Below are 57,671 nucleotides of genomic sequence, written 5' to 3' on the forward strand. Positions count from 1 at the left end.
TTATCAGAGTCTAGGTTGCCAATTAATGTATCTGTTTCTGCATTATTTTTAAAGCAAATATTGCCCACTGAGCGACCAGAAATAGGATTAGCATTTTTTATTGTTAATTGATAGCCTGATAGTGGGTGACCACAAGAAACCAGTTCTTTATTTTCAAAATGGTCTATTATAACTGGTTCGCCTGCTCTTTTTGCCGAAATGGCTAAAATGGCCTCTGTCATGCCATAACTAGGAAGAAAACAGTTAAACTCAAAGCCATAGGGTGCGTATAGGTGATGGAATTTTTTCATAACCTCTAAGTGAATCGTATCTCCACCTATTCCTGCTACTCTCAGCGTGGATAAATCTAGGTCACTTGCCAATTCATCAGTAAATGCTCTAATAGCGAGCTGATAAGCAAACATAGGTGCATAGGTGATAGCTGTTTTATTGCATGACATTAACTTCAACCATAAAGAGGGTTGTCCTACAAAGGTGAATGGAGAAAAACAATCGACAGAGCGTTGCCCATTGACCGAGGCGATAATAAAACCTATTAACCCCATATTATGATAAAAAGGTAACCAAGAAAGTGAGCGGTCCTCTGCACGCAGTTTCATAACCTCTTCAAGTACAATACGAACATGCTCACAAACATCGTGATTGTAAATTCTAATCCCCTTAGGTTTTGAAGTAGAACCGGATGAAAATTGCATAAAAGCAACTGTATTTTCTTTGATCGGGGAAAATTGTGTAGAGTCAGTGAGTAGTTTTGAGTGTTGAGCTTCTTGAGTAAGTTGTTCGAAACTAATGCATTTCAAAGTATTAGTGTTTTCAGTAAAGAACGCATTGATTAATCCATTTGAAGCGATTAAGAACTTAGCTTTGATTAAGCTTGCCATGTGCAATGTTTTAGTAGCGAAAGTACTCCGCTCAGCGACAGAGGCAAACATAGGACATGGACAAATTATAATTCCAAGGTACTGGCAGGCATAAAAAAGAATAAGAAATTCCGCACGAGTTTCAGCAATAACAGGTAAATGATCGCCCCGCTTTAATCCTAGCAGTAATAAGCAATGAGAGACCCGTAAAGATTGATCTAATAAATCTGTGTAAGATAAAACTTGTTCTAATTGTGCGTTTGCATTATAAAAATTAAAGCCAGTGTTGCCTTTTGCTGCGTATTCTAAAGCATTCGTTAAGTCGGAAAAGCCACTTGTTTTGAAAGGGAGTACGGTATTTGTTGTAGGTGTTAACGTTAATGTGGTCATGTTTCCCCTCATTTAAACGATGAAAAAATAATGACGTCTAAGCGTTCGCCATCCGCCCCAAGACATTCTTTTTTCAACACAGCTTCTAACGAAAATCTTGGGTTTGCAGTAAAACTAAATAACATAGGTACATTTTTTCTTAAGACGCGGGCAACTATTTTTTCTGCACCACGATATAAATAAAAATAATCTAATAGTGCATCAATTGTAGCCCAAAATACTTTTTTCCCTGAATAACTTGTTTCTCCTATACCCGCTGCTGAAATACTACCTACGCGATGCTTTAAATCGATATCAAAAGTGTAAAACCCAATCAAGGCTTTGTCAGTTTTATCGAAAATACCAATAAAATAGTTTGTTAGGTTATTAAAGTTACATATAAATTGGCGTAAGCTTTCAAGAGAGAACTGTAGTCCATGTAAGTTTAATCCGGACATCATACGTTCACAGTTTAACCAAGCTAAAAAGTGCTCATTTACATCTTGTTCTGTCAGTGTGCGCAAAATAAAACTATTGGTTTCTATAAAAATAGGAGAAGGCTTTAAGGAGCTCATATTAACCTGAGTATTTACGAATTTTTTTTGATTATAACATTAATAAAGTAGTGAATTATTAAAAATAATGTAATCAAATAATTAGCTACTTTAGAAAAGAAAAAACATATTGAAACAAACTCTGCGCGCCTCATGAATACAAAGTAATTACTGTTATTAAATGATGTTATTGTTTAAATGCTTAATTTATATACAAATAAAGGAGATTAATTTCTCCTTTATTTGTGTGTATTACGTTGTTTCAATGTTAATAATCATTAGTTAGATGTATGGGTTGGGGCGCTATTACTAGCTGGCCATATATTGTAGCTTACTTTAAAAAATCTAAAAATTGCTTAATAGTTTCCTCAGGGATTTCTTCATGGGGGCTATGCCCACATTCCAATGCTTTCCCTGTTACTTGTGTAGCTTTTTTTTGCCATACCCCTACAACATCATACAGTTTTCCAACCGTTCCTTTAGCACCCCAAAGTAACAATAAGGGGCATTGTATTTTATTTTGATTATCCGCTGCATCATCTTCTAAATCTATGGTGGCTGCAGCACGGTAGTCTTCACAAATAGCATGAATGGTTTGAGGATTATTGTAGCAACGTAAGTATTCAGCAAATGCTTCAGTTTCTGTTGCTCCCTCAGTTTTTAGTTGGCCTGCAATATGACGTTGTAAAAAGAAAGCAGGATCGCTACCGATGAGCTTTTCAGGGAGTGGATAAGGCTGAATTAAAAAGAACCACCAAAAATAGCGAGTGGCAAACTCTTTATCAGTTTTTTCATACATGGTTGCTGTTGGGCAAATATCGATAAAAATACAACGTTCTACTGATTCTGGATAATCAAGCGCTAATCGATGACCAACCCGAGCACCGCGGTCATGTCCTGCAAATGCGAATTTATCATAACCTAACTGTTGCATTAATAAGATAATATCTTTTGCCATTTCTCGCTTAGAGTAAGTGCGATGTTTGTCGTCACTTTCAGGCTTACTGCTATCACCATAACCACGCATATCGAGCATAATGACTGTATATATTTGCGCCAATTGTGGAGCGATTTTTCGCCAGCTCACATGGTTTTGAGGATGTCCATGCAAAAGTACTAGAGCTTTTCCTTGTCCTCCAATGGCTACTCTTAGCTTGATGCCATTAGATAAATAGATATCTTTTAATTCAAAATTTTTAATAAAGGGTGAGGGTCCAATATCGACGACACTTTCTGGATGTGGGTGATTCATATAAATTGCCTCAATAATTCTAATATTATAGGGTTATGCAGGTTTATTCACATCTAACCAAGGGTTATGTTGGTAATACTGTTGTTCAAAGGCTTTAATTTGTTCTTGATATTTCAAGGTAAAGCCAATAGCATCAAGCCCGTTGACTAGGGCATATTTTTTAATTTCATCCACCTCAAAGACTATTTGCTCATTAGCGGTAACAATTTGTTGTTTGACCAAATCAATGGTAATTTCGCTATCGGTTGTACTCTTTGCAACATGACTTAGATAAGCCAATTCATCTTCTGTTAAGTTAATAGTGAGTACACCGTTACGCTGACAGTTATCATTAAATATACCTGCAAAACTACTACCAATTAAAGCACGAATGCCTATTTGTTGTAGTCCCCAAACAGCATGCTCACGGCTAGAACCACAGCCAAAGTTGGCACCTACCAGTAAAAATTTTGCTTGTTGCCACGGTTTCTGATTTAAAATAAAGTCAGGATTAGGGGCACCATTGGCTGAAAATCTTAGATCAAAAAATAGACCACGGTCTAAGCCTTGTCGGTCAATTCCTTTTAAAAATTGTTTAGGCATAATGACATCAGTATCTATATTGGGTGCTAACATGGGGGCTAACGTACCCGTTACACGTGTAAAGCTTTTCATTGCATGCTCCTTACATAAATTCTCGAACATCGGTTAAATAGCCTTTTATCGCTGCGGCAGCAACCATTTCAGGACTCATTAAATGGGTTCTAGCCCCAGCCCCTTGTCGGCCAATAAAGTTTCTATTGGTGCTAGAAGCACAGCGATCGCCTGCTTCTAATACATCTTCATTCATGGCGAGGCACATAGAGCAACCTGATTGACGCCACTCAAAACCTGCTTCAATAAAAATCTGGGCAATGCCTTCGCGTTCGGCTTGCTCTCTGACTTGGGTTGAACCTGGAACTACCATGGCTTTAACATGGTTGGCTATTTTATGACCTTGTAAAATAGTTGCTGCACTTCTTAAATCTTCGATACGTGCGTTGGTACAAGAACCAATAAACGCATGGGATATTTTTATATCAGTAATCTTAGTATTGGATTCAAGCCCCATATATTCCAGTGCTTTTTGTATATCGCGATAGGCTGCCTCATCTTTTGTTGCTTCTAGGTTAGGTGTTTTATCGTTAATCATTACCGCCTGATCAGGGCTAATTCCCCACGTCACCATAGGGGTTAAGGACGTACAATCAAGGGTAATTTCTGCATCAAAGACAGCATCAGAATCGCTGTATAGCTGTTGCCAAGCGAGCATCGCTTGGTCCCATAAGGCACCTTTAGGCGTTTTTACACCTGATCGTATATAGTCATAGACTTTTGCATCTGGCGCCATAAAGGCCCCTCTAGCACCAGCCTCTACCGCCATGTTACAGATAGTCATTCGGCCTTCCATATTTAACGCATCAACCACTTCTCCCGTGAATTCTATGGCGTAGCCTGTGGCTCCCGAAGCGCTAATTTTTGCAATAAAAGCAATAATGACATCTTTTGCAGTGACACCGTGTCCTAAAGTTCCCGTTAGATTTGCTCGCATGGTTTTGAGTTTTTTATAAACCAATGTCTGGGTCGCTAATAGGTGTTCAATTTCTGATGTTCCTATTCCAAAACCGAAAGCGCCAAATGCGCCATAGGTTGTTGTATGGCTATCTCCAGCGGCAATGACCATGCCGGGTAAGCACATGCCTTGTTCATGGAAAACAACATGTTCAATACCTTGTCGTTTATCGGTAACATCAAATAACTCAATATTAAAATCGCGGCTATTTTCTCTAAAGTAATTAACCTGTAATTGCCCGCCAGCATCGGTCATCTCAGCATTTCGGAGGGGGCGAGTAGGGTTTACGTGATCGACATTTAATAGTGCTGCTTTAGGGCTCCATACTTGACGGCTAGCTTGCCTTAGTCCAGTAAAAGCTTGTGGGCTGGTATACTCATTAAGAATGGTTCTATCGATATAAAGCAGTACGTTTCCTTCATCATCTAAGTGACGGATCGTATGGGAATCTATTAATTTCTCATAGAGGGTTTTAGGCTTCACGGGATGCCTCCTATTAAGGTTTTATCATCGGTTTTGTGTAGGATAAAACAAATAACCGTTGATATTAACTAGGCAGTTGTGAAAACACTATTTACGAATCGTGTTTAATTAATCAATTATAATGTTAATTTTGTTATACTATAGATGTCTTATGACTGCCTTCTGGATGCTTATGCAAATCGCTAATTCTGAAAAACCTCTACTTGAAGACCTAACCGTTTTTTTAGCGGTATTGCACCACCATAGTTTTATTAAAACAGCTGCTGCATTAGGTGTTTCAACGGCTTATGTGAGTAAAAGAATAAAAATCTTAGAGAATACATTAAAAACTAAGCTTTTTCATCGTAATACTAGGCGGTTAGTATTAACGGATGAGGGGCTTAAGTTGCAAGATTTTGCGGTTAAATTAGAAGCTGATATGGATGAGTTATTGTTTCAAATGGCGTTAGCAAAGAGTGAAATATCAGGTAATATTAATATTTGTGCTTCTTTTGGTTTTGGTGGAAACATTGTCACTAAAGCTATTTCAGAATTAGTAAATCAGCATCCTAAAATCAAAGTTAATTTGCACCTCACCGACCAAGAGGTCGATTTAGTAAACAGTGGTTTTCACTTAGAAATTAAAGTAGACAATCAAATTAACAATCAAGACATTGCACGGCAATTAGCGACTAATTACCGAATCTTATGTGCCTCACCAAGTTATCTTAAAAAGAATGGAATACCCAAACACTTACAAGATTTGCAAAACCACCACTGCCTGTTTATACAAGAAAAAAAATCTTCCCTAGGCACTTGGCATTTAGAAGGGAAAAAGGGGAAGGAAACCGTTACTTTTCAAAGCTCATTAACCTCGAATAGTGGCAATGTGGTCTTACAATGGAGTTTAGACGGCCATGGTATTATCTTAAGGTCAATTTGGGAAGTGCAACAATACATCGATGCAGGTTCATTGGTTAGGATCTTGCCTAATTACATACAAAGTGCAAATATTTGGGCGGTGTATCCAAATAAGCTTTCTCAGTCAGCCAAGTTAAAAATCTGTGTTGATTTTTTTGCTGAGTATTTTGAAAAACATGGGGTGATTAGCTTTTATTAACATACTAATAATTCGTAATAATTGCTCTGAAAAAAGTGTACTTATTATCTGCTTACATTAAAATAGGTTAAGTAATTATTGCCTATAGACTGGCTGTTATTTACTTTTTATCCTTATAACCCATCTTCCTAAAATACGCCTGTTATCAGTCTTCATTGATCAATCGCTGCCAATATATGTATTGGCTAATTTTAACGTCAGACGGCATTATTTGAGGAGTGAGTATAGAGATGAGAAGCTGCAAGCTTGGGCTGAGTTAGGTAAGCGAATGGAAGAAATATTAACATCTTAAAATAAAATATTATGACATTACATTATGGTAGTTTGATTTGATAAATGTAGATATTATTTACTTCAAGTCTACAAATTTTGAAAGCTTATTACTCATATTGTTAATATTAAATAAAGCCCCTAAAATTTACAGGCTTTTAAAAGGGGAGAAACTATCAGGTGCTATAGGCTTCTAGTATTTTCTTATGCCAATTTGGAGAGTTAGTTTTTTCAGATACTGCAATTATGATTTTATGTTTTTATTCATAAAGAGAGCAAAGTCGAGGTCAAGCAACAAGTTTTGCTTCAAAGGGAAGGGCTTAAAATATTATATGGGACCTAAATGATGCAGCAAAATCTCTCAAGTGTGTTATGCTTAATAAGCAATTGCCCGAACTTACTTGATATTATACTTCAAGCAAGTATCGACTAGATTCTTGCTTAATCTAAAAAAATTTACTATAGATTCTTTATCCTTAGTTAAAAACGTTTATACCTGTAATGATGAGGAAAGGTTGAACTTCATTATTTAGCGAATAATATAATTAACAAGTGCAATATTTTGTTGTAATTAATAGCTTTATTAAGCTTTATAAAATTAATAACTATCCTTTACCATACCCTATCAATCAAGCAGATTAGTAGCTTTTAAAATGAACTCCCATTTAACAAAATTTTTTTTATTAATTATTAGTTTTCTTCTACTATCAAATAATTTGATGGCAGAACCAAAAGAAACTGATTGGTTAACTTTAATGCCTAAAGAAGATCAGCAAGCATTAAACAATATGCCCGAACTAGTGCTGCATAATACCGCTGAAGCGCCAAGCCAATTCGGTAAAATCGGCGGTTTAAAACAGCAAGATAAAACACTTCCTAAAGTCATGTACTCTACCAATACAGTTCCAAGTTTAGAGGGAAAAAGGATTAGGATAGGAGGCTATCCAGTTCCAATTGAATTGAATAAGCAAGGAAAAGTAATTCAACTATTTATTGTACCTTATCCGGGTGCTTGCATTCATGTACCACCACCACCTCCAAATCAAATTATTTTGGTTAATTACGAAAAGGGAATAGAGCTAAAAGATATTTATGAGCCTATTTGGGTTATCGGCAAACTACATATTGAAGCCATCAGTAATGACCTTGCTGATGCATCCTATAGTATGCAGGCAGATAAAGTACGTCCCGTGGAGGAGAGTGATTTATAGTGAGTTATTCCTCTGTCATATAGGGAGATAAACTTGCTCCATCTAACAAATATCCAGCCTCTGCCAACTCATTATTTATAGGTGTGACGTGCAGTACTCCTGTAACCCAATAAGGTTTTGCGGTATCTTCGTAGCTGATAGACATCTTGCTTTTTATATATACGATCTGATTTGGAGGTGGTGGTGGTACATGAATACAAGCACCTAAATAAGGAACTAATAAAAACTCGCTGGCTTGTTGTCTCTCATCCAGTGTGATAGGGACAAGATACCCTGGGATTCGCACATACAATCCATCTAGAGCTTTAATCACTGAAGCATCAGTAATTACCTGTTTAGTTGCAAGATTACTCCCGTATTTATCAGGTAACACTATTTTAATTTCTCTAAGCTTATCGGTAGGCCTAAGATCAGACCATTTTAATGAGCGTATTGAAGGCTCAGCAAAGTTATAAGTCGAGAATAATGCAACTATCACTAGTGTCATCAGTTGTTTTAACATTCTATCTCGTCCTTTTACATTTTAATGGACAAACCATCGGTTAATGATTGACAATAAGCGCGCCACGCAGGTATTAGCCCTATAATAACACTTGCTAATAAAATACCTGCCAATAAACTCCACTCATAATAAGAAGGTAAACTTAAAGGAAGATATAATCCATACTGTGCCTGCAAGTAAGTTTGACAAATTAAAATACCTAGATACAGAATAATAAGACCTAGAACAATACCTGTAAAACCCAATAAAAGTGCTTCTAATACTATTAGAAATGTTATTTGCCAAGGTTTTGCACCCACTGATCGCAAAATGGCCATCTCTCTTCTGCGCTCATTGAGACTAGTTAGAATAGAGGTTAACATGCCGATTAAACCAGTTAACACTACAAATAGAGAGACGACGAATAGTGCTTTTTCAGCAACGCCCATTAGTCCCCACAGTTCTTGTAAAGCAACACCAGGTAAGATAGCCATTAATGGTTCTTGTGAATAGTCATTAATTTTTCTCTGGACGGAAAATGTGGCAATTTTACTTTTCAAGCCTAATAAAAAGGCTGTAATTTGTTGAGGCTTTAAATCCAATCCCCTAACATTATCTGGTGAAATACTATGACCTTTAGTTGGTGGAATGCCATTTTGCCAGTCAATATGAATTGCCTCCATCCCTGCTAAGTTAATATGTAAAGTACGATCAACAGGAGTTCCTGTTTGAGCTATGATACCTACTACTTTAAAAGGTTTATCATTGTGTTTCACTAGGCTAATAGAACTTACACCGTGAGCGAGGACAATTTTATCACCCATCTTATAATTCAAAGCTTTCGCTACTTCTGAACCTAATACTACATCAAATACATCGTCAAAAACTTTCCCTTGAGTTAAGTGTAATTGTTGCTTATGACCGTATTGATAATATTTAAAATAATCTTGGTTGGTGGCTAGTACACGATAACCTTTATGCGAGTCGCCTAAAGAAATAGGTATGGCCCATTTTACCTGAGGTAGCTGACTAATTTCTTGGTAGCTTGACCAACGAATATTATTGGTCGCATTGCCTATACGGAATACTGAATATAGGAGTAAATTCACTGAGCCTGAACGTGCGCCTACAACTAAATCTGTTCCTGAGATGGTACTTGCAAAGCTGTTCTTAGCTTCGGTCCTGATGCGTTCAACTGCCAATAATAGACATACTGAGAGCGCTATAGCCATGACTGTTAATATTACCGTGAATAATCTGTTTTTCAAACTAGCAAAGGCTAAAAAAAATAAATACATCTAAGTAAGCCCTCTTGCAATATTGATCTCAGGCAGAGATAGATTTTTATCAAATAAAGGTGCGAGGGTTTGATCGTGGCTAACAAATAATAAACTGCTTCCTGCTTTTTCACACTCAGCAAATAACAATTTAAGAAAGACTTCTCTTGTATCTGTATCGAGTGCTGAAGTAGGCTCATCGGCAATAATAAGTTCTGGCTCTCCTATTAATGCTCTAGCTGCAGCTACTCTTTGCTGCTGTCCAATGGAAAGCTGATCAGCTCTTCTCTTATATAAAGCGGGATCTAAGCCTAAATTATTTAACAGTGTATCTGCAGCTTTTTCTAGTGAGCTAAAACGATTTATAGCTTTTTGAGCTCTTGTTTTAGAAAAGCGACAAGGCAATAACACATTTTCTCGTACAGATAAAAAAGGTAATAGATTAAACTGCTGAAATACATAGCCTATGTGCTCAACTCTAAACTTATCTCTCGCTGTGGCCGATAAGAGCGTTAGTTCATGCCCTAATAGTTTAATACTGCCTTTATTAGGTTTTTGGACACCACTTAATAAACCTAATAAAGTTGTTTTACCACTACCTGATGGACCCCTAAGAAATATTTTTTGCCCACAGTTTAGTTTAAAATTTGCAATATTTAAAAGTTCAGTTTGTTTAGGCCATGCAAAGTGTAAATCTGTTAATTCAAGTAAAGTAGTCATTTATTCTTATTGATTTAGTTTAAATTGGCTATTAGTGGATGTTAAGTTTGCACCTTTTTGACCTTCTGTACCTATATATTGTAAATTAATCTGTTTAGTGAGAGGAAATACTTTGAAGAAATTAGCAAAATCTAACTGTTTTAAAGCATCTGGCTGCTTACAGGTAAAGCTATATTGTGCCTCAATATCAGAGTGATGATGTGCTTCTTTTTCTTCATGGCCTGATTCCGCCTTATGCACATCTTTTTCTTTTGCACTACCAAAAACAGCACCTTCTACATTAGTTGTTGTTAGTGTACATTGGGCATTATGGGCAATGGCAAATAAAACCAGTGGATTCTCCAGCTGTTGTTTAGCTAACTTTGCTACTTCTTTATCAGTCGTGGAGCTTGGCGCATACTCAAATCCTGTAATGCTCGCCGCAGGGCCATCTACCTCCAATGCAAGCACATTATGATTTAGTGCTACGTTGATATCTATCTTACCATGTTCGTGGGCCTCTAAACTCCCATGTTCATGAGCATACAATATGTCAAAAGAAATAAAAGGAACACAACACAACGTAGCAACTATTATTTTTCGCATGATAATTCATCCATATAATAAAAAGATATGTTATAATATAACAAATAAAAAATAAATTCCCTATTATTTCAAATAAAATTAATGATAAACTAACCATACTCATTAGTTATAAGAGTAGCCTAGTAGCCTTTTTGTAAAAAATTGGGATCTATTTTGTTCTAATAGGATTATTTGACTTGCTGGTAATAAATAATAAACGAGTAAGTATTTTATTAAATAGAATTTTAGAGCATGTTTTCATTCATGGACTTCATTTCTAAAATAATCTAAATCAATCGGGAATCTACATTACCCAACACTAACTAACGACCAAGATTATCTAACATGGTTACTATCATGTCTAAAAGTCGTCATCACTACAAATATCTCTTATAAAAACATATACTGTTATACTTAAAGTGACGTAAATATATTCATTTAAATCAACGATTTTATAGTATATTTAGCTCTATTGTGATCGGTAGATATAATATTCATATTCAAAGTATTTGTCGCTTATTCAATTTGAAAGTAAACTGATAAATTATTTTTAAAAGATTATCCAATAACATGAAGGGAGATTACTTGATTAATCCTAATTCTGATAATCCAAAGTTTGGTAACTCAATAGATGCGTAAAAAAACCATATACACAATTTTATCGCTAAGCCCTTTAATATTTAATGGCTCTACTTTTGCACAGATAACTAATAATCCAGATGATATTTTTTGGAGTATAGGAATAGGTATTAATTTAGAGCTATATACATCAATTGGTAATCTATTAGAAGATTCTAATGTTACTTTCAATGATAATACTTATATCAACTTTCACAATGATAATGGCTTCTTTACTGGCAGTTTTAATAACCTCAAAGGAAATAACGTTGATATATATTTAAATACTGATATTCAAGGAGAGCGTGGAGATCGTATATTGATTAAAGAGAATGTTTTTGGTAGCTATAAAATACATATATCTAATAAAGGATCATCCGCTACAACGGGTAGAGAAAGACTAACCATTGTAGAAGCAACTAATAATCAAGCTACATGGACACTTTTTAATAAAGTAGAAGTGGGAGCCTATGAATATAGTATAAGACCAACACAGGAAAACGCCAATAATATTGAGCTCTACTCCCCTAATGGTGGTCAAACAACTACCACAGCAGAAGCTGCAACAAGTTTTTTAAATATTGCTTATTTAACCACTTATATTGAGAATCAAACACTATTGCAACGCTTGGGTGATTTACGAAATAGTGAGGTTGTGGGTGTTAAAAATGATGGATTATGGATAAAAGGTTTTGGTGGAAAACTTTCTTCCTTTTCTGGTAATACCGTGAAAGGGTTTGATATGACCTATACTGGTACACAGTTGGGTATTGATAAGAATATTGAAAGTGATTACGGACGATTCGTGGTAGGTGTGATGGCTGGTTTAACTCGTACAAATCCAAACTATAGGGAAGGTAATGGAACAGGTAAAAACTATACTGCAGGTCTCTATGCAACTTATTTAGATGATAACGGTATCTATGTTGATAATGTAATTAAATACAATAGTATGCATAACCAGTTTAGTGTGAAAGACACAGCAGGAAGCGCGGTTAAAGGAACAGGAAAAACACAAGGAATCATGTTATCCACTGAAATAGGTAAACGATTTTGGTTAAATGAACATAAGCAAGGTTTTTATTTAGAACCACAGACTCAACTGTCTTATGGCTATCAAAATGGCGATACCGTTCAAGCAAACAATGGATTAAAGGTAGGACTTAGTCATTACAATAGCACATTAGTCCGAGTGAGTGGTATTGTAGGTTACCAAGTACAAGGAGAAAATCCAGTTAATGTTTACTTAAAAACGGGGCTTATGAGAGAAATGAGTGGTACTGCTTCTTATCGCTTTAATCATGGCGAAAAGAAAGGACACTCATTCCGTAGTAACTGGTTTGATAATGGTATAGGTGCCAGTGTGACGATCAATAAGCAACATAACATTTATGCTGAAGCAGATTATTCAACAGGGAATCAGTTTGATAATGCAATGCTGAACCTTGGTTATCGTTATAGTTTTTAATTAAAATACCTGTACTAAAACAATATTAAAGTTTTCTGTTATATAAGATCATTACGAGAAAAAGCATACCATCATTTAAATAAAAAAAGACTATAAAGATGCAGTGGTTGCTCAAAAGAAGAGTCGTCCATAGGGATAGCTTTTAAAGAATATTATACAACTAGTTTATGAGCATGAAATTATAAAAAGTAATGCGATAAAGGTAGATTTTCCAAATAAGAACAAATAAAAGCGAACTTTTGGTGTATTCCTAAAGTACGTTATAAAATAAAAAAGAAAAACAGTAACTGTCCTAAATGTTCTAATCAAGCAAAATTTAAGCTAACCGAAAGTGTGGTAATCAATCAGCAGCGGAAATAGGTGTTTTTAAGATTTTGATAAAAGAGAGAAGAAAAGGGTGGATGTAACTTATTGATTTAATTGGTGGAGCTAAGTGGGATCGAACCGCTGACCCCTTGCATGCCATGCAGTTAATACTTTAAATGGCTTTAGAACACCTTAAACCCTATTGTAATGAATATCCGCTGCTATATAATGCCTTAAGCAAGGTCGCTTTAGCATTATACCTCTAACATTATCTAATCTAAGCGAATAAAAGCCAATTTCTGGTGTACCCCTCAGTGTACCCCTTGAGACTATTTTAGGATAACAGCGCAATGACCCGATACCCCAAAAAAGGCAAAGGCACCAAATGGACCCAAAAAGAACTACTGGCTATTCCCACCCAATGGGTTAATGATACCCTTGCCGATGGTGATGGTCTGATTGGTGAAGTACGGGTTAGCAAAGTAGGGGACGTATCCATTCGCTTTAAATATGGTATCAAATGGCAAGGCAAAAAATGCTGGTACTCCTGTGGAACCTTCCCACTCAATGACATTAGCAGTATTCGTAATCAGCGAGACAAAGCCAAAGAACTCCTAAAACAAGGGGTCGATCCACGCACCCAAAAACACATCGACAAAATCGAAGCCAAGGCAGAACAACAAACTATTCTAGAACAACAGAAAAAACAACAGCAACGCAACAAAACATTCACAGACCTTTTTATAACATGGATAGAACAAGGGGTCGTAAGACAAGATGCCAATACCGAACTCAGGCGTACTTTTGAAAAAGACGTACTCCCAGTAATTGGCAGCGTGCTTATTAAAGAAATCACCGAAGACCATATCCGTACCGTTTATAAAACCATCCTAGCACGAGGAACAACACAAAACCCACGAGAACGTACCGTTGTAAAACTAGCCGCTGATATGCGACAACTCTTCAAATGGGCCGACATGAGACAACCCTGGCGTAGCTTACTCATCAATGGCAATCCAGCCTTACTCGTCAATGAAAAACAACTTATCTCCGCTGATTACACCGAAGAACGTGATCGCACCTTAACCCCAGAAGAAATCCAAACACTCTATAAGCTTATCCAACAAGAACAAGACCATTATAACAACGCCACTAACAAACGTGGTATAAAACTCCCACTCAATCCAGCCACCCAATGCGCTATCTGGATATGCTTATCCACACTCTGCCGTATTGGCGAACTACTCATGGCCAAATGGGAACATATTGATTGGGAAGAGGGCATATGGTTCATACCAAGAGAAAACGTCAAAGCAACTCGGGGTAAAAAACAAGACCACTACATCTACCTCTCAGACTTCTCAATCAACTTTTTCAAACGACTCAACACACTGACAGGCCACACACAATGGTGCTTTCCTTCAAAAGACAATACCAACCACGTTGATATAAAATCCGTATCAAAACGCATAGGGGATCGCCAAGTTAAATTCAAAGACCGTACCAAACCTTCACAACAGCGTCGACACGATAATTCACTGGCTGTGGGTAATCGCGAATGGACGCCCCATGATTTACGCCGTACCGGTGCTACCATGATGCAAGAGCTGGGTATAGATATCAACATTATTGACCGTTGTCAGAATCATGTATTGGCCGGCTCTAAGGTGAGACGGCATTATTTAAAATATGAATATAAGGATGAGAAGCAACAGGCTTGGGCTAAGTTGGGCAAACGGTTGGAAGAGATATTAGCATTATCGAATGAAATATTATAATATTGCACTATAGTATAAAGATTTTGTTTAATATAGGTATGTGTCTTTTGCTGGACGCTTACTTTTAAGAAGTAAATTACTTTGATAAAATACACTTATAACTTCGTCAGGGCTAGTTTGGAGTAGCACATAATTTAAAGTTCAATTTGATAGTTAATTTTATGCTCTATTAGTTTATCAACTACATTTTTTAAACTCTGAATAAAGATTTGATAATTGTTATGCTCCCAATCTATTGGATAACACTCCATACAATAACTCTGATCTTTAAGTTGACTTTTATGTATTTCAATCAGTAAATTAGTACATTCTATTAAACCATCATTAAGCTTTCCATCTAGAATTGATAATATCTCTTCCTTAAAAGAGTCTAAATCATTTTTATTTTTTACATGAATATTGCAGTATAATTCTTTAAAGCTCTCAACATACTCATTAATATTATCGGTTAGTTGTTTTTGTAAACCAAATGGTGATTTAATCCAAAAGGCACCTTGTGGTAAATTTGGGATAAGTCCTTTTCCATAGTTATACTTTTCTTTGAATAATTGCTCTTCTTGAAGAATTAAATTAATATCAATGATCTGATTAGTAAATGATAACTTCCCTGTTTTAGAAATATTTTCCCAGTTCTTTATTTCTTTTCCGATAAAGCTTTCTAAAGAGTTTATAAGTTCACTGGCGCTCATTTGAGAAGACTCCCATCTCCAACCATCGCCCGAGTTCACAGACTCAAGACTATCAAATTCAACAATAATATTATAGGCTCCTGTTATATATATAGACTCCACAAAATAAGACATCTCAGGTAGTAATAACTCACGATAAATACAAGTATTACCAGTTGAACCAAAACTTATGTATTTATTAATTTCTTTAATATTCATCTTATTAATCATCAAAAAATACGCTTATAATCTGCCTCATTTTATACAAGTATCTTTTACTAAATAGCCTCGTTCTAACTAATTTCTCGAACAATATAGCTATCAGCAAGAATGATCAAAATTGGAAAATTGGTCCATGCTGAAATAAAGCAAAAATTTATTTTTTGTTCATCAAGCTCTATTTCTTTCATATATTTTGATAGATTAGTTTCAGGTAACTCTATCAAATCAGCTAAATCTTCATTTTCTGCTCCAATATTTTGATAAGCAAGCACCTCCTGAAAAATGATTTCCCAAGATTTCTCTTGCCAGTCAACAAACTCGACTATTAATGTATCTGAAGAGTTATTAATTTTTCTAATTTGGCCGTCTGAAATACTTAATTTTTTCATAGTTAAAGTCCTGGATGTTTTTCACCTGGAATAAAGCCCGTGCCGTGTCCAGGTTGATAATTATCGGGATAAGCTTTTTGAATTAACCCTTTTTTATTTGCTTGATTCCATGAAGTACCTGCTGGCTTCAATTCTATATGATAATGTTCTCCATGGTGCCTAGCATTAAATGGTCCTGAGTCTCCTGGATGGCTTTCATACCTTATCCGCATATTTTGGTTTGGTTCCCATACCATCCTAGTTGTTCCATGTTGCGTTGTTGAAACCTTAGGTTCAACACCTAAAACTTTGGTTAATTCATTAGGATCATCTGGAAAATTTGTATACGGATCTGGTGTAGAGGGTTTATTATCCTCAACAACTGCTTTTTCCTCAGGCTTAGTACTTGTACTGTTATCACCAGGGCAACCGCCAGGCTTACAAGCTAAACCTAATGGATCAATCCAACCTATAGGGTTATTACAATATTGATAGTTATTTAATCCACCTGCGAGTTTAATGGGGTCAGGCGTTATATATCTACCCGTATCAGGAGCATAGTATCTATTTCTATTGTAGTATAGCCCTGTTTCAAAGTCATGGTACTGCCCTTGGAAACGTAAGGGTTGTTCTACATCCTTTATCTCAGCAACAGCGAGACTTCCATAAGCTTTGTATTTAGCAGACCATGCAATAGAACCGTTAGCGGTTGTTAGCTCTTGCGGTGTGCCTAAATGGTCAAGCTGGTAGTAGTAAATTTCGGCTTTTTTGCCCTTGCCTTTTAATAGGGCAAGGGGTTTAAAGGTGCCTTGTTCATAGAGGTAGGTTTGGTAGTGTCCTTTGCTGCTTTCTGCTAATAGTTTTTCACATAGCCATATAAATTCGGTTTTGGTTTTGTGACCGAGTTTATCTGTAACGACTTTGTTAATTCGGCGACCAAAGGCGTCGTATTGATAGCTGGCGTTCGTGCCGTCTGGCATGGTGGCTTGGATGAGTTGTTGTTGGCTATCATATTGGTAACGGGTAATCAGTTGTTGGTTTTGGCCTCTGGCTTCTTGGATGAGGTTACCAAAGCTATCGTAGGTAAAGTGTTTGTCACCTTGCATTAACAGGCGGTTGCCTTTGATATTGGCCTGTTGGGTTTTATGGTCTTGTGCCAGTAGGTTACCCGCAGGGTCATGTATGAGGTCTTCGCTGATATCGCCACGAACTTGGATAAGTCTATCTAAGGGGTCGTAGTGGTATTGGCGTAGCCCTTTGCGGCTGTCTTCGATGGCGGCTAGGTTGCCGTTAGCACTGTATTGGTATTTGCGTTGATACAGTGTTTTGGTGCTATGGTTAACAAAGTGGGCTTTAAGACGACCTTGTTCATCATAGTCGTATTGGCTGGTAAGCGTGCCTTGTTGTCGCTCTACTTCTTGACCTAGGCTGTAGAAGTGTTCGGTGAGTTTTTGGTCGTTAAGGTTGATTTGGGCGAGTTGGCCCCCTTTTTGGTATTTGTAGTCAATGACATTGCCGTCTGGGAGTTTACATTGGCTTAGTATACCCAGTGGGCTGTATTGGTAGCGTAAGGTTGCCCAGCCTTGGTGTTCGGCGGTGAGTTTGCCGGTGATGTCGTATTCGTAGTTCAGTGGCCATTGCCCATCGTCTACGGCTTGCAACAAGCCTAGTTGGTTGTAGGCGTAGTTAATTTGTTTGCCATCGGGTAAGGTCTTTTGCAGTAGTTTACCTTCTGGGCTACGGAGGTAGGTGGTGGTGTATGGGTTACCTTGGTCGTCATAGTCGGTTTTGGCGATGAGGTTACCGCCCATGTCGTATTGGTAGCTGGTTTTACGCCCATCAAAGCCTATTTCTTGGCTAATCAGTCCATTGGGGTAGTAGTCTAGGTGGTAGCGTTCACCTTGTTCGTTGGTGATGTCGGTGAGATTAAGCCCCGTGTTGTTGTATTGGTATTGTACGGTGCTGCCATCGGGATTGGTGCGCTGGCTGATTAGGTGGAGGTTGTCCACGTAGTCGTAACGGGTGGTTTTACCCTGCTGGTCGGTTTCGTGGGTGATTTTGCCGTAGGCATTGTAGCGGTAGCTTTTGCTGGTGCCATTGGGGAAGGTAATGCGTGTTAGGCGCCCGACAGGGTCGTATTCGAATTGGGTGGTTTGCCCTTGTTCATCTTGACGAATGATTTGACGTCCCATGGCATCGTAGCGGTAACGACGTGTGCCTCCTTGAGGGAGTGTTTCGTCGATGAGTTGCCCTAGTTTGTTCCAGTTAAGCTCATGGGTGCTGCCGTCAGGGTAGCTTATAGTGTTGATCTTACCCGTAGTGGTGTAGCTGTATTGAGTAGTATTGCCATGGGGATCGGTTTGTTCAATGATGTTGCCTTGCGCGTTATGTTTGTAATGCCATTTGGCTTCGCCTTGCCATATTTGTTTTAAAAAACCCCAGCTGTAAAAGTAGTGGGTAGGTTCTGCTTCTGCTGGATGGATTGCCCTTAAACGGTTTTGGTCATCGTATTCGTACAGGGTTTCAGCCCCTAGTGCATTGCGCTCAGCAATGAGGTTGCCGTTGTCATCGTAGTCTTTAAGGGTTTCGGCACCATCAGGGTCGATTTGTTTGATGAGTTTAGCATTTTGATCATGGGTATAAAGTTGCTGGCTACCATCTTTACGGGTAATAAGTACGCTACCGTTATCATCCCACTCGTAACGGGTGTCCAGTTGTCCGTAGTTTGACCACTGGCGAATAGCACGCACGCTTTTGCCTTGTCCTTCCCACTGCCAGTTGAAGATGGCGCCGCCCGCTAGTTGGCGTTGTTCAATAACATGGTGTTCATTGTAGTGGTAGTGTTCTGTTTCGTTGGCGGCGTTAGTGGCTTTAATGAGTTGTGAGCGTTCGTTGTATTCGTAGGTAATAAGGGTGTGGATGGTTTGCCATGATTGTTCGATGGTTTCGCCTGGTATTTCTTTTTGGTAGTCTACCCCTATAATGTGTCCATTGTGATAGCGAAGCATTAACGCGCGCCCTGCTCCATTATGGATACGTTTTATTTTACCCATGAGATCACGGGTGATGTGTAGTTTGTTGCCGTAGTTGTCAGAAATAGCTTCTAGCTGAGCCCCGGCTTGGGTGCGAGCAAAATGGTAGATGTTTTTTTGTTCACCGGCTTGTACGAGGATGTATTCGTTGTCTTTGTTGCCAAGGTAGATAGCTGCTCCTGCAAGGTTGTTGGTGTAGGCAGGGCATTGTTCTGTGGGTAAAGGTAAGGTGATTTGGCGATTTTCGTGATCTGTCCAAATGACGTTGTTTTCTGTAAAGCGTAAGTGGTGTGATAAGCTATGACTCCAGCCATAACCTAGCCCTGTGTTGATTTCTACTGCGCTGGTACGGTATAAACGAGTCCAGTTAAAGGGGATTAAGCCTTCTAGGGTGCCATCTGTAAGGGTGAGGAGTTCTTCCCCAGTGACCATTGAGATAGGTTCACCATCGGTACAGGTGTTGTTGGTGCTCTCGGTTTTATCGTTATTAGGATTTTTACCGCTGTCATTATGGTTAGGTGCAGGCTTTTTATTTTCTACTTCTAAGACCGTATTATTATTAGGTGAACGATCAACCAGTGTACTATTATCTATTTTTTGTTCGGGTGTGTTATTGGCTTTAACGGAGGGTTTATCACTTTCTTTAATATGTATACCAGCTCCCTTAGCTTTAACAGTACCTTCACCTTTTACAACAATAGGTTTAGCAACATTGCTATGGGTTTCTAAACGCCCCCCCTTAAAAATATCCATTAAAAAATGTGCTAACTCGCTCAGTAATTCAGCACCTCGGCTATTAGCTTTTTGGAACACTTTAGTTCCTAAGCGTACAGCTAGCCCTGCACCGCCTGTTAACATGACGCCAACTAGTAATCCCATAACAAATTCAACAGCAAGTTCTGTTTTTACAGCCATTAAGTCCTGTGGCGGTAACATCTTAAACCAGGCGACTAAGGCAGAGATTAGAATAAACATTAACCCTTTATCTTGTGCGATGATAAGTGCTTTACTCAAACCTTCTTTTGCTGTGTTATAAACTTTTTCCCAATCAGTATTGCCAAAAAACTCAAAAAGCAGTGTCATATGCTCTTGTGGATGGGCAATGATATCAAACACTTGGGTGATGCTACCCCACATAGACTCAAGCACTTTAATGATAGCATTCCATACTGCCTCAAGTTCCATCATTAATTTGTCAGTAGCGGTTGCGTTGTTATAAATTTCCCATTTAGTCTTGAAGTTTTTATTCCATTGACTTTCTAACCAGCTTTTTAATGTGCCTAATATAGATTGATAAGAATCATACATCGCTCTAATTTGAGCTTGTGTAACGTTGGGATAAAAGGTTATTTTATATTCTAGTGCACCCGTACAGTTAACTTCAGCCTTTCCTGTGGAATCTATTGTACCATTGATGGCTGGTAAGGAAGCAATGATACCTTTCCCCCATAGCCAGTGATCTACTACGGGTTCCATTTTAAAGGGGGTATTACCGATAGGAATAAATTTTGATGTTTCAAATGCATGTATAAGTGTTAACTTATCCTCTGATACAGGACATGATTTATAAACAACCACTTTTGAGTTATTATCTTTATCTTGTGTGGTAACCTCGTCACCCACTTCAAATTTTTGATTAGCACTTAAAAAATAACCTGAAATATAGCCTTCTGCCCATTCTTCATAATTATTAAGAGACTCGCTAAAATCCTTTAATATCTTGTTAATATCTGCCTTCTCAGCAGTATCCATGCCAATAACCTGTGAAAATACAGACATTAGATACTCTCCTCTAATAAAAATGCTTTGAACTGTTTAACTAATGTTTCTAACGTATAGTTTTCCATTTCAACAAAATGGCTTGCCTTTAATCTTAATGTACTTTCTGGATAACTTAAATACAAAGGTGCATTATCTTCTTTTAGGGCTGATAATAGGTTTTCAACTAATGTGCCGTTATCTGCTTCTGTTAACTTATCCATCAACTGCTGCTCCACCCGCCACCACGGATAAGCCTTAGGTTCAGGCAGGTTATGGGAGAGTGCTACTTCTAACGCCTGCTGATTAATCAAATAATGACTAAACACCGGAATGAGCTGAGCTGCTTGTTGTTTTTGGTTGAGGTGCTCAAGAATAGGGTAGAGGTATTTACCATCCCAGTACCTAAAAAACACATCCATGCCATCAGGCATCAACACCTTGGTGAGGCTTTTAAAATGCTTTCGAATGGTTTCAGGCTCATAGGGTGAAGCTGCAAGCCAACCCCAATCTTTGGATTTAGTTTGATCCACCCAGTCAAAGAACTTGCTGTCACGAGGAATGGGTGCAATATAAGGCATTGCCTCAAACCAATTGGCATAGGGTGTTTCTTGCCATAGCGCCGTTAAGTTGACTTGGTTGGTTTTTTTAAAGTAGGCCGTAACAGGTTTAGCGGCGCTAATACTGCCCAGTAATGTGTAGATGGTTAGGTTATCCGGTACCGTTGCAAGCCATTGTTGGGTGGAAATCATACGTTATTTCCACCATTCGGATTAAACCCCGTTGTCGTTGAACTAATGTCCGGTGTTTTTAAGGTCGTAGCCGCCGTGGTGGCATTGTTTAAAGTTTCTTGGGTTTGCTTGGCTTTATTGGCCAAATCAGCACCTTGTTGCACGGTTTCAGTGGCTGTTTTTAAGGTTTCGTTGCTGTTAACGGCCTGCATGGCTGTATCAGTCGCTGCTTTGGTGGCTTGTTGTTGAATCGCCTGAGTCGGGTCTTTGGCCAAGCCTTGTAACGTATTGGTGGTACTGCCCAAGCTTTCGCTGATGCCTGATAAGGGGCTAGCTTCACTCCCCATAAAGCTTGGTGTCGCTTCGGTTAAAGTACTCCCCGCAATACTGCCATTAGCAATACCGTCTGTGATACCCGAGGTGGCACTGCCTAAGCCTGAACCAGTAAGGTTAGAAAGACTGGCGATATTGGTCATATTCGCCATACTACTCATATCAGCCATGCTGGTAAGATTACCCATACTGCTGGTTAAGCTACTCACACCGCTGGTTAGTCCAGTCATACTACTGCTTAAACCATCCGTCAGGCCACCGGCAAAGCTCGGTGCCCCTAAACTGCTGTTCAAGCTATTGGTGTCTAATACCGCATCTGGTGTTGTTTTATTACTAAAATCAGTGGCACAAATCCCCATCGCATTCAACATACACTCCAAACAAAACGGGGCATCACTGGCCATGGTTTGGGCTTGTACCGCTGTTAATGGCCGTGGTACAGGCGCAGAGGTGGCTGCTACAGAACCTGCTTTACTCAGCGGAGGCATCGATACCGCGGGTGTTCCTTCCATTGGTATACCGCCTGTCCACACCGGCATCGTCATCCAAATACCGGCAGGGTTTAATACAATGTGTTGTCCACCCGCTTTTAATGTTAAACTTAATCCACCATCAATCACTGTCTGGAGACCACTCTTTAAATGAATCTCCATACCGGCTTGAGTGGTTTTAACCGTACCAATGGTATTATGCTCAGCGATCCCCACGGTTTTATAATCATTCATGAGTACCTGAGTCTTACGATCAAGATCCGTTAAATGGTGTTCCTCCGCGAGTTGGTGTTGGTAACGGTTGGCTTTAATGGTCTCGCTGTGCTCGTTATTGACTTGCAAGTGTGAGTTGTTGTTCACTTGTACGGTGTGATTATTTTTGGTTAATTGGTCATAATCTTTTTGACTTTGCACAAAGATTTGTTCTTGGCCGGCTTTGTCCTCAATCCTTAACTCATTAGAACCCACACCGCCTTTTGATGAGGAGGTTTTGAAGACTGAACGGGTTTTATTTGCCGGTAAATCATAAGGCACCTTATTCACGCCATTATGAATCGCCCCTGTAACGATGGGGTTATCAATATCCCCCTCTAAAAAATCGACTTTGACCTCCATCCCTACACGCGGAATGACTACCGCCCCATAACCATCATGCGCCCAGTTTGAGGCTACACGTACCCAATGGGAAGAGTTTTCATTTTGCGGATTAATTCTGTCCCAATGAAACAAAATCTTGATACGCCCATACTCATCACAATAAATTTCCTCACCGGCTGCGCCCGTGACAATCGCTGTCTGACTTCCTAATACGCGTGATTTAGGGTGCAATGCTTCGGGACGATGCGGTGTTTTTTTCGGTGTACCGACTAATACATTACGATAACCTTGTTTGAATTCCTCATCAAAGGGAAATTGAATCCCCTCATTAATCGGATGACGATAGTATTTATGGAGTTGTGAGGGTGTGTTTTGTACCGCACTGGCCTCACTGCCTAACGCTTCGATGACTTGGGGTTGTCTGCCTTGATGATAGATTTGCACCGTCAACCACTTATCCGCACTGTCTAAACTGTCCAGTGAGGGATAACCTTCAATCTCAAAACAATAACCACTCTTTAACTCAGGAATATCCGTATAGCCTTCCGCGGTGACATGAAAGCTTTTTAAGCGTTCGATTTGGATTTTAGCATAATGATCACCCCGTGCTTTATTCATATGTTGCTGTGGATAATCGTAATACTCTAAACTCGGCTCTTGAGCATTATTAGCTTTGTTACTTTGTTCACCCTTAGCATTGCCTTCAGGGATCTTCATGTTCTCAAAATTATAATTACGATAACTGGCTTCGGTGGTACTACTATTTAGATTGACATCAAAGCGCTTAAATACGGGGTGATCGGCCACAAACCCTGTATCGGAAGCATAAGTAAAGCTATTGTCTAAATCCGGGAAATAATTATTATCATCGGTCAACACCATACAATGATTCGTTTGAGAGTGTTGGTAGAAAATATTGATCCCTTCTTCTTCACATAACCTGTGAATAAAGTGAGCAGTAGTTTCCTCATACTGACAACAAAACTCACGTTTTGGGTAGTCTTCTTTGAACTTAAACACAAAGTCCATGTTATCGCCTTGCTGATAACCTTTTTCAGACAACACGGTACTAATAATCTCCGGTACCGATTGATTAACAAACGCACGTTGATCGACTTCGTTATAAAGATGATAAAATTTAGGGGATAGGATGAGTTTAAATAATGAATAATCATGACCAATGGCTGCACGCTTCACTGATAAAATAACACCATGAATGCCTTGCTTCTTATCAGGCGTAAAAGCTAAATAAGCCGATTTGCTTAATAGCTTTGTAATGTCATAACGCAGGTGTTTACTAACCAGGGTGATTTCAAAGATGTATTCACTGTTGACTGCCTCAATACCATCGAAAGCCAGTACCTGAAGCTTTGCACCTTCACTGTCTTCTACACCCTGAATATCGAGACTAAAGATGGTTTGATTGGCTGTGTAGAACATGCTGATTACATCCTTTAAATGAGACAGTGCTAAAATGCCTAGCAACCTTGATATTACTAAATTTTATTTAGGTTGCTTGAGTCTTTTTTACTACTTTTGTAGTATAACTTTTTATAGGGTTAACGCCAAATAGATTTTGGCGTTTTTTGGTTTAATAATGCTTGTCAAAAAAAAACATCATTCAATAAAAGCAATGCCATAATCATTAAACGATACTTATTAAAACAACTATTTTTACTCATCAGTGATAAGAAGCATAACAACTCTGCATAAATGTAAACGTATCTTGCATATATTGCTTGGCTAAAGGATTGTGGTCATAGTCCGACAGTGTAAAACGACGGATGTCAGCTATTGAGTAGTTTGCTTCGGTTTTATCATAAGCACAGCGACAAACCTTTTTACTCATGCCCGCTTGCAGACACGCCGCTAGATACTCTCCTTTAAACTGAGCGTTTTCATCAGAACAGCCATAAACACTTATTAGTATAGCCAGTATTAAACCTTGATAAACAATGACTCGACTCATTATCATCTCCTAATATAAAACCAAACTAGCACCCAAACCCACAAAGAATCTTGGGGTAATGTTTCAAATGCAATAACTTGTGATTGGCTAGATAATTTAAATAAAAAAGATATCGAGAACTGCAAATGGACCTATACTTATATTAAGAAATTTATGCAAGAAAGAGTGTTAGAAGGAGCTCTTGAAGTATATGATTTAGCTTTAGAAAATAAACCTGTTAATGAAGATGAGCGGTATCAGGCTATCTATGCCATGTTTGATATTCTGGATATACGTGATAAAAAAGATCTCAAAAGTAAACTAGGCAAAGCGCTAACGCAACGTAAATTTAGAGACAAGACAAAAGAGTTAAAACGGCTCAACACTTTCATGGTCGAAACAACTAAGTCACAACTAGATGAACTATGCCAACATTACAATAAAAATATCCAGGATATGATAAAGCAAGTGATAGAACTATCTTATCAGCAAATGGCTAACGATAAGAAAAAGGAAAAAAGTGAGATAAGTGGATAAGTATTTTCTGAAGCGATACAAGCAAATCTAATTAAAGCTTTTTTCTAGTGTACCCCTTAGTGTACCCCTTGAAAAGTTTTTTGAAACAAGGAAAGAGAGGAGTGGCTGTAACTTATTGATTTAATTGGTGGAGCTAAGCGGGATCGAACCGCTGACCCCTTGCATGCTATAAAGGTAAATAATCATCTAATCAAATTCAATGAAATCCAACTAATCTATTAAAAGCATTGAAAATAGCAGTCTATACAAAAAAACTAAAAAATCATTGTCTAACCACCTCCAATAAAATACCATATAAACCTGACACAAATGGCAACTAATTGGCAACTTAGTTAAAATATGTGAATCTTATCTATCTAGGGATTTATTATGGCGATTACTGACAAACAAATGTCCTCCAAAGCAGAAAACAAAGACAAATGGTTTAGCGAAACCGCTATCTGGGGTCATGGCAGTTTAGTCGGTCGTATTACCGTCAGTGGAGAGCGCTTATTCTATTTTCGATATTGCAATAGCCAAGGAACACGCATTACCTATCCCATTGGTACCTATGGTCGAGAGGGCAGAGAAGGGTACATGACACTGGCCCAAGCCTCAATGTACGCCAAAGAACTGGCAGGACTACACAAAACAGGCATTCGCGATATCCGTGAACATATCGAATCAGAGCAGGCTAGAAAACGCGTTGAACAAGACCTACAACTGATACAGCTACAACAAGAACAAGCCCAAAAAGCGGCCCGTATTACCGTAACCACCCTATTTGAGCACTGGTTAAAAGTAGACCTAATCAATCGCAAAGACCAAGGCGCTGAAATTAAGCGCATGTTCCATAAAGACGTCCTACCCTTAATTGGAGAAATGGTAGTAGAAGATATAAAAAAAGGCGATATTACCCATGTTGTTGATCAAATACTCAGCCGTGGTGTCAACCGCATGGCCAAACTAATCCTCTCCCTGATGCGACAAATGTTTCGTTTTGCAGTCGATCGAGACATCATCGAATACGACCCTACTGCCAGTATCCGCAAAGCCAAAATAGGAGGGCGCTCTACCGAGAGAGACAGAATTCTTGACGACCAAGAAATCAAAGCCCTTGCTAAACAACTGCCAAATGCCGGACTGATTCCACCCACCCAACTAGCCGTCTGGATCTGTCTAACCACCTGCTGTCGAATAGGCGAACTTCTACAAGCCAAATGGCAAGACATCAACTGGCAAGAAAAAATATGGACCATACCCGCAGAGCACAGCAAAAATGGCAAACCCCACACCATCTTCCTTTCCAACCTAGCCCTCAACTACTTCAAACAACTACACCAACTCAAAAACCACAGCACCTGGTGCTACCCCAATAGAACCCAAGATAGCCACGTCTCCACCAAAACCATCACCAAACAAATCAGCGATCGACAACGTCCAGAAGGCCAAGCCATATGGAGCTGCCGTAGCCAACAACCCCAAGCACTCACACTACAAGGTGGCAAATGGACACCTCATGACCTAAGAAGAACCGGTGCGACCATCATGACCAAACTCGGTGTACTGCCCGAAGTAGCAGAACGCTGTCTAAACCATACCGAAGAAAACAAAGTAAAGAGAGTTTATCAACGACATAACTACCACAAAGAAATGAAGGAAGCATGGGAAGAATTGGGAAAATACATTGAACGTCTTATTGAATAATCGCTACTTTCACCCATACTTAATCGTCGTGACTATAGGAGTAAATAGTTACTCTTACAGTTATATTTAATGCGGCGATGCGTGTCAGTTGAATGGGGGTTAGTTCGACCTGAAATGGTGGACTATCATTAGCACCAATGTCAAATCCATAATCAAAAACACAAGATGTACAGCTGTCTAGCAATATTTTATGTTCTGTTGGCAGTTGTTCAAGCACATTTAACATAATTTCTGTGCAATGATAAACCGTACAACTTTCGTTCTCATTAAATACAGGTTCTACACATAAATAAAAATTGCGCTCAAAAAAATCACAGGTTAATGGAAAAACTGATGTTCCCCAATAGTCTTTGATAGGGCTTAAGTCAAATGGTGACAGGAGTTCTAAATCAAGATTTATAAATGAAGTAGTACAATTCTCTTGTGTGGTCATCTTCTTTACCTTGCTTATTGTTGGCGATTTTTTGATTGATTAAAATTAAGCGTTACTTATATAAAGCCAAATTCACTAATCATACATAACACATTTAGCTACCTACAAGACTGCTTAAATACCCTAGCGCAAAAACAACCCGATATTGAATCGCTACTTCCTTGGAATAGAATATAATCTCAACAATAATTTTATTTTAAAAAGATAGGTGCTATTTGCCGGATGCTTACGAATAAAAAGTAATCTGCATAATTGCCAGATAATAATGTTCGTTTAAAATGCTAGGTGTGCTTTACCAGACGCTTACATTTGGGCGAGCTTTTGTAGACACGGCTGTTTGGGGGCATCGGCCTGTTTGGGGATGCCCCCTGAGTAGTAGGCAGTGTCGGCGTAGTGGTTATTGTCCATAGTTCACATAGTTGGCCATGAGGTTGGGGCGTTGTTCGGTGTCGATGTGGGTGATGCAGGATTGCATAAAGGTTTGTTGTTTTTTCCATTCGTCATCACTCATGTTAAGCCAGTAGTTAGGTTGGCGTTGGGTGACGGCATCCATTTCTACGGTACGGGGGTCGAGTGTTCTAAATTCTTCGAGTAGGGGGATATCGGGCAGGGCTTGCATTGTGTCCATGTAGGTTTGGATAAAATCCCACGCGGCGTAGAGTTGTTGGGTGGTTGAGCCCATGGGGGCTAAGATGGAGAGGTCGATAACCTGAGGCTGGTAGCGGTGGGCAAGGTAGAGTTTACCGATCATCGTCCCTGTGTTGGTGGGGATGACGTTGATGTAGGCATCCCATTCGTAAAAGGGGGCGCTAAAGCTGTCGCGCTTGGTGTAGGCAGTTACCATGCCTGTTTGGCGATTGAGTTCCCACTTTGGGCGGCGATTGCGGGCACTGCCTTCGGGAAGTTTGAAGGCAATAAGGTAGCCGATGAGCCAAAGTAATAATAGGGGTACTATAATTAAAACAGCGACTATACCAAATGCCATATTGGTTTCTGTAAAAGGTTTTACTGTTAAAACTAATAGGTAAGTAAATATTAATACTCCTACAAATAATGGGGTTCCAACCTTCCCCATTCCCCAAAGAAATAGACCAAAGCGTATCACTCGGGGGGCAGGGCGGTAGATAAAGTGTTGGTGGTTAATGTCGTTATTGATTTGGTTGTGGGCGATGGCGGCGAGATCGACAACGGGTTGTTGTTGGAGTTGCTTGTTTTGTTCGGTCAGTTGTTGTTTGAATTGTTCTTTTAAGCGAATAATATTTGGGGACATGTCGTCGCCAAACAGGCTCATGGGGGCAATATTGACTTTGGCGCGCCCCCACGGTAGGCGCATTTGGGCGAGTTTTTGTAGCCACGGTTGTTTGTGGGCATCGGCTTGGTTGGGTATGCGCCCTGAGTAGTAGGCAGTGTCGGCGTAGTGGTTAGTGTCCATAGATGATCCTGTTATTTATTGTCCGATTGGTCTGCCCAAAAAGGTTGGCCTGTTTTATCTAAATTAATGGGGTACTCAGCCGCGGCTTGGTAGGAGATTTTATCTTTTATTTTGGGTGCAGGGAAATAAAAATCGTGCCCACGGTATTTGGTTTTAAACTGAGCGCGTACTTGCAGTGAGAATGAACCACCTGCCAAGCCTGTTGGTTTATTATCCACCAGATATACCATGCCATTTGGCAGTATTTTTGGATAACCATGGTCTTTTGAGAAGCTGGCGGGGATGGTATCACTCAGCATGCGGCTGTAGGCAGCATCAACGGTTAAGTCATTGGTATTACCGAGTATGCCTTGTAATTGGCTCGTCACGGTAATTTCGTCGGCTGAATAGGCAAATGCCCCCACGCGAATATCTTTAGTACGGTTGGATATTTTTATGTTTGCAAAGAGATTAACCAATTGGTAGTAGGCCTCCACAGGGTCTTTCAAGTAGTCGAGTTTAGAACCAGTGGCATTGGGGTTACCGAAGGGGCCGTTGACTAGCCATAGTTCAATGTCGTTCGAGCTGTACCAGTAGGCCACGGCCAAGGCGATGGCGGCAATGATAATCCCCACCCAACCGATGGGGTTGATAAGTAAGAAGGTGCCTGCGGTGCCGACTAAATAAGGAGAGAAGGCAGTAATTAGGCCGCCGATTACGCTTAACACGCCTGCACCAATAACGGTACTGTTCTCATTGATGCTGATGCTGTAATACAGATCATAGGCACTGACGCCTGCCCCAATAACCCCTAACACCACTTGACTAAACATTAAGCGAGTAACGATTGTTTTACGGGCTAGGACACTGCCTTCTTTAAAAATTGCAGGCAGTTTACTGGCATCAAGCCTATAAAGCTCTTTACGCATAAAGGTTATTTTACTGCGCTCAGGATATAGCTTAACTGCTAAATCTTCAAAAGCTATTAAAACATCAGTAGATGAAAGAGCTACGCCAGCTATAGATCTAGATAAATTTTCAGTATTTCTTGCCTGAGTAATTGCTTGATAACTTTGGTATAGATTATACCCCTGAAAGGCTAGTACTGCAGCTTTAACCGAGGTTGAGTCTAACGCTTTGGCCAATCTGTTATTTTGTAAGGTGGTGGTTTTGGCTTTAGAGGCATTCGCGGTTTGTTGGCGTTGTTGTACCTCTGCTTCCACTTGGTTGTAGTGGCCGTTGGCGGCTACTAACTCTTGGGCGGCTTGTTGTTGTTTGGCGATATTGGCGGTGTGAGCCGCTTGGGCTTGTGCTAAATTGCTTTTGGCGGCGGTGGCCATGGCTTCGGCATTGGCAAGGGCTTGTTTGTCGGCACTTTGTTGAGCGCGTAGGTTTTTTAGGTTGGTTTGGGCGCGGTTGTCGGCCTCGATGGCTTTATCGAGTGATTGTTGGCTATTGCGCAGTTGTTGTTGGGCGCTTTGCTCGGCACTTTGTGCGGCTTGTTGACGTGCACGGGCTTGGTTGAGGACTTGTTGGTCTTCTTCGGCAATTTGGCTGACTTGGTCGTAGTCGTTAGCGGCTTGTTGTAGTTGTTGGTTGGTGATTTCTATTTGGCGCATGGATTGTGCCAGTGGGCTGTCTTCATAGGCGACAATCACAGGGTAGTCGGTTTTGCTGGCGGTTGAAAGCCCTGTACCTCGGGCGGTGGTTTGGCGGGTTGTGCCGATGGTGGTGGTGTTGGTTTGGCCTGTTTGGGGGTCTATGGCTTCATCAATAATTTCACCAAATAGGCGTTGTGCGGTGATGCCATTGGGCGCACGGTAGTTGACGTGGACTAGCGTCATGCGTTGGGTGGCACTGGTGCCTTGTCGACGGCGAATTAAGGTGCTGATGAATGCATTTTCAATGGGGGTGCCTTGCATCACTTCGCGGGTGCGTTGAAAGAGTACGGCTTGCCAAACAGGTACTTCGACTCCTGTGTAGAGTTCGATGTTAGCCAGCCCTTGGCCATTTCGTATGGCGTTGTTGATGTGGGTGTTGGCAGTTTGGCCTGCTTGTGTGCTGGCAGTTTGGCGTTGTTCTAGTCTTGTGTGGTATTCGGTGCTTACTTGTGCGCTGTCGGTTGCTGTTTCATTGGCTCGGTCAAGTTGTTGGTTGGCTTGGGTGGTTTGCCCTTGGGCAATGGTTACTTGGCGTTGGTCTGTTTGAACTTGGGTGGTTCGTTGGTTTACTTCGCCCGCGGTTTGTTGGGCAGTGGTTTCTGCCCCCCCTATTTGTTGGGTGGTTTGTTGGTGTTGCTGTTTGGCTTGCTCAAGTTGGGTGTCGGCCGTTTGGTTTTGTCGTGTGGCTTGGTCTAGGGTTTGTTTACTTGTGCCTGCTTGGGTATCTGCGGTTTCTTGGTTTTGCTGAGCCGTTTGGACATTTTTTTGGGCTTGGCTCAGGCGGCCTTGGGCTTCTGCTAGGGCTTGCTCATCTTCTTTTAGTTGTTTGACGGCATTTTCAATAAAGCCTTGGAGTGTTCCTCCCATCATGCCAATAATGCCAGCAAATGCTTTGGCTGAGCCATTGGCGAGGTCTGACACGCTGCCTGATTTTATAAGGTCTCCTATTAGTTTTGCGTCGTAGCTGATTTGGGTGTATTCATCGGCGATGGTGTTGCCTGATGTTTTTCTAAACTCTGCCAGTAGGTGGAGACGGGCTTTGCCTGTGCCATCGTTTTCTACAAGTTTTTGTGGTCTGACGTAGGGCTTTTTAAGGGTGTCTTTGTCTAGATCACTAAAGAGGAGCTGGTGCATGGGGTGGTTTAGGATTTGGCTCATGTCGGTGATGTAGGCGGTGATGCTTTTGTTAAGGGTTTTGTCATAACCCCCTAGGTATTCATCGCCTATAACGATGTAGCCATCGCTATTGAAAGGGTCAACGTGAGCTATGTTGGTGCTTAGTGTGCCTAGTGTGGTGACGAGGTTGTTGTAGGCAGGTGTATAGAGTTCTTTTGGGTCTTGGCTTAGGTGGTCGACCCAGATGTGGAAATAGGGGGAGTTTTTGTCGGTAAAGGTTTTTAGTAGTTTAGATTGTGATTTGTTGTATTGGTCAGTCGCTAGCCCTCTTTCATGAGCACAGCTATTGACGGCGAGTTGCTTGAGGCCGTATTGATCGAGCTTTTGTAGGTGTTCATGCAGGGGGTTTAGTTTGTTGCCTAGGTATTGGGGGCATATTAGCCGTTGCACAAGAATGGCTGAATCAAAGTATTTTTGTTGGGTGGCGAGTGCTACGGATGCGCCCAGTAATTCGTGTGCGATGAGTATTGAGGCGGTGAGTTGCCGTGTGTGGTAGTGGTGATCTTCTACGGTGATGCAGCATATTTGTCGGTCGTGGGCATCTTGAAGTATGTTTTTGCCTGCGCCTATGTCTTGGCTGATGTCTTGGGGTGCGTTGTTTATTTGACCAATGCTTTCAGTGATGTTGACGATGGTTTCTTTTACCAGTGTATTGATGGTTGATTTTTCGCCAAAATTACTTTGGGTACTGTCTACTTTTTTGGTGATGAGTTGGCTTTGTATTTTGGGCAGTAGCGCAGTGAATTCTATTCGATGTTTCTTTTGGGTTTTGTTACCTTGTTTGGCATTGGCTAGAAAGGTATCGGCCAGTTGTTTGTTTTCTTTGAAATAGGTGTTTTCTAGATCATAGAGGTAGTTGGCTGGGTGAATGAGGAGTAGTTCTAAGTCTACGTCTCGTTGGCGGTGGGGGGCGATGGCAGTGGCTGGGTAGCAGTTGAGTAATAGGTTTTTTACAGCCACATCTCCTTGGGCAGTAGCGTAGTTTTGCCATGTTTGGTAGCCCACATCGAGATCTTTATAACTGTCTAGTAGTTTTTTACCTTTTAGGGGTAGGTTTTTAAAGCTTTGGGTATTGATATTTAGGCTTGTGGGTTGTACGTATGTATAGGGGCGCTCTATATTACCTTTATTGAGTATTTTGTTTAGACGTGCAGCGCTGAGTTGTATTTCTGAATAGAAAAATTTGTTGTAGGTTTTTCTTTCTAGATAAGCTTGGGTGTTGTTTTTTTGTACAATACTCCAGAAATTGGGTATCCAGATTTCTTTAAGTTCTACGCCTGTGGCTTTACGTATACCACCTTGGTATTTTCCTTGTTGGTAGTATTTTTCATCTTGTATGGGGATATCTTTATAAACGGTTGTGCTGTTGTCTTTGGTGATGATTTGCACTTCTCGCCATAGTTTTGTTTTGCCACCGCTATTTTCAAAAATATAGAAGAACCCTGAGCGTGCGATAACGGGGACTCCGCTGTCTTGGCTACTTTTTATACCTTTGACAATGGTGCAAGGCACGATGGGAACTATTTGGTGGATTTGTTGGTCTGTTTGTTTTTCGGTTATGTCCGCATTGTTGATTAGGTTGAGGTGTATCGGTTTACCTTCGGTGGTGGCAATTTCTAGGTAGGCGTTACGTTGTTTGTTTTTGTGTTTTTCCCAGTCCCATTTGTGCAATATGCTTAGGGTGGTTGCGTCTGTTTGTTCTATTTTTTCTTTTTCAGGCTGTTGGGCGATTTCTTGCCCTTTTTCATCGGTAATATAGATTCTTTGCCCTGTGGGGTGGTCTTTCCCGATAATTTGAACTATAAATTGTTCTTCGGTACAGGCGCTAACCGTACAAATTGAATCGATAGCTGGTTTGGTTTGGGAGGTTTCGTCTATTGTGGCATCAGTCTCGCTCGTATCAGCGGTATCGTTTGCACCCTGCTCGGTGTTAGTTTGAGTTTCTGGCTGCGCTGCTGGCGTTGTACTTTTTAGTTGTGAAAGATCGTAGGTTGAGGGGTCAACTGGGTCTCCACCGTAGAAGCCTCTTTCTCTGATTTCAAAATGCATGTGGTAGCCTGTTGCATTACCCGTTTGGCCTGAGTAGCCAACAATATCGCCTTTTTTTACTTGGCTACCTACAGCTAAAGGGGACGGCTCGTCCATATGGCCATAGATGGTGACTACTTCAATATTTTTTGGGTTTTTATGTTTTAATACGATGTAGTGGCCAAAACCACTTTTATCCCATGGGGTCATGGTGACTTCACCATCTGCTGCTGCTGGGATTGGAGTTTTACGTGTTGCTTTCCAATCATCGCCGCCATGTGGGTAGATTACTCGCTTATTTATATTGATTCGGTCACTGCCAAAAAGGGTGCTTTCGTCAGTGCTTTTTGTGAAACCTTTGGGTTGATAATATTCTGCCATTTTTTATTCCTTTTAACTTTTAACCGTGACCTTGTTAGCTCGCTGCTGTTTGTAGGTAGTATTGTAGGTAGATAATTTTGTCTTCTATCTCTTGGCTTGGCCATTGGGTTGGCGCTTTTACGGTGGGGTATTGTGCTCTAAGTGATAGGTATCTGTTTAGGTCGTACTCACTGATAAAACCATCTCGTATGCCTTGCTTGACCCAAAGGATGATGCTATCAATATTTATTTGGTTTGGATTTTTGTGCGCACTTTGTTGCCAGTGGTAGGCGAACTTTTCTTGTTGCATGTCTTGCAGCGCTAAATTTTGGTTGTTGGTGAGCACGGGCTTTGTTTTTAAGTGCTCAGCATTGAGTTGCCAGTCTTTAGCCGCTGGGTTGGTATGGCTTTGCCAGTGGTCGCTTTGGGTGGCTTTGTCTCGCCAGTTGGCGTTGTACCATTGGATGCTTTGGATGGGCCCTAGCCAGTCGGCTGTTTCTTGCTCGCTTAAGCTAGGAAAGAAGTAGCTGGCAATAAAAGGATCATAGTAGCGAAAGATGCCTATTTGGTCGGGTTTGAAGTAGACAAAGAGGTTGTGCCTGAGTTGGGCGAGGATGTCTTCTTTGCTATGACGGCTGGTGATGAGCAGCCCTGCATTTTTTTGGAGGAGTTGTTTGAGGGTTTGTTCGTCTGTTGTGTTGTCGCAGAGAAGCACAGGGCCTGTTTCTTTGAGTTCTGGCATTTCGGTTTCATCAAAGAGGTAGCTTATTTGGGGGTGGGTAAATTTCCCGCTATACGCTTTTTTGATGATTTCTTTTTGGGGTTCGGCCAGTAGGTAGTTCATTAGGCGTTACCTTCAAGCAGTTTTTTGCGGCATGGGCAATCGGAGAGTGGGCATTCCATAGGGCTTCTGCCTTGTTTTTTTGGGCAGAGGGCGACGATGGGGGTGTGTTCTTTTTCTGCTTTGGCCATTTGGTGGAGTACTACAGGTGGTGCAGTCGTAGCAGCCACGCTTTTTGTCATGTTGAGCGGTGGTAGTGGCATGGCGGGTGTGCCCATCATCGGTATGCCGCCCGTCCAGACGGGCATGGTCATCCAGATGCCTGCAGGGTTTAATACGATGTGTTGGCCCCCTGCTTTGAGGGTGAGGCTCAAGCCACCATCGATCACGATGTTCATCCCCGCTTTCAAATGCACTTCTTGCCCTGCTTGGATGGTTTGGACTGTTCCTACGGTGGTGTGTTGGGTCATCCCTACGGTTGTGTTGTCATTCATCATCACCTGAGTTTTACGGTCAAGCGTTGTCAGATGGTGTTCCTCAGCGAGCTGGTGTTGGTAACGATTACCTTTGATAGTCTCTGAGTGTTCGTTATTGACTTGTAAATGTGAGTTGTTGTTCACTTGTACCGTGTGGTTGTTTTTAGTTAGTTGGTCAAAGTCTTTTTGGCTTTGTACAAAGATTTGTTCTTGGCCGGCTTTGTCTTCGATTCGTAGCTCATTTGAGCCGACACCACCTTTTGAGGAGGAGGTTTTGAAGACGCTTCGGGTTTTGTTCGCTGGTAAGTCATACGGCACTTTATTCACACCATTATGAATCGCGCCGGTGATAATGGGTTGGTCTGGGTCTCCTTCGAGGAAATCCACTTTAACCTCCATACCCACTCTGGGAATAACGACCGTACCATAACCATCGTGTGCCCAGTTGGAGGCAACACGTATCCAATGGCTGGAGTTTTCGTCAAAAATTCCTTCCCTATCCCAATGAAACTGAATCTTCACACGCCCGTATTCATCACAGTAGATTTCTTCACCCGCTGCGCCCGTTACTACGGCTGTTTGACTTCCCAATACTTGCGGTTTAGGATGACGGTGCTTGGGTCTGAAGGTAATCTCTTGCGGTATTGCTGTGAATACGTTGAAGTAACCTTGTTGTTGGTTTTGTACTGGGAATTCAAGTTCTATGTCGGTATCAAGGAACTTAGCTATTTGACTCGGCATAGTGCTCTGGGCACTGCTGGCACTACCAAAGGCTTCTAATACTTGCGGTTGGTAGGCTTTGTGTTTGATGTGGGTAATTAACCAGGGCTTTTTGGCATCCATGGTTTCAATATCAGGGTGGTCTTCGATGGTAATAAAATACCCCGCATGAAAATCACTGCGATCGGAATAGCCTTCACCTACAAGGTGGTCAGCTCTTAGACGCTCAATTTGCACTTTAGCCAGTTGTTCGTTTCTGGCTTTGTCCATACCACTGGAAGGATAATCGTAAAATTCGAGTTTAGGTTCTTGTGCTTGGTTGGCTTTTTCGCTCAGCTTACCTTCACTATTGCCTTCAGGGGTTTTGGCTGTCTGAAAATTATAATCGCGCCAAGAAGCGTTCTGAGGACGTGTCGCTAAGGTGACATCAAAGTATTTTAAGACTTTACTATCGGCCACAAGGCCAGAGTCGTTCATGAATTTAACGGCATCGGCTATAGTAGGGAAGTAGGGGGTTGCATCAGTGAATACCATCGTGTGGCTTGTTGCATTATGACGAAAGGAATAGGCGATGCCTTCTTCTTCACAGAGTCTCGAAACAAAAGAGAAATCCGACTCTGAGTACTGCACACAGAAATCACGCACGGGATAGGTTTCTTTAAATTTGAATTCAAAGCCACCTTCAGCCCCTTCTAAAATGCCGTGTTCTTCAAGAATAACTTTGATAATCTCCGGCGTGGTCTTGCCGACGAACTTTCTTTGGTTTACGCGGCGTTGCAAATTAGTAAAGCGTGGGGTGACCACGATCGAAAAGGTGGCATAGTGCTGACCAATAGCGCCTCTCTTGACTGAATTGACAACGCCATGAATACCATCGCCGTTTTTACCGTCTGGTGTAAAGGCAATAAATACCGGCTTGCTGAGTAAACTGGAAATATCAAAACGCACAAATTCGTTAACGAGCACCACCTCGAACGCATACGGCGTGGAAATACCTTCGTAACCATTAATGCTTAAAATCTGTAACCGATCTACAGCTGTTTTAGGTTTTTCTTGATCATCACGGTTATTATTCTTGTTGCTTAATGCACCTAGCGAGGCTTTTAGTTCATTGGCTTGTTGCAATGTCGTAAAAGGATCAAGGCTGCTAGCACTTTTGGTTAACCCCCCAAGTCCACCCATCAAAGAAGAGCCAATACCACTTAACCCAGAAGTTACACTGGAGGTTAGCTCAGATAAGCTATCAGCTAAACCTGCATTCAAACTATCCGACTCAGTATTGTTATTATTACTAACAATACCCGTTGGTTTTGAAAAGCTCGATTTTTTAGTCAGTTCATCAACAGGCTTATTGGCATTTTGGTCTTTTTTAAGACCGTCCACGAACAATGTAAAGTGCGTGGTATTGGCGTCTGTAAACATACAGCATTCTCCCTATCCCTTGGTACAACGAAACCCATAGAATATTTTTTTTATTCAGTCGAAATTGTTTAGCTCTTAATAAGCCCATAATTCATACAGGAATTTTAACATTAAACTTTAGTCGAGTGAATTAAATTTTGTCATTAAATAAAGACTATTTACGCAGTACTATCCTCTGCATGATAAAGATAACAACCTACTACGTCCTTTATAAGTCCATGGTTGCTATAGAAAATTTTATATGTTTGTATTGTAGCCTTTAGTCTAACTGTAACAAAGTGTTTATTTCGACTTATTATGATTTTTTAGCGGTGCTTGCTTCGCTTTTTCTTCCCAGATTTGTTGTGATTTTTGATTATAATTACGCTTACGTTGCCAAATGAGCCATTGTACAAGTTCTTCATGGCCCTGTTCGATCATTTGCTTGATAAAGCGATGACGCCAATAATTACTTAAGCTTTGGCCAATATTAAGTTGGTTACTGATGTCTTTATCACTGTAGCCTTGTACTAGTAGTTTAGCATAATCAAGCCAAAGTTCTGGGTAGTGAACAAGGTGAAACTCGGTATTACGTAGTAAGTTAAAAGAAGTATTACAACGATGACAATGAAATTGTGGACGATGTGTTTGCTTAAGTTTTTTGCAATGGGGTTTGCTACAATTGGGACAAGTCGCAAAGGTTTGATTTAAGAGATTTTCAAGCCATTGAGTAAAAGTATCTGCTTGTTGTTGTATCAAGGGGGATAGACTAAGTTCTTGCCAATCTTGTCGTATTTGCCACCAAGCAAAGAGTTTAGGGTATTGTTGTTGCATTAGGTTTTTAATGCGCTGATCTCGCTTTGTTGCTCCTTGTGTTGACATGCCAAGGGTTACACTGATAGCGTGAATGCCTTCACCGGATAAGCGTAATCGAGCAAAATCACCCCATTTATGCATGTGTGCAAACGTTGATTTGGCAAAGCATGTGCCTGTGAGCTGATTAAAGCCTTTGTAACAATCAAGGCAACGGTAGTTCATGATTTCGCTTGTGGGATTAGTTCCATTGTCTGAAAGTTTTTTACTGCCGCAATGAGGGCAGTCGCTAGGCTTTTCAAAAGGATAGGTGTCAAGGTAATGCAGCATTGCATCAAGCTCAGGGTGTAGATCTTGAGGCACTAGGTTGTAGTATTTTGGCTGATCCATTTCAGTTCGCTTTACTCGGTCTTTAATTCAGTAGTCATCATGATTATGTAGTGCATTGTAATGAATTAGTGACTTATTAGCATTTAAAAAAAATTCAGTTATATATTATTTCCTTGAGTAAACAGGATTAGTGTTTATTTAGCGCTGTGATGGCGTTTTTTCTATTTAGTTTATTTAATCTATTTAACCAGAGTTTTTCTAACGTAAAAAAATAAAGGAGTGCTATATATGGGTGCCTTAGTGGATATTTTATTGAAGGTGGTAGCAGTTAAAGCTGCTGAATTGGCGGTAGAGAGTGCTAGCTCATTGTCTGAGTGGGTCAGAGATCAGTTGAAGTAGTATGCTCTACACACGATAGGAACATTTATTATTTATTTAATTTTTTCAATTAAGTGTGGTTAATGTAGCCACGTATTTATACAGTACAAGAAGTCTCTTGGAGTGATCCAAGGGGCTTTTTTGTTGTGTTGAGTTTTGTATGAGCTGAGTTTATTGATATTAGTTTAGTTATTTTTATTGATTTTGTTTATTTATCAGAAATTATTAAAGAACGAGGATTTTAGTATGGCGCATCAGGTATCGAGTATGGCGTATGTGGGGGAAACCCCTTGGCATGGTTTGGGCAGTTCTTTGCCTTCAGGGCAGTCGATTGAAACTTGGGCTAATAGCGCAGGTATGGATTGGCAGATTAAGCAAGCACCGGTATGTTTTGTGGCGTCGGATAATACAGAGAATGATGGGGTGATTGATTTATCGCGTTCATTGGTGGATTTTGCCGATCAGAAGGTGTTGTATCGCAGTGACAATCGGTTGCCTTTGTCGGTGGTGAGTAGCCGTTATAAGGTAGTGCAACCGATGGAGGTGTTGGAGTTTTATCGGGATTTAACCGAACAGTTTGGCTTTGAGCTGGAAACCGCGGGGGTATTAAAGCAAGGCCGTAAATTTTGGGCTTTGGCCCGTACTGGGCAATCCTGTGTGTTAGGCAGACAAGATGAGGTGAATGGGTATGTGTTGTTAGCCACTTCTTGTGATGGTTCGTTAGCCACCACAGTGACACCTACTACGGTGCGTGTAGTATGCCAGAATACCTTGTCGATTGCAGTGAATCGTACGGTTAATGCAATACGCGTACCGCACAATACGCACTTTAATGCCACGGAGGTAAAACGTCGGTTGAACTTAACCACGGGTCATTGGGATGAGTTTAAGTTGATGATGGCTGAATTAACGAAGCGTAACGTATCGGCTAAAGAAGCCGAGCAGTTTTTTATGGAGGTGTTAAGTCCTACGGCATCGTTAGAGGATGCTTTAGTCGCTGCTGATGAGATGGATATGGCTTCTCGTGAGGTTGTCTCTTTGGAGGTTGAGGAGCGTGAAGAAATTTCGTTATTAGAGCGTATTGTCCGTAATACCGGCAATTTGCCTGTGGCTATTGAACAAGCTTCAGTTGATGCTATTGATTGGAATAGGTTACCCAATGGTCGTGCCATTAAACAAGTGCAGCAACTGTACGAAGGTGAAGGCCGTGGCTCTGAGTTTGCTTCCGCTAAGGGGACGGCTTGGGGGTTGTTGAATGCGGTGACGGAGTTTGTGGATCATAAACGTCGCGCTAAAAATCAGGAGAATCGTTTGGACAGTGCGTGGTTTGGTCAAGGAGCTCAGTTAAAACAACAGGCTCTCTCGTCTGCTTTAAAACTGATTGCTTAGTTTTTCTTGTTTATTTTATTTTCTGTAGTTATCCGTATTTAAAGGAGGTGTTTTTTATTATGACGAATGAGTTGATTATTACTACTTACCGTTGTCCTGTTGAAGCGATTGAGCCTTGTGACGAGTTTAAACATTGTAATGCGCTACTGAATTGGTTTGATAATCACTGTGTAGAGCTACACAGTAGTGGGATTATTGAGCTGAGTAAGGAAACGTTAGTTAAATTATCTTGTGACTTAAATGCGTTGTCAGCAGCTAATTGCACAGAGGTATTTCCGACCATTAGGAATTTTGTGCATGGTTTTGATGCGTACGATGAAACCTATTGGCAGCAAGTTTATCAGTTAAGGCAATGGTGTATTGTGCAGTTAGCAGAGGTGGATTTTACAACACAGCGGTTGTTTTTACAGGCCGCTTGGTAGTTTATTTCGTTCTATTGTTGTCATGTCTTAAATATCGTTGAAAAGTGCACCACAATAATCATTATTTTTAATTTTAGCTTATTTCACTTTTTTCATTTCATTTTTCTCTTTTCATTTTTTATTCACTTCTTTCTTTATATCTACCCATAATTCATGAATGACAATTTTTCTGTATGGCAGAAGGCTTTGTCACGTCTATGGTTTATGGTTTGATCAAGGGAGGAAGTGATTTTACTTAGGAGTAGTTTATTATGTCATTAAATCACAACAAAGGATCTGGTTATTTAAATAAGTTGGATAGAGATCTGGTGCAGTCGTCGTTAGCGCAAATTATTAGACCGCTCATTCCACGTAATTGCTCTCGTTATCAATACCGTTTTTGTGAGTTGTTGCCACAACCGAATGTGTTAGGGTTTTGCAGTGATCCACAATCGTTTACGGGTAAGGTGGTATTTGTGAATGAGGTGTTTATTTTAGTTAAGCGCTCTCAAACCAGAAATCAGTTTGTGATTGTGGACATGGCTTATGTGGATGCTGTTCCTAACGTCGGTGATCAAGTGGAGATCACGCCGTATGCTCGTCATGATTTTAATGGTAAACGCATTGATGAACCCGAAAAGGAAATCCAATCTCTTGCCGATGGTACGCAGTATGAAGTAACCAAGATGATGTTGGGTGGTAAGACTATTTCACTGCCATTGTCTACTCCAAAGGAGCAAATACAATCCCCAGAGCTATTAGCCTTAATCGAGCAGCTGGAAAACCTAACAGCACCAGATGGTTTTCGATTGATCAGTCATTTACTGGTGGATGCAGGGGCTACTGATTTTACGGTAAGTGATGCTGATGCCATCCACAGTAATACACCATCAAGTATTGGTTTTACCGTCAGCAATCTGAAATTTCAAGGTAAAGTGGCGATTGTGTATGACCGTGGCAGTGATACTTACAGCCTATGGTTATATCCTGCAACAGATAATCAACCAACAGAAATTGATAATATTTATTTTGATGAGCTAGGGTTAAGGCTCTCTGAAGTTATTGATGATTTTGCTTGGCAGGTGATTAAGATAAAAGTTTTATAGCACTAGCTATTCATAGTAATAGGGCTTTGAGTAAAGTTTTAATTATTTTCTGTATTTTCATTTGTCGTTTTAATTCTGCTTTTTATTGCTGTATTTCGTTCTGTTTCTTATTTCTTATTTCTTATTTTTAACGTATTTATTTTCTATCATTTTTAATGGCTGGTGATATTACAAGCCAAGGAGTTGTTATGGGATTAGATATTTCGTTTGTTGCGTGTCCTCGTGATCAGTTGTCGGAGGTGGGTGAGTTTCGTAAGGTGAATGCGTTGTTGCAGTGGGTGAATAATAACGTGATGTCTGTTGAAAATTGTGCGTATATTCCTATTTCAAAGGAGGTTCTTGAGATACTGCAAGGCACCCTTAATCAGTTAACTACTGATAATTGCCAAGAGCTGTTTCCAACCCAAGAAGGTTTTTTCTATGGCAGTACTGAGTATGATGAGCATTATTGGGAGGATGTAGCAGACGTTAAAGTTTGGGTCGATGAAACATTGGCTCACTTTGAGTTTGAGTAAGAGATGTTGTTCTTTAGTGCTTGGTGGTGAGTGAATTATTTAACACTTATGATGGTTATAGGCGGCTTGGCTTTTGCCAGCTTGCCTATAACTTTTATGGTTGTACCTTATTTTTTGCTAACGGGCCATTTTTTCAACATAATATTTAACAGGCAATCTTCTGCTATGAGCGAACAGCAGACATTGGACCATTATTAAAATACTTAAAGGTCATTTTGTTATTAGCAAATATCCATTTTTAGCAAGGCTGCATTAGCAACCTTGCTAACATCTTATATGTCGATAGATTCAGATATTTCTAACGCATCATCCACTTCAATGCCTAAGTAACGAACGGTACTTTCTAGTTTTTTATGATCTAACAAAATTTGAACAACTCTAATGTTTTTAGTTTTTTTATAAATCTAGTAAGGCTTGGTTCTTCTCAAGGAGTGGGTACTGTATTGTGAGTCATCTAAGCCAAGTATTTTGATCCATTGGTGAAAAATACGATTATATTGCCTTGTTGAGAGGTGTTTGGTGGGATCAACCCTTGATTTAAAGAGGTAATCTGTATCACTTAAATGAGCCTTTTTTATCCTCGCGGCAATTGATTCTCTTGTTCTTTTCGTTAATTCGAATTGCACAGGGCTACCTGTCTTTTGATGTAATACATGAGCCCTACTTAAAATAGTTGGCCCGTAAGTCACATCGGATACTTTTAACTTCAATAGATCACAACCCCGTAGTTTGCTGTCCAGTGCCAAATTGAAAAGTGCTAGATCACGTGCTTTACCTTCTAATTCTAACCTGATTCGTATTCCCCAGATATGAGGTATCTGTAAAGGTTTTTTCTGAACAATAATACGGTTTTTATTCCAAGGTGTTGTCGCCATCATTATTCTCCTGCAATAAAGGAGCTTTCATTATAGCTAGCAATATAATTTTATACTGGCAGTTAGTCTTTTGGGAACCTAGTTCTAGAGCAAGATTATTCAGCGCTGATGCAGTTAAAGCTCTAGATATAGCTATATATGAGTAAGAAAAAATATAAACCTTTTTTTAACAACTGTATTTTTAATTCTTGTTATAGCAAAAATAAATTGAGCATATAAAAGTATTTAATAGTAGTTATCAAAGTATTAACTATTTATTTTGATATTTTTTGTACGTAATGCAAGGTTATATTGTAAAAATAAGCTTAGAGAATAATTGTTTTATTTATAAGGTCGTCTATTTTAATAAGATCCATAAACCTTCAAATTATCACCCATGCCTAATTTTACAAATAATTACCTTGTGCTAGTAATTGCCATTTCTAATATAGAGGTTATTAAATGGGCTATACACAACTTAATAAAAATACTGTCTTAAGCGAAACAAAGCTTAAAGAGAGTATTTCATGGATAAAAAAACAACAAAACACAGAAGGTGCTTATACGACAGATAATGATCTGGTGTTACCAGAACAGTCTACTAGCGAGGCATTAACTACTTTTTATGATTTAGAATTAGGTTTTGATGAATCACAAGCTAAAGCATTTTCTTTTCTAACTACCTCGTCTGATGACAGCACAGAGTTTATTTCACGGCGTATTATTACTAATGCACAACAAAAACATGATAATAGTGGCTTAGTTCTCCACCTTAAAGCCTATCAAAATCAAAATGGTGGATTTGGATTTACACAAGGCTTCGATAGCTTTGTGTTAGATACCACTTGGGCGTTAAAGGCTTTAGAGATTGCAGATCAGGCCAAAAGCAATGAGGCTAATTGGGCTATTACTTGGCTTGTATCTCAACAACAAGCTGATGGTGGTTGGAAAAATGCGTTAGGTCATAATGATATTTACAGTTCTGCGTTAGCCATTAATGCATTGTGGCAATATCGAACAGTTTATAATTTAAATAGTCAGTTAAAGAAAGCCGTGCAATGGCTATTAGATCAACGTAATGCTGATGGGTATTGGGAGTATACGGATTATACGGCATTAGCACTTTTAGCTGTTCTACCTAATTTAAACGAACTAATACAAGTTATGCCTGCTATTGATTATTTAGTGTCTATTCAAGATACAGACGGTAGTTGGGAAGATGATGTTTATGTCACTTCTTTAGTTTTGCGAGCATTAAATATGGTGAGCGAAATAGGCGGTAGCGATATTCCTTTGTTACAAGGAAGGATTATTGATGCGGATACTAGGCAGATACTAGCAGGTATAACTGTCACATTCCAAAATCAAACAACAATGACTGATCAAAGTGGTTCTTTCAGTTTGCCCATAAAAGCTGTTGGAGAAAGCCAGATAGAGGCCTCTCAAAATGGCTACTTAGTCACCCAAAGAAGCATTATTATCCCAGAGTTAAAAACGATTCAGTTGGGAGATATTCAACTTAAACGAGTGGCCAATACGACAATGATTAGCGGTTTTATTACTGATCAAAGCACAGGTAAGGCCATTAACGATGCAACTATTTCATTATCTGATGGACAGATAATTAGTTCTAATAAAGGGTATTATCAAGCTACTATAGCCCCAGGGACCATAACTATTACTATTACAGCTTATGGTTATCATGAGGTAGTGGGTACTGCTACCGTTAAACTAGGTGAAATTATTTATTTCTCCCCTGCTTTAATTGCACAAAAAAATCCAATTCCGATGAAGAGTTCAATATCAGGTCGTATTCTTGATGAAGAAACGATGCAACCATTAAAAGGAGTTGTTATTGAAGAATCTAATGGAAAAAAACAAATAACCAGTAGCGATGGTATATTTCAATTTTCTGAATTGGTAGCAGGTAACTACACTTTCACTATTTCATTGAATGGCTATCTTAATAAAGTTATGCACGTTAGTATCAGTGAAAACAGTAATTTTGCATTGGGTGATGTTGTCTTACAACTTGCTCCAGAGCAAACAGGTTCATCTATTCATGGCATTATTACCGATGCAATTACAGGCCAACCTATTAGTGGTGTAAATGTTATCATCACTGGCGACTATAATAAAATGGTGTCAACCTCTACCGATGGTAGTTACAAAGTAACCGGTTTAAGTGCAGGAAGTATTACTATTACTGTTTCTGCTAATGGTTATCAATCAGCTAATACCACTATTACTATTGATGATGTAACAGACTATATTCTATCCGTTTCATTACATGCTGAATCACAAGTAAAACCAGATAAGACAACCGTTAAAGGGGTTGTTGTTGATTCCATAACGGGATTACCGTTAGCGGATGTAATGGTAGCAGCTACTGTTAATAATATTACCTCCGTAAGCACAACAAATGTGACTGGCCAATTTATCTTTGAAAATATTGATGATGATATTGTTGCACTTGCATTTACTAAAAAAGACTATCGCGACACAAACTTTGAAATCAGTATGTTTGAAAAGCAAGTGAATGATCTTGGACAAATTCGTCTAGCTTCAAATGATAATCAAAACTATAAAAAATTGGCTGACCTTGTCGTAGATTTTGTTGCTCCAATAAATTTAAGTACAGATCAGCAAACATTAAAAGTGACAGGTAGTGTTGCTGTAACAGTCTCTAACTTAGGTAGAGCTGATGCACCTGCTGGCTTTACCATCGTAGCATTTAAAGATAACAACCATAACGAAACATTCGATGTAGGTATCGATACAGTTTTAGGAAAAATAACTGTACAAAAACCATTACTAATTAACCAAACAGAAACGTATACGATTGATGTTTCTGGTGTGCTTGAGTTTAGAGATGCACCTATTTACGCAGTAGTTGATAGTGAAAATAAGGTTGAAGAACTCAGTAAACAAAATAATATCGGTTCTACTGCAATGGCCGCAAGAATTAAACCAGAAATTGGCGAAATCGAGCCCGTTTTAAAATGGCGCAGTGATTCTTTAAATGTAACGTCTGGCGTATTAGTAATACCAACAAGAGACACTAATGGAAATGGAAATATCGATGCTAAAGATATGCCTAGTATTATTTTCCTTAGTCACAATGGCTTCTCTTCGTCAGGAAAATTACACATTGTCAATGGTAATACAGGGGAAAAACAATTAACTATTCAAGACCCAGAGGGAGTTAAATTATCTGGTTGGCCAGGTATTGCTGCTGCGGATATTGATAATGATGGATTGGTTGAGGTATTAGTACCAACTATGAGCGGTCAACTTGCGGCAATTTGTACTGTAACTGGGAAAGTAAAATGGCTGAGTACTATCCCATCTTCACCTTATTATTATCAACCCTACGGTGGTGGTCCCTCAATTATCGACTTGAATGGTGATGGCAATGTTGAGATTTTGTTTGGACGCCACGTTTTAAATGGATCAGACGGTTCTTTGTTATGGGCCGGTAAAGGAAGTTTTCATGGTGGTAAAACAGGCATGCAATCATTCGCCGCTGATATTAATCTTGATGGTTTTCCAGAGGTTATTGTAGGTGCTTCTGCTTATGACTACCAAGGTAATTTGTTATGGCAAAATAATACGGTTGGTGATGGTTATACCGCTGTGGGCAAGTTTATTAGTAATGAAGCTCATCCGCAAATAGTTGTTTCAGCTGTTGGCAAGGTTTATATGCTTAACTATAAAGGTGAAATACTTTGGGGACCTGTTGGTTTACCAGGTGGCGGGAAAGGAGGTGCCCCTGTTATCGCAGATATGGATGGTGATGGTATCCCTGAAATAGGTATTGCAGGCGCTTATTATTACACTGTATTTAAAGCTGATGGCAGTATTTTATGGAACAAACCTGTTCAAGACAGCTCAAGCTCACAAACCGGATCAAGTGTATTTGACTTCGATGGTGATGGACGGGCAGAAGTTGTTTATGCAGATGAGAAAAATATTCATATTTATGATGGTGAAACAGGTAATGAGCTATTTACCGTTCCTCATGGTAGTACAACTGCAGGAGAATATCCTGTTATTGCCGATATTGATAACGATGGGCATGCCGAGTTATTAGTTGTTGGAGATGATTTTAATGATGGTGTTGACTATCGGGGACTACGCGTATTCAAGGGAAAAAATAACAGCTGGGTTCGTACTCGCAATATTTGGAACCAATACGACTACTACATCAACAATATCAATGATGACCTTGCCATTCCAACGCATCAAGGCAATAGCTGGGACTTACACAATACCTTTAGGCTTAATCGCCCCTTAGATCTTGATCCTACGGTTGTAGCTGATTTAACCGCTTCTTATATCCGTGTAGAAGATAAATTTGGACAAGGTGATTCAACACTGACTGTGCGTATTGGTAATGGAGGTGGCTACCCCGTTCCATCGGGTGTTTCCGTTGCTTATTATAATGGTGATCCTCTTTCAGGGGGTGTATTGCTAGGTGTCGTTAAGACAAGTCAAGCACTTCATAGCGATGGGTACCAAGATGTCTCTCTTAGCCTTGCTGATCTTAGTCAGATAAGCATTCTCTATGTGGTGGCTGACGATGATGGTGCAGGTATTCATACTATTGACGACGCTAATCGTGCTAACAATACCGCGATACTCGATCTTACCTCATTACGTTATGGAGACATTACGGTAAGTACCGATAAAGCCAACTATTTACCAGAAACTAATGTTCAGCTGCAAGCAGTTGCTAATAATCTTGGACGTTATCCCGGTAAGTTTAATATCCAACTTTCAATACTAGACGCCAATAACCAAGTTGTTAGTCTGCTACCAGTAACTGACGTAGGCATTATTGCTGCAAGCTCTGGTGTTACACACAGCGAAAACTGGGGTACAGCATTAAATACGGCAGGTAATTATACTTTATGCGGAAAACTGATGGATGAGCAAGGTAACGTGGTTGCTGAAGATCATTCAATCTTCTCTATTTTAGCAGTTAATGAAGGAGAACCAGTTGCCTCATTACGAGTTACAACAGACAAGCCAGAATATATGCAGAATGATCAAGTGGAGTTAACTTCACTGTATCGAAACTTATCGATTAATACGCCTATTAAAGAGGCCTATATTGAGTTAACTGTTGTTGCACCAAACTCAGCACAGGAGTTCAGTCACAAGCAAAGTATTGGGGAAATCCCCGCCAGTAGCAGCTTTAGTCAGTTTACAATTAATCAGGTTTTAATGAATGCTGAACTAGGTAACTATACAGTGACAGCCAAGCTATTTAATGGCAAAGGCGAACTGCTAGCCAGTGCAGAAACCTTTTATCAAGTAATTACCGATCCTAAACAACTTTTAGAGAAATTAGAGATAAGTGCTGGAGGAATACCAGAACTTGTAATTGGATCTTCAACAGTGAGTATTGATGATTTTTATAACCTTGGCAATACTGACTTAATAAATCTAAAAATTACTCATATTCTTGTTAATGGCGACCAAAACATTAAACTTCAGGAAAGTATTATTAATTTAAATGCAAGACAACGGCAGAGATTAGTTTTCAGGATAGAGACAACAGGCTTATTACCTGACAAAACCTATCCAATATTATTAATAGCAGAAATTAATGAGCATTCTAAGTTACTGGTTACTAGAGAGCTTCATGTACTTCCTAAAGCTATGTCACCAGGAGAAGGCGGCATCGTTATAAAAAAACCAAAATCAAAATAGTAAAATTATGTCCATAAAATAAAAAATATGGACATAACTTAGATTTCTATTATCAATTCAAATATGCAATGAGAAAAAATATGACTACATTAAATACAACAACTGCTGCTAACAGCAGTACACAATTATCAGTAGAACGTCAACTAGCCGAGTTAGTTGATGAGGTGCGTGTTTCTGTTGGACCACAAGCCACTTTAGCTGCAAAGATTAGTTTTAATTCTAAAGAAACACTAAACAAATTTAATAACCTTATCGAGAAGGCTATTAACAATATTCAAGAAGAGTTAAAGCAAGCTGTTACAAGTAAATCATCACAAGCTATTATTGATGATCTCAACAAACAACTTAACTTAGTGACAGAAAGGGCGACAACTTTCCGAAACTATCTTAATGGTTTATCTTCTAGCACTTCCATTACTAGGAGTGCAAACAGTGAACAAGGTAATGCTTTATCAGCATGGCTAGATGAGGTATCACCTCTAGCAGAACCTGAAGATTTAACCGAAATGCCATTTCAATCATTGAAGGCCGATCGAACTAATGTACCTCGTGATTTCAGTGTTGAAGGCACTACTGATATCAATATTAAAACCAGAGACCTAAAAAATATTGATGATTTCTTTTTGCCTGAATATATTGCTTCAGCCAATGAAACAGAAATCACTGATGATATTCTTGCAAAAGCAAAAGAATTAGCTAATAGCCCTGTTAAAATTTATGAATGGGTACGCAATAATGTGGAATGGCAACCGACATGGGGTGGTCAGCAAACTGCTGATATGACACTGGATGTTCGTCGTGGTAATGCCATGGATATTTCAACACTGATGATTGCCTTGTTGCGTGCGGCTAAAATCCCAGCTCGTTATGTGCATGGAACCGTTGATATTCCTGTTGATAATTTTATTAACATGGCAGGTGATTTTGAAAATGTTAACGCGGCTATGGATTTTGTCTCAGCAGGAGGTATACCTGTTACTAGTGTTACTGTAGGCGGCAAAATTGCTAAAGTTCGTATCGAACATGTTTGGGTCGAAGCGGCAGTACCATATTATCCATCACGTGGAGCTAAACCAGTTTCTGCGCGTAATCCTATTGACAGTTGGATACCTTTGGATGGTAGTTATAAGCAATATGAATACTTACAAGGAATAGATGAAGTTACTGTTTCTAATTTAGATGGTGAAAAAATAACAAATGATTTAATTAGCAGTGGTTCAGTTAATGAACAAGAAGGTTGGGTACAAGGATTAAATTCCAATATCATTCAGCAAGCACAATTTCAGGCAAGAGATAATTTGGTTACACATATTTTCAATATGCAAAAACCAACTCTCAACGACATTGTTGGTGGTCGAAAAATCATTGAACAAAAATTCAGTATGTTACCTGGTAGCTTACCTTACTTATCTGTAGTCCGTGGGGTATCAAATATTCAATTACCTAATGCTTTGCAAGTGCAAGTAACCTTGGGCTTAGAATATAATCATATTAATGGGGATTACATTCAAAAAAAAGAAGCTCCATTGTATCAACTCAATCAACAAAATATTATTATTAGTTATAAGCCAGCGAGTAAAGCTGATGAGGAAGCAATTAAAGCCTTATCCCCCAGTGGTTTTACAGATTTTAATCAGCTACCTAATTTTCTTCCTTCAAGCATTCATGTTATCCCAGAAATTAAATGTAATGGTGAGGTATTGTTAACAAGTAGTATCATTGCATTAGGTGAAGACTTAGAGGTTGGGTATCAAATTAGTACACAAACACGTAATTATCTAAATTTAAGAGATAAGGTTATCTCTGGAAGCTATTTAGCTTTAGCTATTACGGGAAGTAACTTATCTAAGAAAATTTTTGACTCTATTTATAGCAAACTTCAATATACTAAACAAATTTTAGATCAAAAAGATATAGACAAAATTGGAAGTCTCACTAGAGATGAGCTACTAGGGGATATGTTTACCTTTGGGGTACAAGGTTATTATATTGAGTACATATCTAAATGCAAAGTTATGAGTGCAAAAACAAGAGTGAATTATCAGGCTATACCCTCAATCGGTACTTATGGCTATGAACCTTATAAAAAAACTTTCTTTGGACTAAATAGAGGAATTGAGTCTCATGGAATATTTATGAATATTCGTGTAGCACAAACACTCGAAGAGGCTAAAGGGAGTAAATTAGAAAGAAAACAGTTTAATCAGCAGATTGGATTGATGAGCTCAGCTTTAGAACATCAAATTCCAGAACATTTTTTTAATGATACTAACGGTAGCTCTAAAATAGAAGGGTTTTCAGCAGTTAAAGCATTGGCTATAGCTCTTCAGCAAGGGCAACGGATCTACACAATTAATTATGAAAATGAAGTAACAGCATTGCAAAATCTTAAGTTAGATAGTTTGGCCATGAGCGAGATAAAAAATGCATTAGCGGTAGGTAAAGAAGTTATTACACACACAGAACAAATTGAAGTACCAGGATTTAAAGGAAGTGGCTATCTAATTATTGATCCCGATACTGGAGACGGGGCTTATAAAATTAGTGGTGGAAAAAATGGAGGCTTTTTTTTAGGCATCTTAATGGGAGCTGCATTTACATCCGTACTATATTTTACAATAGCATTATGGGCAGCGGGTATTGCTGCTGGACCATTAGGAGTTGGAGCAGTAGGGTTGTTAACTGCGATGCTAACACCAATAATTGCAGCAGCAATGGGTAATGTAATGAATTTGTATGCTTCAGCAGATAAAGAATGGCAAAAATGTTTTGTAGGGGGAATGCTCATAGGTATAACAATAATGGGGCTTGGGCCTGGTTTTGGAGTTATTGCTGGCTTAAAAACAAAAGCGTTAATTGATCTTATATTTGGTGTTATTACAGCTATAACTAATGTTGTAATTACCTTCGAAGAGGTTGAAAGCAGTGCAACATCATGCTTTAGATAAAATATTTAGTTTACTATAAATATTACGAGTATTTTATTAACCTATTAACTCATAGACACTTTGAATATTGTGGTAGCCAATAGAATAATATTGGTTATCACAGTTAATATGAGTTAGATTATAATTTTTTAATGCGATTTACAATATTGCCATAAATCTCTTCAAACTTTTTATAAGGAGGGGCGTTGGGTCTAAGTATATAACCCAAACTACAGTAAAAAATAGCTACACAAATAAACAAGTAGATTGCGTTGGGAAGAGAATAAACCGCTCCAAAAACAGACAATATACATACTAAAATAGCAAACATTTTTTTCATTTCAATATCCATTTAACTTTCGACCGACTCTACCTATAGTAGCTAGGAACAGATGTGACACTCCCCATTTTTAAGAGGTACCTGTCAGTTTAGATTTGAGCTACTACATCTAAGCCATAAAATACATAAGACTTCTTCATATAGCCTTTAGTATAACTTCACAGTTTCACTCACTATCCAAGAGTTTTTCTATAATAAAATTATCTGACCTCATTTTAACACAAACCACTTGATCCACTTGCTTCCTTTTTAAACTAATCAGTGTTGCCACACGAACATATCATAATATTACTAAATATTAGAAAGATGTCAATGACTGCCCTTGGCACATATGCGCCTTAGGCAAAAATGAGCGAACAGCAGACATATACCAATCAATAAACCTAAAATGGATAAAAGCTATTGATTAGTATTTTTATTTATCCAATCCATAATTAGGTCGGCTATTTGCAGATTATTCTTATCTAACATCAACATATGGCTATTGCCTAGGATACCTAAACTTGGTGGATAGAGCATTTGTGCATGGCCACCCAGAGTATTGATTCGTTTGATGAGCGTTTGACACCCTTCAAAACGTTGCTGCCAACCCAGGGCATTTCCGGGAAGCTCCGTCGAAGACGACAAATGATCGCCATAAACAACCAGCAAGGGAATTGACGTTAGTTTTTTTAGCTGTGCATCACTAAGTTGATCATTTAAACAGGTTCCTGGCTCAAGTAAGATCATGGCTTTCACTTTTTCAGAGTTTAATAACGCTGTTTCCAGTGGGAAATGACCCGATTGGGAGTGTCCCATTAAAATGATGCCATCCAACTTATCCGCCAACATTGATAGCGTTTGATAATTAGGGTTAGGCGATGTTAATGAAGCCGACAAATCAGGAATCCCCATTCGAGAAAGTTCATCAATCGCTTCAATAGGAAATTGTGAATCCTTATAAGCAACCCCTTGGCTTGGGCCAATACGAAAATTGATCCACGCCGCATGTAAATCTCCCATACGAGTGATCTTTGGTTGCTGACTGGGATCAGCTTCTTTTGCCCCCACGCCATTAAAAATAGCTTGATTAAAGCCAGAGCGCGCACGCCCAACTTGATCGACAACATAGGTTGGATAAGCATTACGCACAAAATACTCATACCATCCCATACGGCCATCCGGTGTTGTGTCATAACTATTACCACTTAGCCCAGCGCCATGAACCATCACCACGGGCAGTTTGGTTTTTCCAACAGGTTGCATAAACTCAACATACATTTGGTTAATGGTAACCGTGTCAGCAGCTCTTTGACTGCCCAACTCGATAAAATTTTGTTTGGCCTTCTCACCCCCGATAAAAAAACTGCCTCGTTTTGCCAACACTAACGGACTATTTTCGCTAGTTACTGGCGATGTAGCTGTCTCAGCACGGGCTGCCTTTACACAAGCAAAAGCCGATAGGCAGGCTAAAGCACCACAAAAAGTAATTATTTTCTTTAGTTGAAATAGGTTATTCATCAATTCACCATCCTTTTATTATTGTTCAAAAACACACCGCTATTTACTCATTGGGAAGCTGTATTCTCCTAATAATAAACCACCTAAAAGTGATGTACCTTGATTTTAATGGGGAGTTATATTAAATTATTTTGCTTGTTTATTTTCAAATTGAACAGGTAATAAATAATCTAAATGAGAGTGTTTTCTTACACGGTTATAATAAGCTTCAATATACCATAAGATCATAGATTTGGCCTGAGCAATATTTTCTAACTTATGTTGATAGATCCACTCTGTTCTAAGGGTATAAAAGAAGTTTTCAGCCACTGCATTACCCCAATAGTTTACCTTGCAACTCATGCTGCATGTTAAATTATAAGCCGTTAATGTGGCTTGGTAATCATCAGAACAATATTGACCGGCTCTCCCAACCGCTATGAACAATCCCCTTGCTTGGAGAAATACAATGAAGATTTGCCATAGTGAATGCCTTGGCATACCAATGAATTCTGCATATGAATATCTATTGCCTAATCGATGATTTTGCGTGAATATAGATCCAGAACTATAGAAAGATGTAACCATTGCTGATTAATCTTAATGATAGGCTATATCATTTACCCCGCCCGATCGATTTTGCTCATAATAAAGTATCTCTCTAAAATATTCTGAGCGACAGATTTATTAAAACTACAATCGTCAGGGTAGGGTTTAGAGTTCCATAAATTATTACTTTAATTTTTGGTATTCCTGCTCAGACACAGGCTCTAACCACTCGTTTGAGGTATTATTTCCTGGCACTTCCATTGCAATGTGACTGAACCATGAGTCTGCTTTTGCGCCGTGCCAGTGCTTTGTTTGTGCAGGAATGACAATGACGCAGCCTGGCTCCAAACTAACTGCATCCTTGCCTTCTTCCTGATACCATCCGCTTCCAGCAGTGCAGATGAGAATTTGCCCACCACCTTTGCTGGCATGGTGAATATGCCAGTTATTTCGGCAACCTGGTTCAAACGTCACATTAGAAAGATGAATTGGCGTTTGTTTCGGATCAGTCAGTGGATTGATGAAGGAGTTGCCAATAAAATATTTGGCATAAGCTTCATTAGGTTTGCCTGTTCCAAATACATTTGTTTTTTCGAACTCCGATTGTTCCATTATCTTCATGATTGCACCTCTGATTGTAAAAGTAATTAAAGAGCACCGACAATACGGTGTGGTGTATAGGGCTCTTCGAGATAGGTAATATCTTCTTTTGACAACGAAACTTTCAATGCGCCGACAGCATCATCAATATATTTTATTTTAGTAGCGCCAATAATTGGTGCTGCTACCCCTTTTGCAAATTGCCAAGCTAATGCAATCTGTGTCATGGTAGCATTATATTTCTCAGCAAGTTCGTGCACTCTGAGCACGATATTAGTATCAGTTTGTTGAGTACTATCATATTTAGAAACGGCTGTTTGATCTGTCTGGCTACGCAAAGTATCCGTTTTCCAATCTAAACGAGAAAGTCTTCCAGCCGCAAGAGGGCTATAAGGCGTTAATGAAACATTATGCTGTTTGCAAATAGGAATTAACTCACGCTCATCTTCACGATACAGCAAATTATAATGATTTTGCATGGAGACAAAAGGAGTCCAGCCACCTTGCTTGGCTACTAGTTGCATATTAAAAAACTGGTATCCATACATTGCAGATGCACCCAAAGCCCTAACCTTGCCAATTTTAATGAGGTTGTCTAATGCTTCCATGGTTTCTTCTATCGGGGTCGTATAGTCAAAGCGATGGATAATATACAGGTCAATATAATCGGTTCCAAGACGTTTGAGGGAGTTATTGACTTCTCTTTCAATCGCCGCTTTTGAGAGATGTCCTTCGTTAAAATATACTTTCGTAGCAAGTACTACTTTATCCCGAATTATATTTTTTTTGATTGCTCTCCCCAAATATTCTTCGCTTGTCCCATCAGAGTAAATATTGGCTGTATCAAAGTAGTTAATCCCCAAATCCAGCGCATGTTTAATAATGGTCTCGCTTTCATCAGGATTGAGTGTCCATGCGTGCATCTTACTGACTGGATCACCAAAGCTCATACATCCTAAACAAAAACGTGACACATTAATATCTGAGTTTCCGAGTTTTATATAATTCATAGCAATACCTTTTGTTCAATAATATTAGTTTGACCAAATATCTTTAGCAAGACGAAAAGCCGCCCATGCTTTAGGCCATCCTACATAAAATGCTGCATGTGTTAATACTTCAACAATCTCTTCTTTAGTGATGCCATTTGTTTTAGCCGTCTGCAAATGAAACTGCAAAGAACTGTCTAAAATACCACTTGATATCAAAGCTGTTACAGTCACTAAACTTCTGTCACGCGCAGATAGTTCTTTTTCCCTAGACCATACTTCACCGAATAATACATCATCATTAAGCTGTGCAAATTTCGGCGCAAACTCTCCTAGAGCATCTCTTCCTGCTGTTACCTTAACCATGTGTTTTCTCCTTTATTTACTTGTTGCTTTACGCTTAATCCAAAATTGACATATACCGCTCTACTGTTTTTGGGTCTTGATGTGAGAAAAACAGACTGGCTCCGGTATCAAGCGCTGAAATGCTTTCCATTTCCTCATCTGAAAGCGTAAAGTTAAAGACATCAAAATTTTCTATCATTCGCTCTTTTTGTGTGGATTTTGGGATAACAACAATACCGTTTTGAATCAGAAAACGCAGAGCAATTTGAGCTACGGATTTATCGTGTATTTTTCCAATTTCTTGAAGAAGAGAATTTGTGAAGAAATTATTTCTTCCTTCCGCAAACGGTCCCCATGACATAATCTGAGTATTGGTCTTTTGCATCACCTCACGAGCCACTTTTTGTTGTTGAAATACATGCGTTTCAACTTGATTAACCGCAGGTTTAATATTTACAAAGTGGGCAAGATCAATAAGCCGATCGGGGTAAAAGTTGCTAACACCAATTGCCTTGGCTTTACCTTCTTTATAGGCTTCTTCCATCGCCCGGTAGGTGCCGTAATAGTCATTAAATGGCTGATGGATTAATAACAAGTCAATATAGTTTGTTTTAAGCTTATCTAAAGACTCTGCTATCGATTTTTTAGCCTTGTCATATCCCGCATTCGTGATCCATATTTTTGTAGTAATAAATATGTCTGATCGAGGAATACCGGATTTTTCTATTGCATTTCCAACGCCTTCCTCATTACCATATGCTTGTGCTGTATCAATGGAGCGATACCCCACACTCAGAGCATCTAATACACATTTTTCACAGGCTTCTGCGTCCACTTGGTAAACACCATAGCCAAGAATAGGCATTTGGACACCATTATTCAATGTTACATATTCCAAAATAGTTCTCCTTATAAAGGATCTGGCTTAGTTGAAGATGCCATAACAATCCAATCCCAATTATTTTGCTAAATTAAATATTTCCGTAATCGCCTTACGGTCATAAAGATCACTCATTTTCCAATCGACAGCATTTTGTGTTGCATTGTCAATCACCTCTTCTAATACATGGCCATCAATATGAAGCTGTACAAGTTTGGTTGGTGTTCCTATTTTGTCAAACCATGCTGTTAATGCTTGAATGCATTCCTCAGCAGTTGTTAAACCAAAAATCTCTTTCGCAAAACGTTGAAATTGTTTTGGATTACGGTCTTTCCACCA

At 39.5% G+C, this 57,671-nt stretch carries 40 protein-coding genes and 1 pseudogene (2 of these 41 only partly in view); 12 read left to right on the forward strand and 29 right to left on the reverse strand.

Annotated elements, in window-relative coordinates:
- From DM558_RS02515 to leuC, 5 genes are all read right to left on the reverse strand, one after another.
- Nucleotides 1-1,250 carry the 5' portion of an AMP-binding protein gene (locus tag DM558_RS02515; protein WP_164731225.1) on the reverse strand. It extends 400 nt beyond the left edge of the window, so 1,250 of the gene's 1,650 nt are visible here — the first part of the coding sequence; its start codon is at nt 1,248-1,250; the stop codon falls past the left edge of the window.
- Between the two features lie 8 nt (nt 1,251-1,258).
- A complete protein-coding gene (locus tag DM558_RS02520; RefSeq protein ID WP_127161903.1) occupies nt 1,259-1,804 on the reverse strand; it encodes a GNAT family N-acetyltransferase in 546 nt (181 codons plus the stop codon).
- A gap of 310 nt (nt 1,805-2,114) precedes the next feature.
- Nucleotides 2,115-3,035, reverse strand: a complete 921-nt coding sequence (locus DM558_RS02525; RefSeq protein ID WP_127161904.1) for an alpha/beta fold hydrolase — start codon at nt 3,033-3,035, stop codon at nt 2,115-2,117.
- Nucleotides 3,036-3,068: 33 nt separating this feature from the next.
- Entirely contained in the window at nt 3,069-3,689 is a 621-nt protein-coding gene (gene leuD, locus DM558_RS02530) for a 3-isopropylmalate dehydratase small subunit (RefSeq protein WP_127161905.1), read from the reverse strand.
- A 10-nt stretch (nt 3,690-3,699) separates the two neighbouring features.
- Nucleotides 3,700-5,109: a 3-isopropylmalate dehydratase large subunit gene (gene leuC, locus DM558_RS02535; RefSeq protein WP_127161906.1), complete on the reverse strand. Its 1,410-nt coding sequence runs from the start codon at nt 5,107-5,109 to the stop codon at nt 3,700-3,702.
- Between the two features lie 151 nt (nt 5,110-5,260).
- On the opposite strand from leuC, the gene DM558_RS02540 reads away from it, so the two are divergent.
- The gene (locus tag DM558_RS02540; RefSeq protein WP_164731226.1) at nt 5,261-6,208 is read left to right on the forward strand and encodes a LysR substrate-binding domain-containing protein; all 948 of its coding nucleotides are present in this window, start codon (nt 5,261-5,263) and stop codon (nt 6,206-6,208) included.
- A gap of 923 nt (nt 6,209-7,131) precedes the next feature.
- Nucleotides 7,132-7,689 (forward strand): DUF3299 domain-containing protein, encoded by a 558-nt coding sequence (locus tag DM558_RS02545; RefSeq protein WP_127161908.1) that lies wholly within the window; start codon nt 7,132-7,134, stop codon nt 7,687-7,689.
- Nucleotides 7,690-7,693: 4 nt separating this feature from the next.
- On the opposite strand, the gene DM558_RS02550 is transcribed toward DM558_RS02545, so the two are convergent.
- The 4 genes from DM558_RS02550 to DM558_RS02565 are packed head-to-tail and all read right to left on the reverse strand — an operon-like array spanning nt 7,694 to nt 10,752.
- Nucleotides 7,694-8,191: a DUF3299 domain-containing protein gene (locus DM558_RS02550; protein WP_127161909.1), complete on the reverse strand. Its 498-nt coding sequence runs from the start codon at nt 8,189-8,191 to the stop codon at nt 7,694-7,696.
- Between the two features lie 14 nt (nt 8,192-8,205).
- Nucleotides 8,206-9,468, reverse strand: a complete 1,263-nt coding sequence (locus DM558_RS02555) for an ABC transporter permease (RefSeq protein ID WP_127161910.1) — start codon at nt 9,466-9,468, stop codon at nt 8,206-8,208.
- Complete coding sequence (locus DM558_RS02560) at nt 9,469-10,167, reverse strand: ABC transporter ATP-binding protein (protein ID WP_127161911.1); 699 nt, start codon at nt 10,165-10,167, stop codon at nt 9,469-9,471.
- Nucleotides 10,168-10,173: 6 nt separating this feature from the next.
- A complete protein-coding gene (locus tag DM558_RS02565) occupies nt 10,174-10,752 on the reverse strand; it encodes a DUF2796 domain-containing protein (RefSeq protein WP_127161912.1) in 579 nt (192 codons plus the stop codon).
- 610 nt (nt 10,753-11,362) lie between these two features.
- Between DM558_RS02565 and DM558_RS02570 the strand changes: the two genes are divergently transcribed.
- Complete coding sequence (locus DM558_RS02570; RefSeq protein WP_127161913.1) at nt 11,363-12,817, forward strand: autotransporter outer membrane beta-barrel domain-containing protein; 1,455 nt, start codon at nt 11,363-11,365, stop codon at nt 12,815-12,817.
- Nucleotides 12,818-13,473: 656 nt separating this feature from the next.
- The gene (locus tag DM558_RS02575; protein WP_127161914.1) at nt 13,474-14,901 is read left to right on the forward strand and encodes a tyrosine-type recombinase/integrase; all 1,428 of its coding nucleotides are present in this window, start codon (nt 13,474-13,476) and stop codon (nt 14,899-14,901) included.
- A 134-nt stretch (nt 14,902-15,035) separates the two neighbouring features.
- On the opposite strand, the gene DM558_RS02580 is transcribed toward DM558_RS02575, so the two are convergent.
- From DM558_RS02580 to DM558_RS02605, 6 genes are all read right to left on the reverse strand, one after another.
- Entirely contained in the window at nt 15,036-15,788 is a 753-nt protein-coding gene (locus DM558_RS02580; RefSeq protein WP_127161915.1) for a hypothetical protein, read from the reverse strand.
- Nucleotides 15,789-15,862: 74 nt separating this feature from the next.
- The gene (locus DM558_RS02585; RefSeq protein ID WP_127161916.1) at nt 15,863-16,180 is read right to left on the reverse strand and encodes a hypothetical protein; all 318 of its coding nucleotides are present in this window, start codon (nt 16,178-16,180) and stop codon (nt 15,863-15,865) included.
- 2 nt (nt 16,181-16,182) lie between these two features.
- On the reverse strand, nt 16,183-20,970 hold the full coding sequence (locus DM558_RS02590) for an RHS repeat-associated core domain-containing protein (protein ID WP_127161917.1): 4,788 nt from the start codon (nt 20,968-20,970) through the stop codon (nt 16,183-16,185).
- A complete protein-coding gene (locus DM558_RS02595) occupies nt 20,970-21,701 on the reverse strand; it encodes a DUF4123 domain-containing protein (protein WP_127161918.1) in 732 nt (243 codons plus the stop codon). The genes DM558_RS02590 and DM558_RS02595 overlap by 1 nt, the downstream gene beginning before the upstream one ends.
- Complete coding sequence (gene tssI / locus DM558_RS02600; protein WP_127161919.1) at nt 21,698-24,541, reverse strand: type VI secretion system tip protein TssI/VgrG; 2,844 nt, start codon at nt 24,539-24,541, stop codon at nt 21,698-21,700. Before tssI (DM558_RS02600) ends, DM558_RS02595 begins: the two co-directional genes overlap by 4 nt.
- A 241-nt stretch (nt 24,542-24,782) precedes the next feature.
- Nucleotides 24,783-25,070, reverse strand: coding sequence for a hypothetical protein (locus tag DM558_RS02605; protein WP_127161920.1), 288 nt, complete (start codon nt 25,068-25,070; stop codon nt 24,783-24,785).
- A 153-nt stretch (nt 25,071-25,223) separates the two neighbouring features.
- On the opposite strand from DM558_RS02605, the gene DM558_RS02610 reads away from it, so the two are divergent.
- Nucleotides 25,224-25,586 (forward strand): hypothetical protein, encoded by a 363-nt coding sequence (locus DM558_RS02610; protein ID WP_127161921.1) that lies wholly within the window; start codon nt 25,224-25,226, stop codon nt 25,584-25,586.
- A 369-nt stretch (nt 25,587-25,955) separates the two neighbouring features.
- On the forward strand, nt 25,956-27,272 hold the full coding sequence (locus DM558_RS02615; RefSeq protein WP_323368275.1) for a tyrosine-type recombinase/integrase: 1,317 nt from the start codon (nt 25,956-25,958) through the stop codon (nt 27,270-27,272).
- A 19-nt stretch (nt 27,273-27,291) separates the two neighbouring features.
- On the opposite strand, the gene DM558_RS02620 is transcribed toward DM558_RS02615, so the two are convergent.
- The 6 genes from DM558_RS02620 to DM558_RS02645 form a co-directional block, all read right to left on the reverse strand.
- Entirely contained in the window at nt 27,292-27,705 is a 414-nt protein-coding gene (locus DM558_RS02620; protein ID WP_127161923.1) for a hypothetical protein, read from the reverse strand.
- Between the two features lie 397 nt (nt 27,706-28,102).
- Nucleotides 28,103-29,137, reverse strand: coding sequence for a hypothetical protein (locus DM558_RS02625; protein WP_127161924.1), 1,035 nt, complete (start codon nt 29,135-29,137; stop codon nt 28,103-28,105).
- An 11-nt stretch (nt 29,138-29,148) separates the two neighbouring features.
- Nucleotides 29,149-34,362, reverse strand: coding sequence for a peptidoglycan DD-metalloendopeptidase family protein (locus tag DM558_RS02630; RefSeq protein ID WP_127161925.1), 5,214 nt, complete (start codon nt 34,360-34,362; stop codon nt 29,149-29,151).
- Between the two features lie 34 nt (nt 34,363-34,396).
- The gene (locus DM558_RS02635; RefSeq protein ID WP_127161926.1) at nt 34,397-35,185 is read right to left on the reverse strand and encodes a DUF4123 domain-containing protein; all 789 of its coding nucleotides are present in this window, start codon (nt 35,183-35,185) and stop codon (nt 34,397-34,399) included.
- Nucleotides 35,185-37,740 carry a type VI secretion system tip protein TssI/VgrG gene (gene tssI / locus DM558_RS02640; RefSeq protein WP_127161927.1) on the reverse strand — a complete coding sequence of 852 codons (2,556 nt, stop codon included), beginning with the start codon at nt 37,738-37,740 and terminating at the stop codon, nt 35,185-35,187. Before tssI (DM558_RS02640) ends, DM558_RS02635 begins: the two co-directional genes overlap by 1 nt.
- 282 nt (nt 37,741-38,022) lie before the next feature.
- Nucleotides 38,023-38,922: an IS1 family transposase gene (locus DM558_RS02645; RefSeq protein WP_127161928.1), complete on the reverse strand. Its 900-nt coding sequence runs from the start codon at nt 38,920-38,922 to the stop codon at nt 38,023-38,025.
- A 564-nt stretch (nt 38,923-39,486) separates the two neighbouring features.
- Between DM558_RS02645 and DM558_RS02650 the strand changes: the two genes are divergently transcribed.
- From DM558_RS02650 to DM558_RS02665, 4 genes are all read left to right on the forward strand, one after another.
- Complete coding sequence (locus tag DM558_RS02650; RefSeq protein ID WP_127161929.1) at nt 39,487-40,629, forward strand: DUF932 domain-containing protein; 1,143 nt, start codon at nt 39,487-39,489, stop codon at nt 40,627-40,629.
- Between the two features lie 59 nt (nt 40,630-40,688).
- Nucleotides 40,689-41,051: a hypothetical protein gene (locus tag DM558_RS02655; protein WP_127161930.1), complete on the forward strand. Its 363-nt coding sequence runs from the start codon at nt 40,689-40,691 to the stop codon at nt 41,049-41,051.
- Nucleotides 41,052-41,302: 251 nt separating this feature from the next.
- Nucleotides 41,303-42,136: a GTPase gene (locus DM558_RS02660; RefSeq protein WP_127161931.1), complete on the forward strand. Its 834-nt coding sequence runs from the start codon at nt 41,303-41,305 to the stop codon at nt 42,134-42,136.
- A gap of 188 nt (nt 42,137-42,324) precedes the next feature.
- Nucleotides 42,325-42,651 carry a hypothetical protein gene (locus DM558_RS02665; RefSeq protein ID WP_127161932.1) on the forward strand — a complete coding sequence of 109 codons (327 nt, stop codon included), beginning with the start codon at nt 42,325-42,327 and terminating at the stop codon, nt 42,649-42,651.
- 272 nt (nt 42,652-42,923) lie between these two features.
- Here DM558_RS02665 and DM558_RS02670 read toward each other — a convergent pair.
- Nucleotides 42,924-43,529 (reverse strand): annotated as a pseudogene (locus DM558_RS02670) (tyrosine-type recombinase/integrase).
- Between the two features lie 438 nt (nt 43,530-43,967).
- Between DM558_RS02670 and DM558_RS02675 the strand changes: the two are divergent.
- Nucleotides 43,968-49,223 (forward strand): carboxypeptidase regulatory-like domain-containing protein, encoded by a 5,256-nt coding sequence (locus DM558_RS02675; protein WP_127161933.1) that lies wholly within the window; start codon nt 43,968-43,970, stop codon nt 49,221-49,223.
- 80 nt (nt 49,224-49,303) lie between these two features.
- Nucleotides 49,304-52,171 carry a transglutaminase-like domain-containing protein gene (locus tag DM558_RS02680; RefSeq protein ID WP_164731227.1) on the forward strand — a complete coding sequence of 956 codons (2,868 nt, stop codon included), beginning with the start codon at nt 49,304-49,306 and terminating at the stop codon, nt 52,169-52,171.
- 718 nt (nt 52,172-52,889) lie between these two features.
- On the opposite strand, the gene DM558_RS02685 is transcribed toward DM558_RS02680, so the two are convergent.
- The 7 genes from DM558_RS02685 to DM558_RS02715 all read right to left on the reverse strand — a co-directional run.
- Nucleotides 52,890-53,990, reverse strand: a complete 1,101-nt coding sequence (locus DM558_RS02685; protein ID WP_127161935.1) for an alpha/beta hydrolase family protein — start codon at nt 53,988-53,990, stop codon at nt 52,890-52,892.
- Between the two features lie 126 nt (nt 53,991-54,116).
- Nucleotides 54,117-54,470, reverse strand: a complete 354-nt coding sequence (locus tag DM558_RS02690; RefSeq protein WP_164731228.1) for an integrase core domain-containing protein — start codon at nt 54,468-54,470, stop codon at nt 54,117-54,119.
- Between the two features lie 231 nt (nt 54,471-54,701).
- Nucleotides 54,702-55,139, reverse strand: coding sequence for a cupin domain-containing protein (locus tag DM558_RS02695; RefSeq protein ID WP_127161937.1), 438 nt, complete (start codon nt 55,137-55,139; stop codon nt 54,702-54,704).
- A 26-nt stretch (nt 55,140-55,165) separates the two neighbouring features.
- Nucleotides 55,166-56,128: an aldo/keto reductase gene (locus tag DM558_RS02700; protein WP_127161938.1), complete on the reverse strand. Its 963-nt coding sequence runs from the start codon at nt 56,126-56,128 to the stop codon at nt 55,166-55,168.
- Between the two features lie 24 nt (nt 56,129-56,152).
- On the reverse strand, nt 56,153-56,473 hold the full coding sequence (locus DM558_RS02705) for a carboxymuconolactone decarboxylase family protein (RefSeq protein ID WP_127161939.1): 321 nt from the start codon (nt 56,471-56,473) through the stop codon (nt 56,153-56,155).
- A gap of 34 nt (nt 56,474-56,507) precedes the next feature.
- Nucleotides 56,508-57,350: an aldo/keto reductase gene (locus tag DM558_RS02710; RefSeq protein WP_127161940.1), complete on the reverse strand. Its 843-nt coding sequence runs from the start codon at nt 57,348-57,350 to the stop codon at nt 56,508-56,510.
- 60 nt (nt 57,351-57,410) lie between these two features.
- A protein-coding gene (locus DM558_RS02715) for an iron-containing alcohol dehydrogenase (RefSeq protein ID WP_127161941.1) crosses the window boundary here: on the reverse strand, nt 57,411-57,671 show its 3' portion. The gene runs 885 nt beyond the window's last position; only the last 261 of its 1,146 coding nucleotides appear in the window; its start codon lies off the right edge, out of view; its stop codon occupies nt 57,411-57,413.

Source organism: Entomomonas moraniae (assembly GCF_003991975.1).
Classification (GTDB): Bacteria; Pseudomonadota; Gammaproteobacteria; order Pseudomonadales; family Pseudomonadaceae; genus Entomomonas; species Entomomonas moraniae.

Coding starts and splice junctions, on each gene's coding strand:
- DM558_RS02525 (WP_127161904.1), bottom strand. CDS start 3,035: ATGAATCACCCACATCCAGAAAGTGTCGTCGATATTGGACCCTCACCC.
- DM558_RS02580 (WP_127161915.1), bottom strand. CDS start 15,788: ATGAATATTAAAGAAATTAATAAATACATAAGTTTTGGTTCAACTGGT.
- DM558_RS02675 (WP_127161933.1), top strand. CDS start 43,968: ATGGGCTATACACAACTTAATAAAAATACTGTCTTAAGCGAAACAAAG.
- DM558_RS02520 (WP_127161903.1), bottom strand. CDS start 1,804: ATGAGCTCCTTAAAGCCTTCTCCTATTTTTATAGAAACCAATAGTTTT.
- DM558_RS02655 (WP_127161930.1), top strand. CDS start 40,689: ATGACGAATGAGTTGATTATTACTACTTACCGTTGTCCTGTTGAAGCG.
- leuD (WP_127161905.1), bottom strand. CDS start 3,689: ATGAAAAGCTTTACACGTGTAACGGGTACGTTAGCCCCCATGTTAGCA.
- DM558_RS02690 (WP_164731228.1), bottom strand. CDS start 54,470: ATGCCAAGGCATTCACTATGGCAAATCTTCATTGTATTTCTCCAAGCA.
- DM558_RS02685 (WP_127161935.1), bottom strand. CDS start 53,990: ATGAATAACCTATTTCAACTAAAGAAAATAATTACTTTTTGTGGTGCT.
- DM558_RS02575 (WP_127161914.1), top strand. CDS start 13,474: ATGACCCGATACCCCAAAAAAGGCAAAGGCACCAAATGGACCCAAAAA.
- DM558_RS02650 (WP_127161929.1), top strand. CDS start 39,487: ATGGCGCATCAGGTATCGAGTATGGCGTATGTGGGGGAAACCCCTTGG.
- DM558_RS02695 (WP_127161937.1), bottom strand. CDS start 55,139: ATGAAGATAATGGAACAATCGGAGTTCGAAAAAACAAATGTATTTGGA.
- DM558_RS02550 (WP_127161909.1), bottom strand. CDS start 8,191: ATGTTAAAACAACTGATGACACTAGTGATAGTTGCATTATTCTCGACT.
- DM558_RS02540 (WP_164731226.1), top strand. CDS start 5,261: ATGACTGCCTTCTGGATGCTTATGCAAATCGCTAATTCTGAAAAACCT.
- DM558_RS02560 (WP_127161911.1), bottom strand. CDS start 10,167: ATGACTACTTTACTTGAATTAACAGATTTACACTTTGCATGGCCTAAA.
- DM558_RS02570 (WP_127161913.1), top strand. CDS start 11,363: ATGCGTAAAAAAACCATATACACAATTTTATCGCTAAGCCCTTTAATA.
- DM558_RS02700 (WP_127161938.1), bottom strand. CDS start 56,128: ATGAATTATATAAAACTCGGAAACTCAGATATTAATGTGTCACGTTTT.
- DM558_RS02705 (WP_127161939.1), bottom strand. CDS start 56,473: ATGGTTAAGGTAACAGCAGGAAGAGATGCTCTAGGAGAGTTTGCGCCG.
- DM558_RS02610 (WP_127161921.1), top strand. CDS start 25,224: ATGCAAGAAAGAGTGTTAGAAGGAGCTCTTGAAGTATATGATTTAGCT.
- DM558_RS02545 (WP_127161908.1), top strand. CDS start 7,132: ATGAACTCCCATTTAACAAAATTTTTTTTATTAATTATTAGTTTTCTT.
- DM558_RS02630 (WP_127161925.1), bottom strand. CDS start 34,362: ATGGCAGAATATTATCAACCCAAAGGTTTCACAAAAAGCACTGACGAA.
- DM558_RS02635 (WP_127161926.1), bottom strand. CDS start 35,185: ATGAACTACCTACTGGCCGAACCCCAAAAAGAAATCATCAAAAAAGCG.
- DM558_RS02645 (WP_127161928.1), bottom strand. CDS start 38,922: ATGGATCAGCCAAAATACTACAACCTAGTGCCTCAAGATCTACACCCT.
- tssI (WP_127161927.1), bottom strand. CDS start 37,740: ATGTTTACAGACGCCAATACCACGCACTTTACATTGTTCGTGGACGGT.
- DM558_RS02620 (WP_127161923.1), bottom strand. CDS start 27,705: ATGACCACACAAGAGAATTGTACTACTTCATTTATAAATCTTGATTTA.
- DM558_RS02660 (WP_127161931.1), top strand. CDS start 41,303: ATGTCATTAAATCACAACAAAGGATCTGGTTATTTAAATAAGTTGGAT.
- DM558_RS02565 (WP_127161912.1), bottom strand. CDS start 10,752: ATGCGAAAAATAATAGTTGCTACGTTGTGTTGTGTTCCTTTTATTTCT.
- DM558_RS02605 (WP_127161920.1), bottom strand. CDS start 25,070: ATGAGTCGAGTCATTGTTTATCAAGGTTTAATACTGGCTATACTAATA.
- tssI (WP_127161919.1), bottom strand. CDS start 24,541: ATGTTCTACACAGCCAATCAAACCATCTTTAGTCTCGATATTCAGGGT.
- DM558_RS02590 (WP_127161917.1), bottom strand. CDS start 20,970: ATGTCTGTATTTTCACAGGTTATTGGCATGGATACTGCTGAGAAGGCA.
- DM558_RS02615 (WP_323368275.1), top strand. CDS start 25,956: ATGGCGATTACTGACAAACAAATGTCCTCCAAAGCAGAAAACAAAGAC.
- DM558_RS02665 (WP_127161932.1), top strand. CDS start 42,325: ATGGGATTAGATATTTCGTTTGTTGCGTGTCCTCGTGATCAGTTGTCG.
- DM558_RS02585 (WP_127161916.1), bottom strand. CDS start 16,180: ATGAAAAAATTAAGTATTTCAGACGGCCAAATTAGAAAAATTAATAAC.
- DM558_RS02595 (WP_127161918.1), bottom strand. CDS start 21,701: ATGATTTCCACCCAACAATGGCTTGCAACGGTACCGGATAACCTAACC.
- DM558_RS02625 (WP_127161924.1), bottom strand. CDS start 29,137: ATGGACACTAACCACTACGCCGACACTGCCTACTACTCAGGGCGCATA.
- DM558_RS02680 (WP_164731227.1), top strand. CDS start 49,304: ATGACTACATTAAATACAACAACTGCTGCTAACAGCAGTACACAATTA.
- DM558_RS02555 (WP_127161910.1), bottom strand. CDS start 9,468: ATGTATTTATTTTTTTTAGCCTTTGCTAGTTTGAAAAACAGATTATTC.